Annotated in this window: 52 protein-coding genes and 2 tRNA genes (1 of these 54 running past the window's edge); 28 read left to right on the forward strand and 26 right to left on the reverse strand. The window is 31.9% G+C overall.

All coding sequences use genetic code 11. The annotated features are described in order from the left end of the window. Positions 1-133: 133 nt before the first annotated feature. Positions 134-565: a hypothetical protein gene (locus K8Z87_RS04050; protein WP_227476208.1), complete on the reverse strand. Its 432-nt coding sequence runs from the start codon at positions 563-565 to the stop codon at positions 134-136. A 169-nt stretch (positions 566-734) separates the two neighbouring features. Here K8Z87_RS04050 and greA point away from each other — a divergent pair, with 169 nt between their 5' ends. Together greA and K8Z87_RS04060 are read left to right on the forward strand one after the other, a co-directional pair. Further along, entirely contained in the window at positions 735-1,208 is a 474-nt protein-coding gene (gene greA / locus K8Z87_RS04055) for a transcription elongation factor GreA (protein WP_227476209.1), read from the forward strand. Positions 1,209-1,326: 118 nt separating this feature from the next. Then, positions 1,327-1,716, forward strand: coding sequence for an HIT family protein (locus tag K8Z87_RS04060; RefSeq protein WP_227476210.1), 390 nt, complete (start codon positions 1,327-1,329; stop codon positions 1,714-1,716). Here K8Z87_RS04060 and K8Z87_RS04065 read toward each other — a convergent pair. Next, a complete protein-coding gene (locus K8Z87_RS04065; protein ID WP_227476211.1) occupies positions 1,713-2,936 on the reverse strand; it encodes a sensor histidine kinase in 1,224 nt (407 codons plus the stop codon). The genes K8Z87_RS04060 and K8Z87_RS04065 overlap by 4 nt on opposite strands. 124 nt (positions 2,937-3,060) lie before the next feature. Between K8Z87_RS04065 and K8Z87_RS04070 the strand changes: the two genes are divergently transcribed. The 3 genes from K8Z87_RS04070 to aat all read left to right on the forward strand — a co-directional run bounded on the left by K8Z87_RS04070 (position 3,061) and on the right by aat (position 5,079). Further along, positions 3,061-3,930, forward strand: coding sequence for a flavin reductase family protein (locus K8Z87_RS04070; RefSeq protein WP_227476212.1), 870 nt, complete (start codon positions 3,061-3,063; stop codon positions 3,928-3,930). Positions 3,931-3,983: 53 nt separating this feature from the next. Then, positions 3,984-4,361 carry a DUF3127 domain-containing protein gene (locus tag K8Z87_RS04075; RefSeq protein WP_227476213.1) on the forward strand — a complete coding sequence of 126 codons (378 nt, stop codon included), beginning with the start codon at positions 3,984-3,986 and terminating at the stop codon, positions 4,359-4,361. Between the two features lie 94 nt (positions 4,362-4,455). Then, complete coding sequence (aat, locus tag K8Z87_RS04080) at positions 4,456-5,079, forward strand: leucyl/phenylalanyl-tRNA--protein transferase (protein WP_227476214.1); 624 nt, start codon at positions 4,456-4,458, stop codon at positions 5,077-5,079. A gap of 112 nt (positions 5,080-5,191) precedes the next feature. On the opposite strand, the gene K8Z87_RS04085 is transcribed toward aat, so the two are convergent. Both K8Z87_RS04085 and K8Z87_RS04090 read right to left on the reverse strand, forming a co-directional pair. Continuing rightward, the gene (locus tag K8Z87_RS04085; RefSeq protein WP_227476215.1) at positions 5,192-5,863 is read right to left on the reverse strand and encodes a hypothetical protein; all 672 of its coding nucleotides are present in this window, start codon (positions 5,861-5,863) and stop codon (positions 5,192-5,194) included. A gap of 667 nt (positions 5,864-6,530) precedes the next feature. Next, positions 6,531-7,094, reverse strand: coding sequence for a DNA-3-methyladenine glycosylase I (locus K8Z87_RS04090; protein WP_227476216.1), 564 nt, complete (start codon positions 7,092-7,094; stop codon positions 6,531-6,533). Between the two features lie 101 nt (positions 7,095-7,195). On the opposite strand from K8Z87_RS04090, the gene K8Z87_RS04095 reads away from it, so the two are divergent. After that, positions 7,196-7,798: a thioredoxin family protein gene (locus K8Z87_RS04095; protein ID WP_227476217.1), complete on the forward strand. Its 603-nt coding sequence runs from the start codon at positions 7,196-7,198 to the stop codon at positions 7,796-7,798. A 53-nt stretch (positions 7,799-7,851) separates the two neighbouring features. On the opposite strand, the gene K8Z87_RS04100 is transcribed toward K8Z87_RS04095, so the two are convergent. The 6 genes from K8Z87_RS04100 to K8Z87_RS04125 all read right to left on the reverse strand — a co-directional run bounded on the left by K8Z87_RS04100 (position 7,852) and on the right by K8Z87_RS04125 (position 11,768). After that, positions 7,852-8,589, reverse strand: coding sequence for a hypothetical protein (locus K8Z87_RS04100; RefSeq protein WP_227476218.1), 738 nt, complete (start codon positions 8,587-8,589; stop codon positions 7,852-7,854). 86 nt (positions 8,590-8,675) lie between these two features. Further along, entirely contained in the window at positions 8,676-9,371 is a 696-nt protein-coding gene (gene truB, locus K8Z87_RS04105) for a tRNA pseudouridine(55) synthase TruB (protein ID WP_227476219.1), read from the reverse strand. Further along, positions 9,371-10,162, reverse strand: coding sequence for an undecaprenyl-diphosphate phosphatase (locus K8Z87_RS04110; RefSeq protein ID WP_227476220.1), 792 nt, complete (start codon positions 10,160-10,162; stop codon positions 9,371-9,373). Before K8Z87_RS04110 ends, truB begins: the two co-directional genes overlap by 1 nt. 56 nt (positions 10,163-10,218) lie before the next feature. Continuing rightward, positions 10,219-10,473, reverse strand: a complete 255-nt coding sequence (locus K8Z87_RS04115; protein WP_227476221.1) for a DUF3098 domain-containing protein — start codon at positions 10,471-10,473, stop codon at positions 10,219-10,221. Then, positions 10,473-10,835, reverse strand: coding sequence for a hypothetical protein (locus K8Z87_RS04120; protein WP_227476222.1), 363 nt, complete (start codon positions 10,833-10,835; stop codon positions 10,473-10,475). Before K8Z87_RS04120 ends, K8Z87_RS04115 begins: the two co-directional genes overlap by 1 nt. A 54-nt stretch (positions 10,836-10,889) precedes the next feature. Next, positions 10,890-11,768, reverse strand: coding sequence for a cell division protein FtsX (locus K8Z87_RS04125; protein WP_227476223.1), 879 nt, complete (start codon positions 11,766-11,768; stop codon positions 10,890-10,892). 152 nt (positions 11,769-11,920) lie between these two features. On the opposite strand from K8Z87_RS04125, the gene K8Z87_RS04130 reads away from it, so the two are divergent. The 4 genes from K8Z87_RS04130 (at position 11,921) to K8Z87_RS04145 (ending at position 16,947) form a co-directional block, all read left to right on the forward strand. Continuing rightward, positions 11,921-15,031 (forward strand): leucine--tRNA ligase, encoded by a 3,111-nt coding sequence (locus K8Z87_RS04130; RefSeq protein ID WP_227476385.1) that lies wholly within the window; start codon positions 11,921-11,923, stop codon positions 15,029-15,031. Between the two features lie 57 nt (positions 15,032-15,088). Further along, positions 15,089-15,355, forward strand: coding sequence for a SemiSWEET family sugar transporter (locus tag K8Z87_RS04135; RefSeq protein ID WP_227476224.1), 267 nt, complete (start codon positions 15,089-15,091; stop codon positions 15,353-15,355). An 80-nt stretch (positions 15,356-15,435) separates the two neighbouring features. Then, a complete protein-coding gene (locus K8Z87_RS04140; RefSeq protein WP_227476225.1) occupies positions 15,436-16,125 on the forward strand; it encodes a zinc metallopeptidase in 690 nt (229 codons plus the stop codon). A 102-nt stretch (positions 16,126-16,227) separates the two neighbouring features. Continuing rightward, positions 16,228-16,947: a Bax inhibitor-1/YccA family protein gene (locus K8Z87_RS04145; RefSeq protein ID WP_227476226.1), complete on the forward strand. Its 720-nt coding sequence runs from the start codon at positions 16,228-16,230 to the stop codon at positions 16,945-16,947. A 51-nt stretch (positions 16,948-16,998) separates the two neighbouring features. Here the strand turns inward: K8Z87_RS04145 and K8Z87_RS04150 are convergent, their stop codons facing one another. Beyond that, on the reverse strand, positions 16,999-17,469 hold the full coding sequence (locus K8Z87_RS04150) for an Lrp/AsnC ligand binding domain-containing protein (protein WP_227476227.1): 471 nt from the start codon (positions 17,467-17,469) through the stop codon (positions 16,999-17,001). Between the two features lie 44 nt (positions 17,470-17,513). Continuing rightward, positions 17,514-18,878 (reverse strand): saccharopine dehydrogenase family protein, encoded by a 1,365-nt coding sequence (locus tag K8Z87_RS04155; RefSeq protein ID WP_227476228.1) that lies wholly within the window; start codon positions 18,876-18,878, stop codon positions 17,514-17,516. A 78-nt stretch (positions 18,879-18,956) separates the two neighbouring features. Between K8Z87_RS04155 and K8Z87_RS04160 the strand changes: the two genes are divergently transcribed. Together K8Z87_RS04160 and pckA are read left to right on the forward strand one after the other, a co-directional pair. Continuing rightward, the gene (locus K8Z87_RS04160; protein ID WP_227476229.1) at positions 18,957-19,346 is read left to right on the forward strand and encodes a DUF423 domain-containing protein; all 390 of its coding nucleotides are present in this window, start codon (positions 18,957-18,959) and stop codon (positions 19,344-19,346) included. Between the two features lie 64 nt (positions 19,347-19,410). Continuing rightward, the gene (gene pckA, locus K8Z87_RS04165) at positions 19,411-21,027 is read left to right on the forward strand and encodes a phosphoenolpyruvate carboxykinase (ATP) (RefSeq protein ID WP_227476230.1); all 1,617 of its coding nucleotides are present in this window, start codon (positions 19,411-19,413) and stop codon (positions 21,025-21,027) included. A gap of 97 nt (positions 21,028-21,124) precedes the next feature. Here pckA and K8Z87_RS04170 read toward each other — a convergent pair whose 3' ends face one another. The 7 genes from K8Z87_RS04170 to K8Z87_RS04200 all read right to left on the reverse strand — a co-directional run bounded on the left by K8Z87_RS04170 (position 21,125) and on the right by K8Z87_RS04200 (position 28,562). Then, positions 21,125-21,628: an OmpH/Skp family outer membrane protein gene (locus tag K8Z87_RS04170; protein WP_227476231.1), complete on the reverse strand. Its 504-nt coding sequence runs from the start codon at positions 21,626-21,628 to the stop codon at positions 21,125-21,127. Between the two features lie 41 nt (positions 21,629-21,669). Then, the gene (locus K8Z87_RS04175) at positions 21,670-22,785 is read right to left on the reverse strand and encodes an OmpH/Skp family outer membrane protein (protein ID WP_227476232.1); all 1,116 of its coding nucleotides are present in this window, start codon (positions 22,783-22,785) and stop codon (positions 21,670-21,672) included. Positions 22,786-22,942: 157 nt separating this feature from the next. Further along, positions 22,943-25,483: a BamA/OMP85 family outer membrane protein gene (locus tag K8Z87_RS04180; RefSeq protein WP_407704196.1), complete on the reverse strand. Its 2,541-nt coding sequence runs from the start codon at positions 25,481-25,483 to the stop codon at positions 22,943-22,945. 4 nt (positions 25,484-25,487) lie between these two features. Beyond that, complete coding sequence (locus K8Z87_RS04185; RefSeq protein WP_227476234.1) at positions 25,488-26,228, reverse strand: isoprenyl transferase; 741 nt, start codon at positions 26,226-26,228, stop codon at positions 25,488-25,490. Between the two features lie 2 nt (positions 26,229-26,230). Next, positions 26,231-26,920 carry a type IX secretion system protein PorG gene (gene porG, locus K8Z87_RS04190; RefSeq protein WP_227476235.1) on the reverse strand — a complete coding sequence of 230 codons (690 nt, stop codon included), beginning with the start codon at positions 26,918-26,920 and terminating at the stop codon, positions 26,231-26,233. Between the two features lie 98 nt (positions 26,921-27,018). Beyond that, positions 27,019-27,897 (reverse strand): NAD kinase, encoded by an 879-nt coding sequence (locus tag K8Z87_RS04195; RefSeq protein WP_227476236.1) that lies wholly within the window; start codon positions 27,895-27,897, stop codon positions 27,019-27,021. An 8-nt stretch (positions 27,898-27,905) separates the two neighbouring features. Then, the gene (locus tag K8Z87_RS04200) at positions 27,906-28,562 is read right to left on the reverse strand and encodes a CBS domain-containing protein (protein ID WP_227476237.1); all 657 of its coding nucleotides are present in this window, start codon (positions 28,560-28,562) and stop codon (positions 27,906-27,908) included. A 90-nt stretch (positions 28,563-28,652) separates the two neighbouring features. Between K8Z87_RS04200 and K8Z87_RS04205 the strand changes: the two genes are divergently transcribed. The 6 genes from K8Z87_RS04205 to clpX all read left to right on the forward strand — a co-directional run bounded on the left by K8Z87_RS04205 (position 28,653) and on the right by clpX (position 34,953). Next, positions 28,653-29,366: a pyridoxine 5'-phosphate synthase gene (locus tag K8Z87_RS04205; RefSeq protein WP_227476238.1), complete on the forward strand. Its 714-nt coding sequence runs from the start codon at positions 28,653-28,655 to the stop codon at positions 29,364-29,366. Then, on the forward strand, positions 29,363-30,130 hold the full coding sequence (locus tag K8Z87_RS04210) for an alpha/beta fold hydrolase (RefSeq protein WP_227476239.1): 768 nt from the start codon (positions 29,363-29,365) through the stop codon (positions 30,128-30,130). Before K8Z87_RS04205 ends, K8Z87_RS04210 begins: the two co-directional genes overlap by 4 nt. Before the next feature lie 39 nt (positions 30,131-30,169). After that, positions 30,170-31,255 carry a hypothetical protein gene (locus K8Z87_RS04215; RefSeq protein WP_227476240.1) on the forward strand — a complete coding sequence of 362 codons (1,086 nt, stop codon included), beginning with the start codon at positions 30,170-30,172 and terminating at the stop codon, positions 31,253-31,255. Positions 31,256-31,509: 254 nt separating this feature from the next. After that, entirely contained in the window at positions 31,510-32,832 is a 1,323-nt protein-coding gene (tig, locus tag K8Z87_RS04225; RefSeq protein ID WP_227476241.1) for a trigger factor, read from the forward strand. A gap of 169 nt (positions 32,833-33,001) precedes the next feature. Then, positions 33,002-33,676 carry an ATP-dependent Clp protease proteolytic subunit gene (locus K8Z87_RS04230; protein WP_262905851.1) on the forward strand — a complete coding sequence of 225 codons (675 nt, stop codon included), beginning with the start codon at positions 33,002-33,004 and terminating at the stop codon, positions 33,674-33,676. Positions 33,677-33,720: 44 nt separating this feature from the next. Further along, entirely contained in the window at positions 33,721-34,953 is a 1,233-nt protein-coding gene (gene clpX, locus K8Z87_RS04235; RefSeq protein WP_227476242.1) for an ATP-dependent Clp protease ATP-binding subunit ClpX, read from the forward strand. Between the two features lie 252 nt (positions 34,954-35,205). On the opposite strand, the gene K8Z87_RS04240 is transcribed toward clpX, so the two are convergent. After that, complete coding sequence (locus K8Z87_RS04240; RefSeq protein WP_227476243.1) at positions 35,206-36,720, reverse strand: GH3 auxin-responsive promoter family protein; 1,515 nt, start codon at positions 36,718-36,720, stop codon at positions 35,206-35,208. 132 nt (positions 36,721-36,852) lie between these two features. Between K8Z87_RS04240 and K8Z87_RS04245 the strand changes: the two genes are divergently transcribed. Further along, positions 36,853-37,644: a DUF2797 domain-containing protein gene (locus K8Z87_RS04245; RefSeq protein ID WP_227476244.1), complete on the forward strand. Its 792-nt coding sequence runs from the start codon at positions 36,853-36,855 to the stop codon at positions 37,642-37,644. Here the strand turns inward: K8Z87_RS04245 and K8Z87_RS04250 are convergent. The 3 genes from K8Z87_RS04250 to K8Z87_RS04260 all read right to left on the reverse strand — a co-directional run bounded on the left by K8Z87_RS04250 (position 37,641) and on the right by K8Z87_RS04260 (position 39,421). Continuing rightward, a complete protein-coding gene (locus K8Z87_RS04250) occupies positions 37,641-38,273 on the reverse strand; it encodes a LysE family transporter (protein WP_227476245.1) in 633 nt (210 codons plus the stop codon). The two genes, K8Z87_RS04245 and K8Z87_RS04250, sit on opposite strands and share 4 nt — an antisense overlap. Positions 38,274-38,385: 112 nt before the next feature. Continuing rightward, a complete protein-coding gene (gene rpsU / locus K8Z87_RS04255) occupies positions 38,386-38,580 on the reverse strand; it encodes a 30S ribosomal protein S21 (RefSeq protein ID WP_208154487.1) in 195 nt (64 codons plus the stop codon). A gap of 136 nt (positions 38,581-38,716) precedes the next feature. Next, entirely contained in the window at positions 38,717-39,421 is a 705-nt protein-coding gene (locus K8Z87_RS04260; protein ID WP_227476246.1) for a queuosine precursor transporter, read from the reverse strand. Positions 39,422-39,491: 70 nt separating this feature from the next. On the opposite strand from K8Z87_RS04260, the gene folK reads away from it, so the two are divergent. Further along, positions 39,492-40,625, forward strand: a complete 1,134-nt coding sequence (gene folK / locus K8Z87_RS04265; RefSeq protein ID WP_227476247.1) for a 2-amino-4-hydroxy-6-hydroxymethyldihydropteridine diphosphokinase — start codon at positions 39,492-39,494, stop codon at positions 40,623-40,625. Here the strand turns inward: folK and K8Z87_RS04270 are convergent. From K8Z87_RS04270 to K8Z87_RS04280, 3 genes are read right to left on the reverse strand one after another with little or no spacing between them, the layout of a single operon-like run. Next, positions 40,599-41,276 carry a class I SAM-dependent methyltransferase gene (locus tag K8Z87_RS04270; protein ID WP_227476248.1) on the reverse strand — a complete coding sequence of 226 codons (678 nt, stop codon included), beginning with the start codon at positions 41,274-41,276 and terminating at the stop codon, positions 40,599-40,601. The genes folK and K8Z87_RS04270 overlap by 27 nt on opposite strands. Further along, complete coding sequence (locus K8Z87_RS04275; protein WP_227476249.1) at positions 41,273-41,722, reverse strand: hypothetical protein; 450 nt, start codon at positions 41,720-41,722, stop codon at positions 41,273-41,275. Before K8Z87_RS04275 ends, K8Z87_RS04270 begins: the two co-directional genes overlap by 4 nt. A 3-nt stretch (positions 41,723-41,725) precedes the next feature. Then, positions 41,726-42,265 carry an RNA methyltransferase gene (locus tag K8Z87_RS04280; RefSeq protein ID WP_227476250.1) on the reverse strand — a complete coding sequence of 180 codons (540 nt, stop codon included), beginning with the start codon at positions 42,263-42,265 and terminating at the stop codon, positions 41,726-41,728. Between the two features lie 180 nt (positions 42,266-42,445). Between K8Z87_RS04280 and mutS the strand changes: the two genes are divergently transcribed. The 8 genes from mutS to K8Z87_RS04320 form a co-directional block, all read left to right on the forward strand. Then, the gene (gene mutS, locus K8Z87_RS04285) at positions 42,446-45,082 is read left to right on the forward strand and encodes a DNA mismatch repair protein MutS (protein ID WP_227476251.1); all 2,637 of its coding nucleotides are present in this window, start codon (positions 42,446-42,448) and stop codon (positions 45,080-45,082) included. Between the two features lie 95 nt (positions 45,083-45,177). Then, positions 45,178-45,249, forward strand: a tRNA-Gly gene (locus K8Z87_RS04290). 98 nt (positions 45,250-45,347) lie between these two features. Next, positions 45,348-45,431, forward strand: a tRNA-Leu gene (locus K8Z87_RS04295). Positions 45,432-45,767: 336 nt separating this feature from the next. Then, positions 45,768-48,686 (forward strand): helix-turn-helix and ligand-binding sensor domain-containing protein, encoded by a 2,919-nt coding sequence (locus tag K8Z87_RS04300; RefSeq protein WP_227476252.1) that lies wholly within the window; start codon positions 45,768-45,770, stop codon positions 48,684-48,686. A 300-nt stretch (positions 48,687-48,986) separates the two neighbouring features. After that, positions 48,987-52,148, forward strand: a complete 3,162-nt coding sequence (locus tag K8Z87_RS04305; protein WP_227476253.1) for a glycoside hydrolase family 2 TIM barrel-domain containing protein — start codon at positions 48,987-48,989, stop codon at positions 52,146-52,148. Between the two features lie 7 nt (positions 52,149-52,155). Next, positions 52,156-54,084 carry an Ig-like domain-containing protein gene (locus K8Z87_RS04310; protein WP_227476254.1) on the forward strand — a complete coding sequence of 643 codons (1,929 nt, stop codon included), beginning with the start codon at positions 52,156-52,158 and terminating at the stop codon, positions 54,082-54,084. Positions 54,085-54,094: 10 nt separating this feature from the next. Then, positions 54,095-55,024, forward strand: a complete 930-nt coding sequence (locus tag K8Z87_RS04315; RefSeq protein ID WP_227476255.1) for a glycoside hydrolase family 16 protein — start codon at positions 54,095-54,097, stop codon at positions 55,022-55,024. A gap of 229 nt (positions 55,025-55,253) precedes the next feature. Continuing rightward, positions 55,254-57,671 carry the 5' portion of a hypothetical protein gene (locus K8Z87_RS04320; RefSeq protein WP_227476388.1) on the forward strand. Its footprint extends 1,041 nt past the window's final position, so the window shows 2,418 of its 3,459 coding nt (coding positions 1-2,418); it begins with the start codon at positions 55,254-55,256; its stop codon lies beyond the right edge, outside the window.

Below are 57,671 nucleotides of genomic sequence, written 5' to 3' on the forward strand. Positions count from 1 at the left end.
CATATGAAAATAATGGATTCTTCTTCAGTTTCGATGTGCCAAACGGATCAGGAAATGGTGTTACAACTGTAGACGGAACAGGGTTTTATCCTCAAACAGGTATAAATGCTTTGTTTGGTGTAACCTTAAAATTTTAATTAGTAATCAAAAATCGATTACTGCCAATAGCTTCAACTCTGTACTCTCTAAGTGTACAGGGTTGAGGATTATCGCCTAAAATCTGCCCGCTAATTAATTCGTATTCATTGGCGTCAGCACAACCACATGTAGCGCTTATACCATTAATTTCTAAGCGAGAACAAGTGTCAAATACATGATTAGGATCTGCGCCATCCCAAGCTCTAATTGTAGAATTATTAACACGTACTAAAATAATACCAGCATTACCTTGTCCTTCTAATCTTACAACACTAGATGGAAATTGTAATTGACTAAATTGAGGAAGGTTTAAATCTATAGTAGCATTAACACCAACATTAATTAAAAAGTTACAATTGTTGTTAGTATCATCACTACTACAACTAAGCAGAAAGCCCGTTAAAACGAGCAAAACATATTTTTTCATTTAAGGCAATTTTTTATTTGCAAGTTACAATATTTAAAAACATCCGATATATATTTAGTATATTTGTATATGTAATCTCGTGAAAACGAGATTTTTTAATGCTGAACCTTTTACATTGAGCTTGTCGAAATGTTGTTCAGCATCTTTTATTTAATTAAACGTAGAGATTATGAGTAAAGTATCTTATTATACAGAAGAAGGTTTAAAAAAATTAAGAGAAGAAGTTAGACAGTTAAAAGATATAGAACGCCCTAAAGCTTCCCAGGCAATTGCAGAGGCAAGAGACAAAGGAGATTTAAGTGAAAATGCCGAGTACGATGCCGCTAAAGAAGCGCAAGGAATGTTAGAAATGAAAATTGCAAAACTTGAAGAAGCATTATCAAATGCTCGTGTAATTGATGAATCTCAATTAGATACATCCAAGGTTTTAGCTTTATCTATCGTTAAGATTAAAAATCAAACTAATGATATGGAGATGACTTATACTTTAGTAGCAGAAAGCGAAGCAGATCTAGCCTCAGGGAAAATTTCTGTAAACTCTCCAATAGGTAAAGGGTTATTAGGTAAATCAGTAGGTGAAGTCGCTGAGATAAAAGTGCCTAATGGAATAATGAAGTTTGATATACTAGAAATATCTCGATAGAATCCGCTTAATCAGAAGTTAAAGAAACGATAAAATGTAACTTTAAGTGTCAAATAAAAGTTGCAATTGATTTAATCAATAAGAATCTTTATATCTTTACAAGATTAAGACATAATTAATGGCATCCCTATTCACCAAAATTGTTAACGGAGATATTCCGTGTTATAAAGTTGCTGAAACCGAAGATTTTTTTGCGTTTTTAGATATCAACCCAAATACTAAAGGCCATACACTTTGTATTCCAAAACAAGAGATCGATAAGATTTTTGATATGGAATCTGATCATTATTTAGGGTTAATGGAATTTTCTCAACGGGTAGCAAAAGCGATTGAAAAAGTAATTCCATGTCAACGTGTAGGAATGACGGTTATTGGTTTAGAAGTTCCGCATGCACATGTCCATTTAATTCCATTACATTCAATGGAAAATGCTCGTTTTATTCAAAAAGAAAAACTAACAGAAGAAGAGTTTATTGCTACAGCTAAGGCTATCGCAGCACATGTTTAAGCTGTTTTTAAAGCAATTTGAATAGTAGTACCTTTATCAATCTCAGAGTGAAGTACTTTTATTTTACCATCGTGATAATCTTCTACTATACGTTTGGCTAAAGACAATCCAAGACCCCAACCACGTTTTTTAGTAGTAAATCCAGGCTCAAATATTTTTGTGAACTGACTCTTAGTAATGCCTTTTCCAGTATCTGAAACTTTAACATAGACTTGTTTATTAGCCTCAAACAATTCAAGTTTTAATTGTCCTTTGCCTTTCATGGCATCGATAGCATTTTTTACTAGGTTTTCAATAGTCCAGCTGTATAATTGTTCGTTGAGGTTAACTTTTATACTATGATCAGGGCAAATAATGTCAAAATCTATAAGTTTAGAAGATCTCGATATTAGATATTGATAAGTGTTTTTTGTAGTGTCCACAATATCTGTAATTTCAAGTTTTGGTACAGAACCGATTTTACTAAAACGATCTGTTATGGTTTGAAGACGATCAATATCTTTTTCAATTTCAGTAATATATTCAGGATTTACTTGTTCAGACTTTAAAATTTCTGTCCAACCAACAAGTGAAGAAAGAGGAGTGCCAATTTGATGAGCTGTCTCTTTAGCCATACCTGTCCATAATTTATTTTGTTCTGCAACTTTAGAACTTTTGTAAAAGAAAAACACTACACCCGCAAACAAAACAATGATTAATAAAAGTGCTAAAGGGTAGTATTTTAATTTGTTTAATAAGGGAGAGTTGCCATAATATAGTGTTTGATTAATGCTTTTTAATACTAGAGGTCGATTCTCTCTTTTAAATCTATTAATTAATCGGTTTTTATTATCATGAACATAGGCTGAATCAACTCTATTATTATATATATTTGCCGGGCCACTATTACCTTTTATTCTATTTTTGCCATAGATGTTTCTATAACTAATGATATCATTATTAGAATCGATAAGAATCATTGGTGTCACAATATAACTTGTGTCAGTAATAATATTATCAACAACTCTATTTGTTTCTACATTTTCATTAAGAGAAGTAGTGTCTGTAAAAGTTAATACATATTCGGTATAAGCTAATGTCCAATTTTTCATCTTTGCGCGTTCTTCAGATTTAAAGTGCTGGAAAAACGAATATGTATTCCAAAGAATTAATAAAACAATAAAGAAAGAGGATATAATAATAATCCAACGGATGATATTCCGGTTTAAAGTAAAGCGCATTAGCTAGTGCAATTTCTAGTTTTAAATATAATGCAATTCTGTTAATAATATTGTTTAAACTAATTACAAATTATTTTACAACACAGACAACTATAATTATATTTGGTAAAAATGTGTTGACAACATGGTATCTTTTAACCCTAAGGATTTAACTACGGCTAAATTACATGCTTATTTATTGAGTGCAGTAGCGCCAAGACCTATTGCTTTTGCAAGTACAATAGATAGTGATGGCAACCCTAATTTATCACCATTTAGTTTTTTTAATGTGTTTAGTGCTAATCCACCAATCTTAGTATTTTCTCCTGCACTTCGTGGAAGAGATGCTACTAAAAAAGACACATTAAATAATCTTGAAGCAACAAAAGAAGTGGTTGTTAATATAGTAAACTATGATATCGTTCAGCAAATGTCTTTAAGCAGTACAGCATATGCAACTGAGGTTAATGAGTTTGAAAAAGCGGGATTAAACATGTTAGATTCTGATATAGTAAAACCATATAGAGTGGCAGAATCTCCAGTTCAGTTTGAATGTAAAGTCAATGAAATTATTGCACTTGGATCTGGTGGTGGAGCAGGAAATTTAGTGATTTGCGAAGTACTAAAATTTCATGTTTCTGAAGACGTTTTAAATGAAGATAAAACAATAAATCAAGAAGCTTTAGACCTCGTAGCAAGAGCAGGAGGCAGTTATTATAGTAGAGCTAAAAAAGGATTTTTTGAAATTCCTAAACCCTTAAGTACTTTAGGTATTGGCGTAGATGGTATGCCAGCTCATGTAAGAGATAGTATGATTTTAACAGGTAATAATTTAGGGATGTTAGGTAATGTAGAAGCTTTACCTGTGCAAGAAGAGATAGATGCTTTTATAGAAGATATTTCTTTGCGTTATCCAGATATTAAAAATGCATCGCATAGAGAAAAGCATAAAATTGCACGAAATTATTTAAGCTATGGAGATGTAGAATCTGCATGGAAGTTATTACTTTCGTAATTTATAAATAGTATACAATAATAACTGAGCATAAATACAATAAAACAAACAAAATGGAAGTACAAGGACGTATAAAAGTGATTGGAGAAACACAAACATTTGGGAGCAATGGGTTTAGAAAGAGAGAAGTGGTTGTAACAACAGAGGAGCAATACCCACAACATATTATGGTAGAATTTGTTCAAGATAAAACAGACTTATTAAACAGCTATCAAGTAGGTCAACAAGTAAAGGTTAATATTAACTTAAGAGGCAGAGAATGGGTAAATCCTCAAGGAGAAACGAAGTACTTTAATTCTATTCAAGGATGGCGAATTGAAGCATTACAAGCAGAAACAGCTTCGCCAGAGATGCCACCAGTACCACCTACAGATGCCTTTGAGCCTGCAGGCGACCTAAACGATGGCGATCATGATGATTTGCCATTTTAAGCAAAGAAATTTTAAAGGTCTGTTATTTAACAGGCCTTTTTTTATGAACTATTAAAAATAATAAATAAACCAATTTATAAACTAGGGATAATACATGCATTTTTTAAATCAAAAAATAGAATTCCCTCATGTGTCTGAAGCTTCAATAGATGGTTTGTTAGCTATTGGAGGAGATTTAAAACCTGAGCGAATACTCTATGCTTATAGTAAAGGCGTTTTTCCATGGTTTGAAAGTGAAGAGCCTATTTTGTGGTGGTCTCCAGATCCTCGATTTGTTTTGTTTCCTGAGGATTTAAAAGTGTCTAAGAGTATGAAAACACTTTTAAAAAAAGAGCTATTTAAAGTAACTATAAATACAAATTTTGAAGCTGTAATTAATAATTGTGCAGCCGCAAAGCGAGAAGGACAAGAAGGGACATGGATCTCTGAATCTATGATTGAAGCTTATATAAAGTTACACCAATTAGGTTATGCTAAATCCGTAGAAGTATGGCAAAATAAAGAACTCGTAGGCGGATTATATGGCATTGATACTGGCAATGGAGTGTTTTGCGGAGAAAGTATGTTTACTAAAGTAAGTAATGCCAGTAAAATTGCGTTTATTACGTTTGTACAAAATTCAAATTATAAATTAATAGATTGCCAGTTGCATACAAAACATCTAGAAAGTTTAGGGGCTAAGGCAATTTCTAGAACTGAATTTTTGAGGTATTTGTAATCTTGTCATTCAGAAGGAATGCAATGACTGAAGAATCTATATAAATAAGCAATAAATTTATTAAAATGAGATTCTTCGCTACACTTTGTTTTGCTCTGAATGACAAACAACACTATTCCTCTTCTCGCAAGCTTTTTAAAATAGCAATAATACCTTTTATAGCATTGTCCATATCTGAAAAAATATTCTTCATATTTTGAAATACTACATATTGATTTTCCAAAGCAGCTTCTCCTAATGGACTTTCTACAATAAATAGATACTCAGCATACGATATTTGCGGTTTTAACTTATTTTTTTCTGGAATTGCAGTGGTTTTTATGAGTATTGAACTAGAACCAAAAGTTTTCCTTAAATCCCACATAGCACCGCTAAAATAATTACTAGTACTTATGTGATTTACCTGATTATATCCTTTATGTGCAAGATTAAAAGCGGTCATTTTATCTGTAAAAGCTTTACTTTGTATAAGGTTAAGATTTCCTGTAGATTTCGCCTCATTATAAGTGGATAAAATAGGTTCAAACGGAACACTTCTAAAAAACGAACGCCCTAATGTTCTTAGAGAATCTACTGTTGTTATTTGAGTCTTTTTAGAAATTAAATCATAAAACGTATTCATATTATTAAAAAGCGAATCGGCTTCAAAAATAACTTGTGATAGTATCTCTTGCGTGCCTTCAAAATCCTCAATTAATGAAGCGACAAGTTCTTTTCTGATTTTTTTTTCTTTGCGTTGCTCGTTCCAGTTATTCACTTGCAATGCTAACAAAATACCAATCATCACTAAGATGATTTCGCCAATGGCGTATTTAAGGTACTTTGACGTTTTATTTTACATAAGTAAGTTTTTACGAATATGTCTAAAGAATTTAATCATGTTTATAGTTTTTAATTCCATCGCCACAAGCTGGCACATCACTAAAAATGTCTACTAGACATTTTCTTAACGTTCTGTCCTCTGTTTCCATAAGAGTATATCGTATTTTTCGGAAGAATTTAAGCATATATGTTAGTTTTCCCTTCCTTGGAAGGGATTAAGGGATGAGTTTGAGTTAATAGTTTGATTTTCAAAAATAAGAAAATTGTAATTTAAATTTTTGAGATATTTATGATTATTGTCATGCTGAATTTATTTCAGCATCTTTTTACAATGCAAAGGGAGACCCTGAAACAAGTTCAGGGTGACAAATCCAGTTTGGAATGACAAGCATAAGTAGGGTTATTACAAGAAGTTTATATAATCTTTTTAATACAAAACAACTGTTATCCTGAACTTGATTCAAGATCACTATTTGATTGAGGTTAGATTCCGAAACGAGTTCAGAATTAAAGTGAGGCTATTTCTAATTTCCAACTACTTTTAGAATCTTTGTTCTAATATCTAATATCTAATATCTAATATCTAATATCTAACAGCGAAGCGATCTCATATCTATGAGCGTATCTATTTAAACCTCACTATACCTAAAACATCCAACTTCGTGATCATTTACCATACCTGTAGCTTGCATTTGGGCGTAAATTACTGTAGACCCTACAGATTTAAAACCACGCTTTTTTAAATCTTTGCTAATAACATCACTTAATGGTGTATTGGCAGGTGCATCTTTATAATGTTTTAATGCATTTTTTATGGGTTTACCATCTACAAACTTCCAAATATAATTACTAAAACTTCCAAACTCGTCTTGCACTTTCATATAAGCTTGTGCATTTGTAATGGTAGCGTTAATTTTAAGTTTGTTGCGAATAATACTGGCATCTTGTAGTAAGGTATCAATCTTTTTCTGATTGTACTTCGCAATTTTCTTATAATCAAAATTGTCAAACGCTTTTCTAAAATTTTCACGCTTACGCAAAATAGTAATCCAACTTAAACCTGCTTGAAACGTTTCTAAGATTAAAAATTCAAAAAGGCGATCATCATCTTTAACAGGAACTCCCCATTCTTTATCATGATAAGCCTCGTATAAATCATCTCCAATGCACCAGCCACATCTATGTTTCTCCATAAGTGTAAGTTTTAAATTTTTGTGCTACTAATGTAACAACTGTTAGGTTAATATTAGTAAAAGAATATTAATTTAGTATTATAAATGTTTTAAAAAGTACAATGGTAAAAGATATAATTTCAGAGAGTATAGAAACAAGCATGTCTTATGAAGACTACAAGAATTTAGTAAAGCAAATGGTTGCTGAAAATTCTACAACAGGTGCTGAAAAAACAGAAGCGTTAGCTAATTATACGGTTCTTAATGATCGACGTATGAAACGTTGGGACAAAACGGTAAAGATTAGTGAAGCTGCTCAAGAAAAGATTAAAGCATTTAACGGTAAAATGACTTGGTTAGTGTTAACTGAGAGTTGGTGTGGTGATGCAGCACATATTATGCCTGTTATTAATAAAGTAGCAGAACTAAATACAAATATTACCTATAGAGTAGTATTAAGAGATGAGCATGACGCTTTAATGAATGCATTTTTAACTAATGGAGGAAAAGCCATTCCTAAGTTAATTATGATAGATGACACTACTGATAAAGTTGCTGACACTTTTGGTCCTCGTCCTTCTGTAGCAACAAAATTGGTTAATGAATATAAAGCTGAACACGGAAAATTGACGCCTGAATTTAAGGAAGATTTACAGGTTTGGTATAATAAAGATAAAGGTCAGGCAATTATTGACGATTTAGTCGCTGTTTTAGACCAAAAATAAAAGTAAGATTGTTAAGTTTAATTAGTGAAGTAGGCCGTTGAGAAATCAGCGGTCTACTTTTTTCCTTTAAATAAAAAGGTTATTGTACCAATTTGGTTACGACGATCCGAAGTATTAAAACGCACAGATTTAGCATAGTCAATAGCATGGTCAATTAAGCATTGATTATCTGAGTTAGATGCGCCGTTTACTGAAGCATCAATGACATCTCCTTTTTCATTAACTTTAATACTCACTACAATTTTACCATTACGCTCGCATAAATACCTAGGAGTATTATAGTTTAAAAGTGTTCTGTCTTTTAAGGAATAAGTCAAAGTACTATTACCTTTTGCATGCTCTTCAGTAAGATCTTTATTGTCGGTACGTTTTTTTAATTTTTCTTTAAGCTTGTTATAAGATTCGGTTTCGCTAGCTTTTAGTGCGTAAGAATTATTACTTGTATACGATGAGTTTGTTGTTAATTCTTCTTCAATATCATTTGCTTTAGGTGCTTCTATGGCTTCAGTAGTTTTTTCAAAATCATTAGAACTTACCATTTTAAAATTCTTCATCAATTCCTTAAACTCTTGGTCTTCGTTAAATGCTTTATTGGTTGAAGGCGCATTTAAATCTTCAATCTTAGCAAGTTCTTCCTTTAATTCTTCTTCAGTTTTAGGCTCTATTTCATAAAGACTCTCTGCAATAAATTCATTCTTTTTAGTAAGATGTACACTGAACATACCAAAAACCACTATTCCTGTGAGTAGAAAAGTAATAATAAAAGCTTTATGTTGTTCTATCAGTTTCAAAGTAGTGGATAATACAATGCTATAAGGTTATGTAGATATACGAAGATAATTTACTAAAAAGATTATATAACATAAACTATCAATAATTATTCCGAAGCTAATGTTTTAATGAAATCTTCAGGAGTTATGGCATTTTCAACATTAAAGTTGCCAATACGTGTTCGCCTTAATTCAGAAAGGTGCGCTCCAGAATGTAAAGCTTTTCCAAAATCGTATGCTAAAGATCGGATATAAGTGCCTTTACTACAAACAACTCTAAATTGAAGATTTAAACCTTCAATCTTTGTAATTTCAAATTCTGAAATATGAACTTCACGCGATTTAATTTCAACAGTTTCACCAGCACGAGCAAATTCGTACAAACGTTTACCATCTTTTTTTATAGCTGAAAAAATTGGAGGATGTTGCTTTATATGTCCTATAAATAATTTTGTAGTGGCATAAATTGTATCTTCTGTAATATGTTCAGTAGAGAACGTTTGATCAATTTCGGTTTCTAAATCGTAAGATGGTGTAGTACTTCCTAAAACAAAAGTACCCGTATATTCTTTTTCTTGCCCTTGAAAGGTATTAATTTGTTTGGTCATTTTACCTGTGCAAATCACCAAAAGACCAGTAGCTAAAGGGTCTAAAGTGCCTGCATGGCCTACTTTTATTTTTTTAATATTAAAGGTTTGTCGAATGACCCAACGTAATTTATTTACAGCTTGGAAAGAAGTCCATTGCAGTGGTTTATCAATCAATAAAACCTGGCCATCTTTATAATCTTCTCCTGTTTTCATTAGAATAAAGACCAGATGATAGCAATGCTTCCAACGATAATACAGTACAAAGCAAAATAAGAAAGCTTACTCTTTTTTACTAATGCAATCATCCAAGTACAAGCAAAAAGACCAGCAATAAAAGCAGCAGCAAAACCAATACTTAATGAGGTGAAATTGGCAGCATTATAAGTAAGTTCTCCTCCTAAAATATCCTTAGCCATTTTGCCAAAAATTAAAGGAACAACCATTAAAAATGAAAAGCGTGCGGCTTTGGTTTTATCATTTCCTAATAATACAGAAGTTGAAATAGTAGCACCAGAGCGCGATATGCCAGGAAGCATAGCAACGGCTTGTGATATACCAATGACAAAGGCATTTTTAAAACTTACTTTCTTTTGTGTGTCTTTTGCTTTGTCAGCTAAAAATAAAAGTATGGCGGTTACGATTAGCATAAAACCAACTAGCATAATGTTACCACCAAAAAGTTGCTCTAGTTGCTCTTCAAAAAACAATCCAACAATAACTGCAGGAATCATGGAAATAGCAATTTTAGAAACGAATTGAAGATCTTCATTCCATTCAAATTTTAAAACACCTTTTATAAGCGACCAAATATCTTTTCTAAACACCACAATGGTGCTTAATGCAGTTGCAAAATGTAAAACGACAGTAAATAATAAGCTTTCTTTAGGAATAGAATGGTCTCCAAGTATAGCTTTGCCGAGTTCTAAATGTCCACTAGAAGACACAGGTAAAAACTCGGTAAGACCTTGTATAATTCCTAATACAATTGCATCGATAATATCCATGACACAAAAATATTAAAATAGAGGACTTAGAAGATTAAAAAGTAAATAGAAATTAATTATTTCTTATTAGGGTTTAAAAGAATAGCATAAACCTCAATGCCAAAACCAATAAGTACTAGTGTTGGTGCTAAACGAATACGTCTCCAATGAAAGATACCTTCATTAAATACATTAGGGTCATCACTACCTCCGCCAGACATTAAAATAAAGCCAACAGCTATAAAAGCAAGACCAATAAATAGCCATTTGTAATTTTTCTTTCCAAATATAAAATCGCCTTTAGCGTTTTCTTTGCGTTTTTGCTCTCCCATTAGTTTTTAAATTCTGTAAAAATGATATTCTCACCTAAAGCCATCTGCGAAATGTGATTCGAAGTGACTCCTCCCATTATTCTTGCTAAATGCAAAGTAACGGTTTTATTTAAAACTTTTCTCTTAAGAGAGTCTAAATTTAAGCCTTGTTCTATGCCTCTGTTAATGTAATAGGAGTTCGATTTATTTGTGCGAAAAACAATATCATAACTAGTACCTTCAGTAATACTAGTAATTGTTGCGTTAACAATTTCGCAATCATTTGGTTTTGTGTTTTGAATAATACACGATTTTAGTAGAAAAAATGAGATCAGAAGGAGTATGATACCAACACTAAATATCGTAAAAGTTGATTTTTTCATGACTGGTGATTTTGAATATTAACGAAAAACGTCATTATTTATTTTTACAAGTATCTAATAATACAACTGATCGGTTTTTAAATTCAAGAAACGTTGAGTGGCAATAAAAGTGCTAATCCAAGTAATAATAACACCTAGTATAAAAACGCTAATAAAGAGTATTGCAATTAAAACAGTATTCTGAAGTAATTGTAACTCAGGGAAAGATATATCTAAATAATATAGAACGATAGCCATACCAATGAGCGCAAGTATAGCACCGATAATTCCTAATTTTACACTTTGCCATACAAACGGTTTTCTAATAAAACGTTTGGTAGCACCAACCATTTGCATTGTTTTAATAATAAAACGTTTAGAATATACAGCTAAGCGAATAGAACTATTGATTAGTAATACGGCAATAAGTGTAAATAACGCACTAATAATTAAAACCCAAAATGTAATTTTTTTAACGTTGTTGTTCATCAGTTCTACGAGGTCATTATCATAGCGGACTTCCTCAATGAACCCTTTTTCAGATAAGTCTTCTGTAATTTCGGTTAAAGTTTCTGTTGTCACAAAATCAGCTTTTAAATACACATCTATAGAGTTCTTAAGCGGATTATAACCTACAAAATCCATAAAATCTTCGCCAGTATCAGCTTTCATAAATTCGGCAGCTTCTTCTTTAGAAACATAAATGGCTTCTTTAGAATAATCGGCCATAATCAAACTCTTTTTAAGCTGATTGACTTCAACATCTTTTGCGGTATCATTCAAATAAATAGTCATTACTACTTGTTCTTTAAAATGATCAGCTACCTTTTTAGAATTAATAACGAGCAAACCCAAACAGCCTAATAAAAATAAAACGAGAGCAATACTAACAACTACAGATATGTATGAAGAAATAAGTTTTCGTTTTTGATACTTGTCAAAAGATGATGCCATACAGGATAATTAATACCGTAAAAATAAAAAAGAAATTGTTTCTGCTGAGTATTACAACGTTTAGTTTTTAAATGTGTTGCAATACCTGTAAATTTGCAGCTTTATTTAGTAAGCAATATATTAAAAAGACACCTGATTTTGCAGGCAATACTATGAGATACGATTTCAATCAAATCGAAAAAAAGTGGCAAGACTATTGGGCGAAAAACAAAACGTTTAAAGCCGTTAACAATAGTGATAAGCCTAAATATTATGTATTAGATATGTTTCCTTATCCAAGTGGAGCAGGTTTACATGTAGGTCATCCGCTAGGTTATATTGCTAGTGATATCTATGCGCGTTACAAACGCCATAAAGGCTTTAATGTATTGCATCCGCAAGGTTACGATAGTTTTGGATTGCCAGCGGAGCAGTATGCTATACAAACAGGTCAGCATCCTGCGGTAACTACTGAAGAAAATATTAAAACTTATCGTAGACAACTAGATCAGATAGGTTTTTCGTTTGATTGGAGTAGAGAAGTCCGTACCAGTAACCCTGAATATTATAAGTGGACACAATGGATTTTCATTCAATTGTTTGAATCTTATTATTGTTATACAGATGATAAAGCAAAACCTATTGAAGATTTAGTAGCTGTTTTTTCTACTGAAGGAAATGCGAATGTTAATGTAGCTTGTGATGATGATATAGATGTATTTAAGGCTGATCAATGGAATGCGTTTTCATCAGAAATACAACAAAAAATACTACTTAAATACAGATTAACGTATTTAGCAGAAACGGAAGTCAACTGGTGCCCAGCATTAGGAACTGTTTTAGCTAATGACGAAATTGTCAATGGTGTTTCCGAACGTGGTGGTCATCCGGTAGTTCGTAAAAAAATGACACAATGGAGCATGCGTATTTCTGCTTATGCCGAACGTTTACTCCAAGGATTAGATACTATTGATTGGACAGATGCCTTAAAAGAAAGTCAACGCAACTGGATTGGCAAATCCGTAGGTGCTTCTGTGACCTTCAATGTCATTCCGACAGAGCAAAGCGACGAGGAATCTCATACTATTTCTGTGTTTACAACACGACCAGATACCATTTATGGTGTAAGTTTTATGACTTTGGCTCCAGAGCACGAGTATGTATCTCAAATAACTACACCAGAACAAAAAGAAGCTGTTGATGCTTATGTTGATGCTACTGCAAAGCGAAGCGAACGCGATCGTATGGCAGATGTAAAAACCATTTCTGGCGTATTTACAGGAGCTTATGCCGAACATCCATTTACAAAAGAACCAATCCCGATTTGGATTGGAGATTATGTATTAGCAAGTTATGGTACAGGAGCTGTAATGGCAGTGCCATGTGGAGATCAGCGCGATTATGATTTTGCAAAGCATTTTAATATTGACATTCCAAATATTTTTGAAGGCGTAGATATTTCTGATGAAGCTTATGGCTCTAAAGACAATGTAAAGATTGCCAATAGCGATTTCTTAAACGGAATGAACTATAAAAAAGCAAGTAAGCGTGCTATTTATGAACTTGAACAATTAGGACAAGGCGAAGGCAAAATCAACTACCGTTTACGTGATGCTGTGTTTTCTAGACAGCGTTATTGGGGAGAACCTTTCCCAGTGTATTATGTCAATGGCATGCCGCAAATGATAGATTTAGAACATTTACCATTGCAATTGCCAGAGGTTGAAAAATATTTACCAACCGAAGAAGGAGAGCCACCATTAGGACGTGCCGATGTTTGGGCTTGGGATACGAATAAGAACGAAGTTGTCTCGTCGAGCGCAGTCGAGACGTCTAAAGGCAACGGGATCTATCCTCTAGAACTCAACACCATGCCAGGTTGGGCAGGAAGCTCTTGGTACTTTTTCCGTTATATGGAAGATGCTATGCGAGACGAAACTTTTGCAAGCGAAGATGCATTAAAGTATTGGGAAAATGTAGACTTATACATTGGAGGTAGCGAGCATGCTACAGGCCATTTGTTATACTCACGTTTTTGGGTAAAGTTTATGCACGATAGAGGTTTTGTTGGTGTAGACGAACCTTTTAAGAAGTTGATAAACCAAGGAATGATACTTGGTACGAGTGCTTTTGTCTACAGGCTTAATTTTCAATTCGGATCTGATAAAAAAGGATTAAAGTATAATTGGGAATCTGTACCCTCAGTTTATATTCCACTTAAATTTCAGAATTTATGTGTGAAATTAAATGATAAAAAGAATCTAAATGGAGATGAACAGATTGTTTATGATAATTACATAGAAAAATTAAAAGGTCTTAATAAACAACTTACGGATATTTATCATGAGAAAAATAAAGATTGTGATCCTTCAATTAAGGTAATATTAAATACTCATATACCAGTAATCTTTCCAATCCATGTAAAAGTAGATTATGTTAATTCTTCTGATGAATTGAATATATCAGGATTAAAATTAGATAAAGAATTTGGAGAAGATTATATCGATGCTATTTTTATTGGAGAAAATGGACAAATAATTAATGGGAATAATGATATTTATAAAGTAGGTCGAGAAGTCGAAAAAATGTCCAAATCTAAATACAATGTGGTCAATCCAGACAATATTGTTGCTGATTATGGAGCAGACAGTTTAAGACTTTATGAAATGTTCCTTGGGCCATTAGAGCAATACAAACCTTGGAATACAGCAGGGATTACAGGTGTACACAGTTTTCTTAAAAAATTATGGAAATTATACCATCAAGGAGAAAATGGAAGTTTTTATATTGACTCTTCCCCTTTGGGGAAGTCGGATGGGGCTAAAGATAATCTTAAGACACTACATAAAACCATTAAAAAAGTAGAAGAAGATATTGAGAATTTCTCTTTCAATACTTCAGTATCTACCTTTATGATTGCGGTTAATGAGTTAACAGCACAGAAATGTACTAGTAAAGAGATACTACAACCTTTATTAGTTTTAATATCTCCGTATGCGCCACATATTGCAGAAGAATTATGGGAGCAATTAGGGAATGCTGATTCAATTTCAACAGCAACATTTCCAAAATTTGATGAAAGTCATTTGGTAGAAAGCAGTAAAAATTATCCGATTTCATTTAATGGTAAAATGCGTTTTACGCTAGAGTTGCCATTAGATATGAGCAAAGAAGAGATTGAAAAAACAGTTTTATCTAATGAAAAAACCATTACGCAATTACAAGGGAGAGCACCAAAAAAAGTAATTGTTGTGCCAGGCAAAATTGTAAATATTGTTGGTTAGTGTCATTGCGAGGACGAAGGACGTGGCAATCTGAGATTAACATCAGATAAATTGATAATGAATTCTAACTACATAGAAATTTTAGGTTTTATTGCTGCAATATTAACCACAGCAGCATTTTTGCCTCAGGTCTATAAAACATGGAAAACCAAAGATGTTTCAGGTTTATCCATGCCAATGCTAATTATCTTTTTTGTGGGGATTGTGTTTTGGTTGATTTATGGCTTTTATAAAGAAAGCCCATCGATGATTTTTGCCAATAGTATAACCACAATAACAAGTTTTATGTTGGTGTATTTTAAGTTTAAGTACGAGAAAAGATAAATCTGAACTGACATTTTTTCTGATTTATAGATTGGTTTAATTTTTGTTATTTTTATAGTATAATTAAAAAATTATAAGTTATGACGGGATATTATGTATTAGCAGGTGCTATTTTTTTACTAAGTTCTTATGTGAGTAATAAGCTAAAGAGCAAGTTTAAGCACTATTCTAAAGTACAATTACAAAACGGAATGTCTGGTAAAGAAATTGCAGAAAAAATGTTAGCAGATAATGGTATATATGATGTTGAGGTCATTTCAGTGCGTGGTCAATTAACAGATCACTACAATCCTAAAAACAAAACAGTAAATTTAAGTGAGGTAGTATACAATCAGCGAAATGCGGCGGCAGCAGCTGTTGCTGCGCATGAAGTTGGACATGCTGTACAACATGCACAAGCATATAGTTGGTTAGAAATGCGTTCTGCAATAGTGCCTGCAGTGAGTATAAGTAGTAAGTTATCTAATATCGTAATTATGGCAGGTTTAGTATTGTCTGTAAGTGGTAGTGCTTTTGGGCTTAATATATTTTTGTTAGGTATAGTATTATTTGCTGTAACTACGGTATTTACGTTTATAACTTTACCGGTAGAATACGATGCGAGTAATAGAGCATTAGCTTGGTTAAAAAACAAAAATATAGTTACACAGCAAGAGTATAAAGGTTCAGAAGATGCTTTAAAATGGGCGGCCAGAACATATTTAGTAGCAGCTTTAGGTTCTTTAGCTACATTATTATATTTTATAATGATGTATATGAATAGACGTTAAAAGAATAAAATAAGAATTATAACCTTGAGAGATTAAGGCTTTTTTTATTTGGTTGCATCAAGAAAATTCTTAAATTGGAGTTTAAACCAACATCAACGTATTATGGAAAATCACATACCTGAAAATCAATTGCCAGAAAAAATAATGTTAAGCAGCCTATCAGAGGTTGACCGTGTTGAATTTTACAAAAAAACGTATTCTCATGTTGCAGGTGGAGTTTTAGTTTTTGTTCTTTTTGAATATCTATTATTACAAAGCGAAACGGTTGTAAATTTTATGCTGTCAATGCTAGACGGTTATAAATGGCTTTTGCTTCTTGGAGGTTTTATGTTAATTACTAATTATGCTGAAAGTACAGCATTAAGAACCGCTGATAAAAACAAGCAATATTTGGCTTATGGTGTTTATATTTTTGCTGAGGCGTTGATTTTTGTGCCAATGATATATTTTGCAGCTTATTATGCAGATTCTGGAATGGAGATACTTAATCAAGCCGCTATAGTAACACTAGCTTTATTTACAGGATTATCAGCAATTGTTTTTGTGACCAAAAAAGATTTTTCATTTATAAGAACAGGTTTAACCATTGGATTTTTTATAGCAATAGGTTTAATAATTGCAGGAACAATTTTTGGTTTTAATCTTGGTTTATGGTTTTCTGTAGGCATGTGCTTATTAGCTGGTGGCGCCATTTTATACCAAACTTCTAACTTAGTTAATAAGTATTCAACAGACGATTACATTCCTGCAGCAATAGGTTTGTTTGCATCATTAATGTTATTGTTCTGGTATATTCTTAGAATTTTTATGTCTAGAGATTAGGCATTATTATAGTATAAAAAAGCTCTGAGAAATCAGAGCTTTTTTTATGAATTAGATTTTTATCTGTCGGTCTATTTGTTGTTGTAGCGAAATAAAAGTTTCCGTACGAGACACACCAGTTATACTTTGTATTTCAGTATTTAAAACGTGCATTAAATGTTCGTTATCCTTAGCTAAGATTTTAATAAAAATACTCCAATTGCCTGTGGTGTAATGACACTCTATAACTTCAGGTACTTTTTTGAGTTGTTTGACAGCTTCAGGGTTACTAACAGCTTTATCTAAATATACGCCAACAAAAGCCATGGTTTTATATCCTAAAATCTTTGGATCTATAACAAATTTTGAACCCGATAGTAATCCAGATTTTTCAAGTTTTTTTAAACGCTGATGAATTGCCGCACCAGAAATACCAACATTACGAGCAATTTCTAAAATGGGTGTTCTAGCGTCAGCCATTAATGCTCTCAATATTTTTTTATCTATGCCGTCTATGTATATGCCTTTGGCGTTTTTTTTCATAATTGCGTATAATTCATACTATAAAAATAACAAAAAGAATGTGGTTATAAATTTAGGGGATTGTAGCCTAAATATTCTACATCATGTTCTTTAAATACAATACCATAAGTTTTTAATTCTTCTAGTATTGGTGTATAAACTTCTTTTGTTATTGGTATTTGTACACCAGGTGTGGCTATTTTTTTATTTAAAATAGAAAGCGTTGCAATAGCTACAGGTAAACCTACAGTTTTAGACATTGCAGTATAGGTTTGGTCTTGCCCAAGTGTAACCATAGTTGCATCTATTTGATGTTTTTTATCATTAAGCAGGTACCCAAATTTGTGATACATTACAATCATATCTTTATCATCTTTGGCTAATGTCCAGCTATCCATTAATATTTTTTGAAGAATTTGAGCAGGAGTCGCTTTAACTAATTCAACACGTTTTTTAGAATTGAAAATATCGAGTTCTTCAAGTTTATCCCAAACAATATCATCTTGATCAATTTTTAAAGCATGCCTTAATTTCAACTCTACAGAATCTGTGTGACTGTACGGTAAAAACGAGTTAACAAAATCACGATAGCTCATGTTTTCACTATCATCTATAGTATAGCCATCATCTGTCATTCCTAATTGCACAAAAATATTCCATGCACGACTATAACCGACACGTCGTATTGTACCTCTATATAAGGTTTCTATAGCCTCTAAACCATATACATTTTGATATTTTAAAGAATCTCTATTGGCATAAGCTTCAAATTTACCGTAACCTTCAATTTCTAAAAATTCCGTACGTCTAAACAATCTATTATAAGGAATGTATTTAAACTTACCTTCTTGTAAAAACTTGGCAGCTCCGCCTTGTCCTGCTGTAACAACATTTCTAGGATTCCAAGTAAATTTGTAATTCCAAAGATTAGTATCACTCTCAGGTGCTACAAGACCACCAGTAAAAGATTCAAATAAAATTAATTCACCACCTTTATCTCTAATGGCATCAATAACTTGCATGGCGCTCATATGGTCAATTCCGGGGTCTACTCCGATTTCGTTCATAAAAACCAAACCTTTTGCTTTAACGTCGTCATTGAGCGCTTGCATGTCTTTACTAACATACGATGCGGTAACCATATTTTTGTTATAGGTAATACAATCTTTTGCAACCTCTATATGAAACCGAGCAGGCAACATTGAAACAATAATGTCAGCATTTTTAACCGCATTAACTCTAGAGGGTTTGTCAAAAACATCTAGATGAATAATAGTAGAATTTTTATGGCCATTGACTAATACCTTTGCATTATTAACATTAAGATCTCCTATGGTAACATGAAGATTCTCTGAATCTGATTTATCTAAAAGGTATTTTATAAGATATGAAGAAGATTTTCCTGCGCCAATAATTAAAATGTTTCGCATAGTGTTTACTTATAACTAATTTTGCAATAGCAATGTAAGAAATAGAATAGGTTAATTAATAACAGAACAATTTTAATTATGAACAAAAAAATATTGATTTTAGGCGCTGCTTTAGGCATATTAGCTATTGTTCTAGGAGCATTTGGTGCTCATGGTTTAGAAAAATTAATAGACCTAGAGGCACAACAAACTTTTGAGACTGGTGTACGTTACCAGATGTATCACGCACTTTTTTTATTGCTTATTGGTAGTATTTCTATAGTAACACCAAAAGCAAAAAAAGTTATTTTTTATCTTGTTTTTTTAGGTGTTATTTTCTTTTCAGGATCTATTTATGGTTTAGCAACAAATAGTTTAACAGGCTTTGATTTTAAGCAAATTGCAATGATTACACCTATTGGTGGATTACTACTTATTTTAGCATGGATTGTATTAATTGTTAATATTGTTAAAACTAAAATTGATTAATTACTTTCTAATGACTTATTTAAAATAAAGTTATAAATTTGCCCCTTAAAACAACACATAAATTATGGTAAACCATACGCAATCTACGAAAACCATTTCGCTAGAAAAGTACGGCATTAAAAATGCTAAAATCAATTACCAATTATCTTCAGACAAATTACATTCAGAAACCATCAATAAAAACCAAGGAGTAGAATCTGCTTTTGGTGCTATTGCTGTTAATACGGGTGAATTTACTGGACGTTCACCAAAAGATCGTTTTATTGTTAAAGATGATATTACAAAAGATCGTATTTGGTGGGGAGCTATTAATATAGATTTTGATAGTGATAAGTTTCAAAAACTATATGATAAAGTTGCTGATTACTTGTCAGAAAAAGAAGTATATGTTAGAGATAGCTATGCTTGTGCTGATGAAAATTACAAACTTAATATCAGGGTTATTAATGAATATCCTTGGAGTAATATGTTTGCGTATAACATGTTTTTACGTCCAACAGAAGAAGAGTTAAAAGATTTTAATCCAGAATGGACTGTAGTAAATGCTCCTGGCTTTATGGCTGATCCAGAAATTGATGGCACGAGACAGCATAATTTTGCGATTTTAGATTTTACTAGAAAGATTGCTTTAATAGGTGGAACTGGTTATACAGGAGAAATTAAAAAAGGAATTTTTTCTGCGTTAAACTTTATACTTCCTGTATTTAAAAACACTTTGCCGATGCATTGTAGTGCTAATGTTGGTAAAGATGGAGACACTGCAATTTTCTTTGGGCTTTCTGGAACAGGAAAAACCACATTGTCTACAGATCCAGATCGTAGTTTAATTGGTGATGATGAACACGGATGGACAAGTGAGAATACAGTTTTTAATTTTGAAGGTGGTTGTTATGCAAAAGTGATTAATCTCTCTGAAGAACAAGAGCCAGAAATTTTTGGTGCGATTAAAAAAGGTGCTATTCTTGAAAACGTTATTATGGATGATAACGGTAACGTCGATTTTGAAGATACTTCGATAACACAGAATACAAGAGTAAGTTATCCTATCTATCATATAGATAATATAAAAACACCGTCTATAGGACAAAATCCTAAAAATATATTTTTCTTAACGGCAGATGCTTTTGGTGTTTTGCCTCCTATTTCAAAGCTTACTCCAAGTCAGGCAGCCTATCATTTCATGTCTGGTTATACGGCAAAAGTAGCAGGAACCGAAGCAGGTGTTAATGAGCCTCAACCTTCATTCTCAGCTTGTTTTGGAGCACCATTTATGCCATTACATCCAGCAAAATATGCAGAGATGTTGAGTAAAAAAATGAAAGAAGCAGGCGTTAATGTTTGGCTTATTAATACAGGATGGACTGGCGGACCTTATGGTGTAGGATCTCGTATGAAATTAAAATATACACGCGCCATGATTTCTGCTGTGCTTAATGGCGATTTAGGGCCTTATAACTATGAGGATTATCATATTCATTCGGTATTTGGTGTAGCACAGCCTAGACATTGTCCGGGAGTGCCTTCTGAAATATTAAGTCCAAGAACAACATGGAACGATGATGAAGCTTACTATAAAATGGCTTTTAAATTATCTAATGCATTCCGTGAAAACTTTAGTCAATTTGAAGCCTATGCTTCAGAAGAGATTAGACGTGGTGGACCACAACGTTATGGTTACTAAAAAATTATAAATTAAAAAAGCGATTCAGAATTCTGAATCGCTTTTTTATTGTGTATAAACTGTCAACCTATTTTAGAACGACTCAGTTTTTTAAAGATTATTGTAATCCTAATTCTTTTTTAACATCAGCCGTAATATCTTTTCCATTAGCAACAACTAAAGTAGAAAGCTCTAAAACATACTCATAACCTTGGGCTTTAGAGATTTTCTCTACAGCTGCTTGCGCTTTTTCACGTATTGGTTTTATTAAATCAAACTCTAGCTTTTGTAATTTTTGTTGTGCTTGTTGTTGGTATTGGCCAATACTTTGTTGCATACCTTCAATTTCTTGACTACGCTTTGCATTTTCTTCGTTTGTTTGCGCAGCAGATTCATCTTGATACTGTTTCGCTTTGGTTTGAAGTTCTTTTATAAATTCATCAACTTCTGCCTGATAGGTTTTACCTGCTTTATCAACCTCAGCTTTTGCTGCATCATACTCTGGCATAGCTACGATAACTTCTTGAAGATTTATATGAGCAACTTTTCCTTGTGCGTTAGATAAACTTGTTGCACCAAAAAATAAAGTTGTTGCTAATAATAGGGTTTTTAAATGTTTCATTTTAATGTAATTTAGTATTATGTGTTATAGTTATTTATGTATTAATTTCCTTTCTTTTTTGCTTTACGGATCGAGTCATTCTTTTTAATTTGAGCTTCTCTAGCCTCTCTTGCTTTTTTGCGATCCTCAGCAATTTTTTTTCTCCTTGCATCTAAAGCTTTTTGTCGATCTTCTCTTGCTTTAATTGCTTTTTGTCGTTTTTCATCTAATATTTGCTTAGCAGTTTTAACTTTTGTTGTATCTGTTTTAACTGCTGCTTTAGCTTTTATTGTATCTGCCTTAACTTCTGTTTTAGCTTTTTCGGAAGTAGTAGCTATTGTGTCTTTTACCTTTTTAGTATCAATAGCAGGTGGATTTTTCTTTTTATTTCTAGCTTCTAAGGCTTTTTGTCGACGTTCTTCTGTAGCTTTTTTTCTCGCTTTTCTATCTTCTTCTATTTTTCGTTTTCTATCTTCAAATGCTTTTTCTCGCGCTAATCTATTTTCCTCTATTTGTTTTGCTCTAAGCGCTTTTTTGTCTTCTAAAGCTTTAGTACGCTCTTCTCTTTCGGTATTAATTTCTGGTTCAACAGCACTTTCTTCTTCCTCAAGAGCTCTACGTTCTTTTTTAGTATTAGCTTGTTCTCGTTTAGAAGTTCTTGTAATAATACGTAGAACTTGTTCGCTTACATCGTAGCGTTCAGCAGAGTAAAGCATTAAAAAATCAGCATTTTTATCAAAGATAAAATCGTATTTTCTGGTTTCTGCAATTTCTTTTACAGCAGCATAGATTTGATCTTGTATTGGCTGAATTAATTGTGAACGCTGAATAATCATATCACCATTTGGTCCAAAACGTTTTTGTTGATAATCTAATATTTCAGACTCTTCAAATGTAATATCTTCAAAGCGCTCATCATAGAGCTCCTTGGTCAATAATACTTTTTCATTATTCAAAGCTTTTTTCTTCGATTCAACTTCTCCTAAACGCTTGTCAATCTCAGATTTCCATTGCGTAATTTTTGAATCTAATTGTGTAGAAGCTTCTTGATATTCAGGAACATTCTGTAAAATAAATTCTGTATCTATATATCCAATTTTAACTCCTGTACGTTGAGCGTAACTAGTATAGCTTATAAAACTAATAATAGTTAATATGTAAAGAACTTTAAATCTCATAGGTCTTAAGTTTAATTTGTTAAGCATTTCTACTTAAAACAAGTGATTCTGTTTTGAGAGAAACGTAGTAATACATCAAATTAACGAAATATATTCTTAAAAATTTTAACACAAGTATGAAATCGTTATTAAGTCATTTGAAAATATCGTGCCAAACTTAAAATTGTTGACCTATTATAAAATGTGTCTCCCATCCATTTTTTTGTATTTGCCCAGGTATTGGATCAAAACCATGACCAAAATCTATACCTAATAAACCAAATGCTGGCATAAAAATTCTAAGACCTAATCCGGCAGAACGTTGAATATTAAAAGGGTTAAAATCTCTAAAGCGATCAACCGAGGCTCCACCTTCTACAAAACTTAATGCATATATTTTAGCACCTTGGCCTAATGTTATAGGATAACGTAATTCTAAAGAGAATTTATTATAGATAGAAGCACCATCTGGTGATGATAATGATTGGTTAGGATAGCCACGCAATTGAATAATTTCTCTTCCATCTAAAGAGAAATTCCCTAAACCATCTCCACCAAGGAAAAAACGCTCAAAAGGAATAACACCTCTATTGTTATTATATGCACCTAAGAAACCAAATTCAACACTTGGCCTTAAAACTAGTTTATCGGTAACTTCGGTATACCAATCTGCTTTAAACTTTACTTTATAGAACTCTAACCACTTGAAACGCTCTTGATCTATTTCACCAATACGAACAGCATCATTTGGATCATTTATATCGAGACTATTACGTTCTTCACTTAATTCATCGTAATCTACCCCATTCCATAAAGAATATGGGAGAGACAATTTTGCGGATGTAGAAAAATTAGACCCTTGTGTAGGATAGATAGGGTCATTAACACTATTACGAGTTAAAGCAATTGTATAGGATAAATTGTTTGAGAACCCATCACCAAATGTAAACAAACCAGAGTTAAAATTGTTTAAACTATAATTTTGATAACTTATAGATTGTGATAATAAAAAGAAATCATCGGGCTCTTTTAGTTTAGTTGCTACCCCAAATGTAATACCCAAAATATCAAAATTACGATCTCTATCAGGTCTTGTAGTGACAGGGTCAAATAAAAATTGTCTTGAATAAGATAATGACGTTGATAATTGGAATGGTTTTTTACCGCCAAACCATGGTTCACTAAAAGAAAAACTATAGGTTTGAAAGAGTTGACTAGCTTGCAACCTTAACGCTAAACTTTGACCATCACCTCTAGGCACTGGTGTATACGCTTTTTTATTAAAGATGTTTTTTATTGAAAAATTGTTGAATGACAAACCCAATGTGCCAATAAAACCTCCTCCGCCAAAACCACCTTGTAATTCTATCTGGCTAGATCCACGTTCTACAACAGTATATTCTACATCTACCGTGCCATCAACAGGGTTTGGATTTTTAATATCAGGAACAATTTGTTGAGCATCAAAGAACCCTAGTTGACCTAACTCACGGATAGTTCTAATAATATTAGCTCTACTATAAAGTTCCCCAGGGCGTGTTCTAAGTTCTCTATAGATAACATGATCATTAGTAATATCATTTCCTTTTACTCCTACAGTATTAAAATATGCAGGTTTTCCTTCAGAAATACGAATTTCTAAATCGATAACGTTGCCATCTGCACTAACTTCTACTGGATTAATAGTAGAGAATAAATAACCAAAGTTTTGATAATAATTAGTTAGATCAATACCATCTGGTCTCTCTTCATTAGCAATACGCTTTTTCAATAAAACACCATTATAGGTATCTCCTTCATTTATACGTAATATTTGTTGCAAAAATCTATCAGAATATACAGTATTACCAACAAAATCGATTTTACCGAATGTATATTTTTCTCCTTCTTCAACATTTATTGCAAGGCTTATGGTCTCGTCATCATGGTATATAATAGAATCTGAAATCACCCTAGCATCTCTAAATCCATTTTCTTTGTAGGTATCTATGAGGCTAATTAAATCTTCTTTATAACTTTCTTCAACATATTTAGAACGTTTTAAAACCCGTATAGGGTTTTTACGTTTAGTGTTCTTTAAAGCTTTTCTTAATTTCTTGTCAGATAATTGATCATTACCTTCAAATACAATGTTTTTAATTTTAACTTTTTGCCCTTTATCAACGCTAACTAGCATATTAACGCGTTGTTTTTCAACAGAGTCATTTTTTACTTCAGCTGTTACAATATTTACTTTAGTGTTTAAAAATCCTTTGTCTTTATATTTATTGGCAATATAATTTTTAGAAGTTGTAATTAAGTTTTCGGTAACTTTTACTTTAGGTTTTAAGTTGTTTTCTTCTAAAATTTCATCTATTTTGCCTTTTTTAACTCCTTCTACGCGGACTTCATTTAATTCAGGTAAGTCGGTGAGTTTAATTTCTATGTCTACAGTGTCTTCCTTAATGTTTATAAAATAGAGATCAATGGCTCCAAAAAGATTAGAACCCCATAATTTTTTTACAGCATCAGCGACTTTTTCGCCACCAAAAATAACTTCGTCACCTTTTTTTAAGCGTGAAAATGTAATAATAGTAGAAGCATTAAAAGAAGTATTTCCAGTAACTACAATCTCATTAATAGTATATTTCTTTCCATTCTCAATTTGCGCATTAAGTTGAAAAGTAATAAGAAATAAAAAAAAGAGTATGTAGAATTTGTTGTATGCTTTCAAAAATATATTTTTATGTAAGTTGTTCACTAGTTTTTCCAAATCGTCGTTCTCTATTTTGATAATCTATGAGCGCTTCGTATAAATTTTCTTTATTAAAATCGGGCCATAGAACATCAGTAAAATACAATTCTGCATATGCAATTTGCCAAAGTAAAAAATTACTAATTCTTTGTTCACCGCTGGTGCGAATTAGTAAATCTACGTCAGGTAAATTTTGCGTGTAAAGATGCTTATTAATAATGGATTCGTCAATACTTTCAGAGGAAATTATATTATTTTTAACTTTAAATGACAATTCTTTAATAACATTAACAATTTCTTCACGAGATCCATAACTTAAAGCTAAAGTTAATGTCATATGTGTATTATTTCTTGTCATTTCTTTAACATATTCTAATTCGTCAAAAGCTTTTTTCGGTAAATCTTGTAGACAACCTATTGCAGATAGTCTAATTCCGTTATCCTGAAGTGTTTTGATTTCTTTTTTTAAAGATTTTACAAGAAGTTTCATTAAAGTCTGTACTTCTAATTTTGGACGGTTCCAGTTCTCTGTAGAGAATGCGTATAATGTTAGATGCTCAATACCTAATTCGGCACAAGATTCAACGGTTTCTCTTACAGATTTAGTTCCGTTTTCATGACCAATTACTCTAACCAAACCTTTTTGTTTAGCCCAACGACCATTGCCATCCATAATTATGGCAATATGCTTAGGTAGTTTGTCTTTGTTTATTTGGTCTTTAAGTGTCATTGTTAAAAATTACAATAGCATGGTTTTTGTCCAAAGGTGTAAGTTAATGTAATTCCTGAGAATACATACCAATCGTTACTATTTGTATTACCAAAACTGAATTGTTGAAATTCATTAGAATCTGGGGCACTGCCATCTAAATTATCAGTAAACGTATATCGTGCGCCTACTTCTGCAGAAAGTACAAGGTGTGGACTCACTAATAATTTATATCCTAAAACCATAGGAATAGCCCAAGCCCAACTGTTTGAATTTTCGGAAATGGTTTCGCCCATGGCGTTGAAATAAAAATTTTCATGATTTGCTACAGAAATACCAGAATATAAATACGGTGTGCCTTTTAAAGCAATATCATGTTGGTCAAAATCAAAGAATGTAAATTCCATTCCTGTAGAAAGTTCTATAATGTTATTTTTAAAATTAAAATTGCGTTGCTCTCTACGAGGGTCATCAGATTTTTCGTCTACACCTTCTAAATTTGAAAATAAAACCGAAAACCGAAACGCATGTCTTGGGCTTCTGTTCCATTTAAAAACACCTCCAATAGCTAATTGATTAGGCGAAATGTAATCTGTTGCACCCACATCTGCGATAACATTACTTCCGCCAACAAATAAGCCTACTTCATATATTTGTGAATTAGTTATTTGAGTGCTAAAAACACTTAATAATAAAAGGAAAAAATACCTCATAAATTTTTGAAAGTTTGCAAATATAATAATTATGATTACTACTTAACAATTTGATGCAAATTGTCTTACAGAAAACAGTATTTACAGGGAATTATTGTCTAATTTCTTCGATCTTCTCCCCAAAGTAGTTTTTTTCTAAGTGTATCAATAAAACTTTCATCTATAAGTTCTACCATTTTAATAGTAAATAAAGCTTTTTTAATGATTACAGTGGCTGTATTAGGAAGCGTAATTATACGAGAATCTAGAGATAACAAAAATTGATCTTCTCTACCTTGAACCTTTAATAAAATTTCAGTGTCATCAGGGATAACTAATGGTCTTGCGTTAAGATTGTGAGGTGCTATTGGGGTTATGGCAAAGTTACTGGCTTCTGGCATAATAACAGGTCCACCACAGCTTAGCGAATATCCAGTTGAACCAGTAGGTGTTGATAAAATAAGGCCATCTGCCCAGTAGGAAGTTAAATACTCATTATTTAAATGAGTTTCTACTGTAATCATAGAAGTTGTATTCTTTCTACTTACAGTAACTTCATTTAAAGCAAAATTTGTTTCTATAATAGATTGATTCTCTGGATCTGTTTCAACAGAAAGCAAAGAACGTTCAGAAACTTTGTAAGATCCATTAATTATTTTTTTTAGTGCAGTTTCTATTTCACTAGTTTGTATAGTTGCTAAAAAACCTAATCTACCTGTATTAATACCAACGATTGGAATGTTTAATTCACGGACATAAGTAATGGCTCTTAAAATAGTCCCATCTCCGCCGATGCTTATTAAAAGATCAAAAGAATCATCGAGCTTAGAAAATATATTAATTACAGAACCTTGTTTTAAGTTACTATTTTGAATTTCCATAAATTCTTTCTCAACAAACACGTCTGTTTTTTGTGCTAATAGAATATTGAGAAGAATATCAAAAGCTTTTTGATTATTATCGTTTTTGTAACTCTGACCGTAGATAGCAATTTTCATGATATAGATTACATGTTAAGATATTTGTCAAGATACTGAGAGCGCTCTTTTAAACCTTTAATATAAGTGTCATCTTCATGCCCTGAAATAATATTATAACTGTAACGCCTAAAGGTTTGCATAACATCATTTAAACTCGCATTACCAATTTTAATAGTTACGCTCACTAAATCATTTTCCATTTTAGAAATGAAAGCACCAAGAATTTTAGCATTATTAGACTCTACAATTTGGCTAATTTCACTAAAGGAATAATCTTGCAAGCCTTTTTCAACAATCAAAATTCCTCCAGGTTCAGAGAAAAAAGGAGTTTCATTAAATAGGCCTATAATATCTTTAAGTTCATAATAGCCTACATATTTTGCATTGGTATCTAAAACAGGCATGATGTTACAATTGTTTTGTGCAAAAGTTTCTAATACATCTAACCAATTTGTAGTTGTCCTTACAAAAAAACCTTCTAAAGCATATTTGCAATCTTTAATGGATTCTTCTGCATTAAAGCAATGTGCATCAGTCTCAGAAATACAACCTAGATAGACACCTTCATTTTCAATAGGAATATGAGAGTATGTTAACTGATTAAATAACAGTTTTAATTCACTAATATTCTGACTTAAATGTAGTGGTTTTATATCGTTAATAATATAATCTTGTAGATGCATATATACCTATGAATAGTCTTGCAAAATAATTAAAAATAACCATAAAAAGCATGTTCTACTTTGTATTTTTGCTTTTTAAAATAGAATTGAATGGCCAAATTAAGTGTTAATATCAATAAGATTGCAACGTTACGAAATAGTAGAGGTGGTGATACTCCAAATGTAGTCAACTTTGCAAAAGATGTGCAACGTTTTGGAGCACAAGGAGTAACTATACATCCTAGGCCAGATGAAAGGCATATTCGTTATCAAGATGCATACGATTTAAAACATGAGGTTTATACAGAGTATAATATAGAAGGTAACCCGATTGTTAAGTTTATAGATATGGTTTTAGAAATAAAACCAACGCAAGTTACTTTAGTGCCGGATAGTATAGATGCTATAACATCTAATGCTGGTTGGAATACTATAAAGCATAAAGATTTTTTAGTTGAAGTTATTGCTGAATTTAAACGAAACGGAATTAGAACATCGATTTTTGTAGATCCAGATTTAAAGCAAATTGAAGGAGCTAAAGCTACAGGTACGGATCGTATAGAGTTATATACAGAAGCATTTGCACATCAATATAGTTTAGGTAATAAAAATGCGATTAAACCTTATACTGAATGCGCTGAATTATCTAATAAATTAAATTTAGGTGTTAATGCAGGTCATGATTTGTCTTTAAATAACATTCAATTTTTTAAACAAAATGTTCCAGAATTGTTAGAAGTTTCTATAGGTCATGCTTTAGTATCTGAAAGTCTATATTTAGGTGTAGAAAATGTAATACAAATGTATTTAAACAAGTTGCAATGATCTTACATGCTAACGTTTTTGGAGAAGGAAAACCATTTGTGATCTTACATGGGTTTTTAGGAATGGGAGATAATTGGAGAACGCTTGGACGTCAATTTTCTGAATCTGGTTATCAAATTCATCTTGTAGATCAACGTAATCATGGACGTAGTTTTCATTCTGAAGCTTTTGATTACGATCTTATGGCAGAGGATTTAAAACACTACTGTGACGAGAATAATCTTGAAGATATTATTCTTCTCGGCCATTCTATGGGAGGAAAAACAGCAATGGGTTTTGCAACAAAATATCCTCATTTAGTACATAAACTTATTATAGCAGATATCTCTCCGAGGTATTATCCTGTTCATCATGATGCTATTTTAGAAGGCTTATCTCAACTTAATTTTTCTGAAATAAAAACAAGAGGAGAAGCAGATAAAAGTCTTTCACATTATGTTACAGAAATAGGAATTCGTATGTTTCTTTTAAAAAACTTGTATTGGGTAGAAAAAGGGAAGTTAGGCTTAAGGGTAAATTTGCCTGTATTAAAAGAAAAAGTATCTGAAGTGGGAGAAGCATTAGATATATCTGCAACATTTGCTAAACCGACATTATTTCTTAGAGGAGAACGCTCTGAATATATAGGAGATGCAGATGAAATATTAATTCATCAGCATTTTACTAATGCAAGTATAGAAACCATTACTAATGCTGGACATTGGTTACATGCTGAAAATCCTAAAGATTTTTATACTGCTGTGACAGATTTTTTAAAGTCGTAAAAATTGCTTTAATTTAAGCAATCAAAATATACTTTTTAGATGCGACAATTTTTAATAATATTAGCTTTATTCTGTTCTTCTCAGGTGTTATTTTCTCAAATAGTAGATGGTCCATATAAAGAATTTTACGATTCAGGGGAATTGAAAATTGAAGGTCAAAATAAAAATAACAAACGTGTTGGGGATTGGAAGAGTTATCATAAAAATGGTAAAGTTTCTAGTGCGTATAGCTATAATAATGGAAAGCAAAACAGAGAGCGAACTGTATATTATGAAAGCGGGAAAATTAAATTTCTAATAAAACGTAAGAATGAAGATTACATTAGAAGTGAATATTACGAAACAGGAGAATTAAAGAGAGAGAATAAATATAAAAACGGTTATTATAAGGAATTCTATAAAGATGGAACTTTAAAAGTTGAAGCAAATTATTTAGATTTTCAATTTTCTGGTGAATGGAAGCAGTATAATGCTAATGGTATACTCGAGTGGATTGTAAATTACAAAGAGGGTTATAGAAATGGCAACTATAGTCAGTATCATAAAAATGGAAAACTAAAAACAGAAGGAGTACATAAAAACGATAAGGCTAATGGAAAAGAATTAAGATATAATGAAGAAGGTGTTTTAGAATGGGAGGGTAATTATTTAAACGGCAATCTAAATAAAACATGGACAAAATATAATTCAGAAGGTGATAAAGTAGAAAAAGTAAAATATAAAAATGGGACTCTAATTTCAGGGAACGACAATCTTTCTCCAATTGAAATTCCTGACGGGATTTTCGAGAAAGTTCCACTATATCCTGGTTGCGAAAATGTATATGGAAATAGAGCTCGAAAAAACTGCATGTCTGAAAAAATTTCAAAACATGTAAACACAAAATTTAATACAGATTTAGCTCTAAAGATTAATGCTTATGGATTACATAAGATTAAAATAAGTTTTAAAATAGATAAATCAGGAAGAGCAACCGATATAAAAGCTGAAACTCCAATTTTAATTTTTGAAGCAGAAGCGAAAAGAGTAATTAATTTATTGCCTATAATGAAACCAGGAATTCAAGACGGAAAATTGGTTGAAGTACCTTATACATTACCATTGTTATTTAGAATTGTAAAATAATATAAAAAGAAACTCCTAATTCGTCTTTTACTTAATGCTCTAATTATACTTTTAGCAGATCGATTAATTGATAGGTTCTCTATAAGTAGTGTTTGGTCTGTCATAGTATTTAACGACTTGCTTTCTGTCCTTCAATCTATATTACATTCCCTGTTTAAAGAACAGAAAAAGTAACTCAAAATCAATTGCTTAAAACTATTGTACTGCTGCAAAAAAATATGTATTTTTGCAGCCCAATTTTTAGATAAATAAAAATGAATATTACAAGAGAAAACATTGATGCATTAAATGCTGTTGTAAAAGTAGATATAGCTAAAGAAGATTACAGTGATAAAGTGGAAAAAATCTTAAGCGATTACCGCAAATCAGCTAACATTCCTGGATTTAGAAAAGGACATGTGCCAATGGGTATGGTTAAGAAACAATACGGTAAAGCGGTATTGGTTGATGAGGTAAACAAGCTATTACAAGATGCAATTGGTAAGTATTTAGTGGAAGAAAAATTAGATGTTTTAGGGAATCCGCTACCAAAACCACAAGACGATTTAGATTGGAATGCTGATGCATTTTCTTTTGAGTTTGAGCTAGGTTTAGCTCCAGAGTTTGATATAAAGCTAAAAGGGAAAAAAGCAATTACACAATATAATATTGTTGCGGATGATAAAATGATCAACAATCAAGTTGAGAATATTCAGAAACAATATGGTAAAATAATTTCTCAAACTGAGGTTACTAAAACTTCTGAGATTACGGGAAAATTTACAAATGAAGAAAAGGGAATAGAAAACGTAGCAACAATAACTCTAGATAAATTAAAAGGAAAAACAAACCCTAAGAAATTTATCGGAGCTAAAGTAGGTGATGTTATTACATTAAAGACAAAAAGCTTATTTAATGACAATCATGATTTAATGACATTTTTAAAAGTATCTCATGATGATGCACATGGTTTAGCTATTGATGTAAATTTTGAAGTATCAGAAATCAATGAGAGAGAATTAGCGGATTTAGATCAAGAGTTATTCGATAAATTATTTGGAGAAGGAGCAGTAACTTCAGTAACTGAATTGAAAACTAAAATTAAAGAAGATTCAGAAAAACAATTTGCACAACAAGGAGATCAAAAACTATTAAATGACGTTACTGAATATTTAATAGAGAATACAAAGTTTGATTTGCCTTCAACATTTTTACAAAAATGGATGCAAACTGCAGGTGAAGAACCAATGACAGAAGCGCAAGCTAAAGAAGAATATGAGAAATCTGAAAAAAGCATGCGTTATCAATTAATTGAAGGAAGATTAATTGCAGAGCATAAGCTTCAAGTTCAATTTGAAGATTTAAAAGCTCATGCTTTAGAAATGATAAAAGGACAAATGGCTCAATTTGGGCAGATGAATCCATCTGAAAAAGAATTAGAAGATATTGCAGCTCGTATTTTATCTAACCAAGATGAAGTAAAGCGTTTATCAGAACAGTTAACGAGTCAAAAATTATTAGGTTTATACAAGACAGAAGCTAATTTAAAAACAAAAGAAATCACTTATGATGATTTTGTAAAAGAATTTTACAGCTAATTAGTCTTTAAAATATTAGTATCTTTAAGGCGTAAAATTATTCAATTTTACGCCTTTTTAATGAATAGTATTTAGTGCATAAATAATATTTACCTTGAATCTTGTTCAAGGTCTTGTTAAAATATGGAGAACGTATAAAAATAATTAAGATTTAAAAAATAAAAGAAATATGGACTACGGAAAAGAATTTGAAAAATTTGCAATCAAAGATCAAGGGATAAATAGTAATTATTACAGTAAGATTATAGAGAGTATGTATCCTACAAATCTTACTCCAAACATTATAGAGGAACGTCAAATGAACATTGCGATTTTCGATGTATTTTCGCGTTTAATGATGGATCGTATTATTTTTTTAGGCACTGGAGTTAACGATCAGGTAGCAAATATTATACAAGCACAGTTATTGTTTTTACAGAGTGTTGATGCGTCTAAAGACATTCAAATTTATATTAATTCACCAGGAGGTTCGGTATATGCAGGCTTAGGTATTTATGATACTATGCAATTTGTTAAGCCAAACGTGGCAACAATTTGCACAGGTATAGCAGCATCTATGGCAGCAGTATTATTATGTGCAGGTGAAGCAGGTAAACGTTCTGCATTAAAACATTCTCGAGTTATGATTCATCAGCCTATGAGTGGTACTCAAGGTCAAGTATCTGATATGGAAATTGCAGTAAGAGAAACCTTGAAAGTAAAAAAAGAATTATATGATATCATTTCTGGACACTCAGGAAAAACATATGAGCAAGTAGAAAAAGATTCTGATCGTGATTATTGGATGACATCTAGTGAAGCATTAGAATACGGAATGATTGACGAAGTTTTAGGCCGCAAGTAAAATACTAATATTGCGACTAAAACTTTATAAAAGGGATTAAAATTATGGCAAAGGAAGAATTAGAATGTTCGTTTTGTGGTAGGAAAAAGCCAGAAACCAATTTATTAATTGCAGGATTAGATGCGCATATTTGTGACCGATGCATTGAGCAAGCGCATGGCATTGTTGCAGAAGAATCTAAACAGAGTGGAAATGCTGAACTTAGCGCAGATTTAATGCTACGGAAGCCTAAAGAGATCAAAGCGTTTTTAGATGAATATATTATTGGACAAGAATATACAAAACGTGTAATGTCCGTTGCTGTATATAACCATTATAAGCGTTTACTACAACCACCTACAGATGATGATATAGAAATACAAAAGAGTAACATCATTATGGTTGGGCAAACAGGTACAGGAAAGACATTAATGGCTAAAACTGTAGCACGTATGCTTAATGTGCCATTAGCTATTGTAGATGCTACTGTTTTAACAGAAGCAGGTTATGTTGGTGAAGATGTAGAGAGTATTTTAACCCGTTTATTACAAGCTGCCGATTATAATTTAGAAAAAGCAGAACGTGGCATTGTCTTTATCGATGAGATAGATAAGATTGCACGTAAAAGTGATAACCCATCGATTACAAGAGATGTTTCTGGTGAAGGTGTTCAGCAAGCGTTATTAAAATTATTAGAAGGCACTGTTGTTAATGTACCACCTAAAGGAGGTCGTAAGCATCCAGATCAAAAATTTATAGAAGTTAATACAGAGCATATTTTATTCATTGCAGGTGGAGCTTTTGATGGAATTGAACGTGTAATTACTAAGCGTTTAAATATGCAAGCCATTGGTTATAGTTCTATTAATTCTGATAATAATGTAGATAATGATAATGTGTTGCAATACATTATTCCTAAAGATCTTAAAGATTTTGGACTAATACCAGAAATTATTGGTCGTTTACCTGTATTAACGCATATGGATCCTTTAGATGCTAAAACATTAAGAACGATACTGACAGAGCCTAAAAATGCTATTATTAAACAGTATAAAAAACTGTTTAAAATGGACGAAGTAGATTTTTCTATTACTGATGATGCTTTAGAGTTTATTGTAGACAAAGCCATAGAATATAAACTTGGAGCCAGAGGATTACGTTCGCTATGCGAAGAAATTTTAACAGATGCTATGTTTCATTTGCCAGGTTCTGATGAAACTAAATTAGAGGTAACTAAAGTATATGCAGAAGAAAAATTGTCTAAATCAACATTAAAAAAGTTGAAGGCAGTATCTTAATTACTAAAAATATAGAATAATAAAAAACCACGATTTTAAAATCGTGGTTTTTTGGTTATAGGATTAATCAAATTCAATATTATGCATTCAATACTGTATAATATATTTTAAGGGATTTTTGTTTTTGATTCTACGGTAAATATAGAAGCAAAAATGAATAAATTAAACTCAATTGGGCATTATTAGATAAAGCACATTTAATATTCGATGTAAAATTCGCCAATGTAATTTTATCCGACAAACGTCTTTTGCTTATTGATTTAATTGGAGCAATTCATCAATATAATTTCTAGTATTAGATAAACGAGGCACTTTATGTTGGCCTCCTAATTTATCATTTTGCTTTAGCCAATCGTAAAATAGATTATGTCTTCCAATATGAATGGTTGGTTTATTAAGTGTCATATTATTATAACGCTTGGCTTCGTAATCAGAGTTTAAAGACTTTAAAGCATTATCAAATAATTCATTGAAATAATGAATGTCTTTAGGAGGTTTTTTAAATTCAATAACCCATTCGTGCGATCCTTTTTCTTTACCTTTCATAAAAATAGGTGCAGCCGTATAATCCACGATTTCAGCAGCAGTTCTTTTACAAACTTTTTTTAAGGCATCTTCGGCATTTTCAATAATAAGTTCTTCACCAAATGCATTGATATGGTGCTTTGTTCTGCCAGAAACTTTAATTCTATATGGGCTTAAGCTTGTAAAACGTACAGTGTCTCCAATACAATAACGCCAAAGGCCAGCGTTTGTAGTAATGATAATAGCATAGTTAACTCCTAACTCTATGTCATTTAAAGGAATCACTTTTTGAGATTTAGTGTTATAGGTATCCATAGGGATAAACTCATAAAAAATCCCATAATCTAGCATTAGCAATAAATCTCCTGAATAGTTTTGATCTTGTATGGCAAAGAAGCCTTCCGAAGCATTATAGATCTCGTAGTACTTAAATTTTTTACCAGGTAGGATTGAACGGTATTGTTCTATATATGGATTAAAACTAACACCTCCGTGAAAATATACTTCGAGATTTGGCCAAATATCAAAAAGATGATCTTTGCCTGTTTCTTGTAATATGTTATTTAAAAGAACAAGCATCCAAGATGGTACACCAGCTAAACTTGTTACATTTTCATTTATGGTTTCGTTAACAATGGCTTGCATTTTGGTTTCCCATTCGCTCATTAATGACACCTTGCTACTCGGTGTGCTACTGTACTCAGCCCAAAAAGGCATATTATCTATGAGTATTGCAGATAAATCTCCAAAAACAGTGTCATTTTCTTTGTATAATTCTTTGCTGCCTCCTAAACGTAAACTTTTTCCTGTAAATAATTGCGATTCAGGATTATTGTTGAGGTACATGCATAGTAGATCTTTTCCGGCTGCGTAATGACAGTTTTCTAAAGACTCAGTACTTACAGGAATAAATTTACTCTTGGCATTAGTTGTTCCGCTAGATTTAGCAAACCATTTTATTGGCATTGGCCAAAAAATATTAGATTCGCCACGTCTAGAGCGTTCTATAGTAGGTTGTATATCTTCATAAAAAACTACAGGTAATCGTTGGCTAAAATCATTGTAACTTTTTATAGAAGCAAAATCATATTGTTTTCCTATTTCAGTGTCTTTTGCTGTTTTTATTAAGCTAAGTAATAATTCGTTTTGTACATCATGTGGATATTTTAAAAACAATTCAATCTGATGAAATCGTTTTTTTAAAAACCATGTGGCAATAGAATTTACAATAGGAATTGGCATGGATTAGTTATCTTTACGCGCCTAGCGAGGTTTAATTATAAGGTTGAGTTTATAGTTAACGTTACTTAATTTCAAGTTCCTTAAAGTGTTATCTCAAAGAAGATGATTTGCTAAAAATAAGAAAATTTTATTATGGTGTATAGCGGAGTGCTTACTAAAATGCAAACGGAGTTTTTAGAGCCCATTCAATATTATTTGGTGTTTAAAGATGACTTTCTGCATGTCAATCAATTACTTAATAAAAATTTAAGTTTAACTCTTGTTGGTCATGAATGCTTGAGTTGTGGCTTAGATAGAGAAATCTATAGGCAAGGATTTTGTAAGTCTTGTTTTTTTGATAAGCCTATTGCGGGAGATTGGATTATGCGACCAGAATTAAGTACTGCACATTTGGGTATTGCAGATCGAGATTTAGAGTATGAGAAATCCGTACAGCTGCAACCACATATTGTTTATTTAGCAAATTCCAGTAATGTAAAGGTTGGTGTAACACGTAAGAGTCAAGTGCCAACACGTTGGATAGATCAAGGTGCGCACGAAGCTATTGAAATTGTAGAAGTACCTAACCGTTATTTAGCAGGCATTACTGAAGTTGCGCTTAAGGATTATGTAGCAGATAAAACCAATTGGAGAAAGATGCTGAAAAATGAAATCGATGATGAAAGTCTTCAAGATTGGCGTTTACGCTTAAAAGAGTATATACCAGAAGAAGCAAAAGTTTATTTTATAGAGAATAATAACGAAACACATCTTAATTTTCCTGTAGAACAATACCCTGAAAAGCCTAAAAGCCTCAACTTAAAAAAAGAAGGTAATTATTCAGGGAAACTAGTAGGAATAAAAGGACAATACCTCATTTTTGAAGACCAAACAGTTTTTAATATTAGAGCAAATGAAGGTTTGGTAGTAGATATTAATGTTTAGATAAAATACAGTTTTGCAAACTGTGCTATACCAATAATAAATAACAATACACCAGTTACTTTATTAATAACTCCGTTAATATTTTTAAACTTGTTTTTTATCACTATGCTAAACTTGCTGTATAGATACAGCGTTAATATTTTACCCAAATAGACACCACCAAAGAACAAAAAGAGTACTGAAATAGGAGATTTTAAGGTTAGCATAAAATCATTATTGTTGATTATTCCATAAACAATTAACCAATAAATTAATACAGGAGGATTTAATAAACCTAAAAGAAAACCAGTAGCATATTTAGATTTGGCTAGTTTACTTTGTTTTTTATTATCGTTGTTGTCTGTTTTATTTGATTTAAGAAAAAGAAAACCACCAATAACAAGTAGTAATACTGCAATTAAAATTTGCAACCATTGGTTGTTGTCAAAAAAATCTTTAACAACCATATTACAATGTAAAGCGTAATATGATAACATAACTTCTGCAATACCTGCAGCAATAGCTATTTTAAATGCTTGTTTAGCATTTTGTTTTAATGTTGTATTAATTACAGCAATATTGGATCCACCTAAAGGAAGCGCTCCAATTACTGAAGCTAAAAGACCGATAATAATATATAATAAAATCATAACCTATTTGTAGTAGTGATTATAGAAAGCTTACAAGAAAAGAGGCACATTATTGTTAGATTTCTAATAAAGAAGGAGCAAAAAAAAGCGACTATTAAAGTCGCTTATATATTTATATGTTTTCTTGGTCTCTTAAACCTTGAATGTATTCAGCTTTCTGAATTTCACGTCTTCTTTTTACAGAAGGTTTTGTGAAATAACGAGATTCTCTTAAGTTTTGCATTATTTGAACATTACGATGCTTACGCTTATAACGTTTAAGCGCACGTTCTATATTTTCACCTTCTTTAATCTCTATTTTAATCATTATAATATTGTATAAATGTTGTCTAATTTCTTCAAATGGTCTGCAAAGATAGTTTATCTTATTGAAAAATAAAGAAAAACTTAAAAAAAATCACTCAAAGTGTTTAATAGCTTATCAGACGCTTATATTTTTATGCCTAAGCAAGTTCTATCTCTTCATTAATTTTAAGCTTAAAACGTTTTCTAAAAAGATAAACCCCTATATAAAGAAAAGGAGTGTCTAAAGCAGCGATTAAAACTTTGAATAAAAAACCAGCAAGAAGTAAACCAGCAAATTTATCCCATGCAATAGCATTAAAAGAACATAATAATAGTAGTACAGTGGCTGTGTCTAAAAATTGTGATAAAAATGTAGAACAATTATTTCTGAGCCAAAGATGTTTACCTTTAGTTAGTTTTTTCCAAAAATGATAAATTTGGATATCAATAAACTGAGCAAATAAGTAAGCCATCATACTTGCAAAAACAGCAATAGCAGTATTCCCAAAAACAGTACTAAACATACCATCGTCCACAGGTGACCAACTTGTTGCTGGCACTATATTAGATATATAAACAATAAGCATTGAAAAAAAAGAAGCAAAAATTCCAGCAATAACAATGTCATTAGCTCGTTTTTTACCATAAATTTCGCTAATTAAATCTGTAATTAAAAAAGTTATTGGGTAAGGAAGAATGCCTACTGAGATTTCAAAGAGCTTAGATCCAAATATCTCAATGTCTATAGGATACCAGTAAAAAAACTTTTGAAAAATTAAATTTGAAACCACTAATGAGGTTATAAATAAAGCACCCAATAAGAGGTAGATGCGCTGTGCTAAAAGTTTATCTTTTAATGACATTGAAAATTGTCGATAAATAGTTTTGGTAAAGATAAAGGAATAAATTTTGTTTTACTTATTTTGCGTAGCTATGACATCAACTAACACGGTCTATATTGCACTTGGTAGTAATAAAGGGCACAAATTAGAATATTTGCAAGCCGCGGTTGATGCTATATACAAAAATGTAGGAGCTGTAAAACGTATTTCTAAAGTCTATAAAACTCCTGCAATAGGTTTCGATGGAGACGATTTCTATAATGCATGTTTACAAGCTGAAACTGATCTAAGTCCTAAAAAAGTTTTAAAAACAGTATTAGATATTGAAAAACAATTAGGTCGAGTTCGCTCTAAGAAAGATGGTTATCAATCAAGAGAGATCGATTTAGATGTATTGCTTTATGCTAATGAGATTATAGAAACTAAGACGTTAACTATACCGCATCCACAATTACACCATCGTAAGTTTGTGCTACAGCCATTGCATGATATTGCTGCAGATGTTTTACATCCTGTACAAAACAAAACAATATCAGAACTTTTAAATGAGTGCGAAGATAATTCTGTTATAGAACCTATTAAAATATGGTTAAAAAATCCGGCAAAACAATTTGCATTTGGCAACTATAATTATATAGCTATTGAAGGTAATATAGGCGCTGGTAAAACAAGTTTAGCAAATATGATTGCGCAAGATTTTAATGCAAAGCGAATTTTAGAACGTTTTGCTGATAATGCGTTTTTGCCAAAATTTTATAAAGAGCCAGAACGTTATGCTTTTACTTTAGAAATGTCTTTTTTAGCGGATCGTTATCAACAAATTAGTGATGATTTATCGCAGTTAGATTTATTTAAGAACTTTATGGTAAGTGATTATGATGTCAATAAATCGCTTATTTTTTCTAAAGTTACGCTTCCTGAAGATGAATTTCGTTTATATAGAAAACTGTTTTATCAAGTCTACAAGGATATTGCAAAACCAGACTTATACATTTATCTCTATCAAAATACAAAGAGATTGCAAGAGAACATAAAAAAACGAGGACGTAATTTCGAAAAAGACATACAAGATGATTATCTGGATAAAATTAACACGGGTTATTTAGAATTTCTTAGGAGCCAACCTGAAATGAATGTTAAGATTATTGATATTTCTGATCGTGATTTTGTAAAGAGCAGAGCAGATTATTTGTGGCTACTAAACGAAATTAATAATGGGGTTTAATGAGATTAGCGACGTTCTAATTCTGCCTTTTCCATGTTCTAATACTACTTCATTAAGTAATTTTTCTTCTCTAGCATTTAGGTTAAATGGGGCTTTTAATAAGTCGACGCCACTATTTTGCTTTAATCGAATACCTTGACTAGTAATTTTATCTTTGTTAGGTTTAAAGTTGCCTATTGGTAGATGCTCAGTGAGTATAATGTACTTGTAAATTGAAAGCTTATTTACAATACTTTTTATTTCTTCATTAGATAAATGTTGAAGGACTTGTCGTAATATAATGCAATCTGCATTTGGTAGACTGTCTTTAGAAATATCTAAACACTGAAATTCTAAGTTACCTGCTTTAAATTGTGTTTTGTTTCTTTCAATCAAGGACTCAACAATGTCTATAGCAATATACTTTTGAGTATGTTCAACAAAATGTTTTCCAATATTAAAATCACCGCAACCTAAATCGCAAACTGTTAGTTTGTCTTTTTGAGATGTTAAAAATTCAGTTACAGCTTCTATATAAAGGTTTATAATTGTAGGACTGTGCGAACCTTCTCCAGAATAAAAATCAAAATCTTTTCCGCCCCAAAGCTGCTTTTCATAAATCTGCTCCATTACGGCTTTTGTAGGCCAAGGTGTTTTGTTCTTTTTTGTCACAACTTTTTTAGCTTTCGTATGTCGATAAATTTAAGAATGGTATAAATTGTAGATAATATAATAGGGGAAATAACGAGTGTATAAATAATGTTCCAAAATAGAATAGAAGCTTTTGGACTTCCTAAATAGGAACTAGCGTTTGATGAAAAATTAAAATTTATGTTGCCAGAAAGGATATAAGCAATACCAAACCAAATAATAGAGATAAAGATGAAGAATTTAGCTAAGGCTTTAATTACTTTAGCTATTGTAGTATTGATGCTTTCATAATTAGTATTCAATTTATAGAAGAAAAGATGAAGTGCTATTAAGCCAACCCATATTAAAATGTTTCCAAAAGGAATTCCAAATAGATTAATGTTAAGAATAGAGCTTCCTGTTGAAAATAATAATAGATTTAAAAAGATTATTGCACTTAGAACTAGTAAATAAGTTCTTTTTTTCATGGATTAATTGATTTTAGATAGTTTAGAAAACACATCCCAAATTACTACACCGCAACTCACAGATATATTTAAAGAGTGTTTAGTGCCGTACTGTGGAATTTCAATGATTACATCGCAGGCATCAACCACATTTTGAGCAACGCCTTTAACTTCATTTCCAAAAACGAAGGCATATGTTGCATGAGATTGTGGTTGAAAGTCGTTTAATAGTGTTGTATTTTCAGCTTGCTCAATGGCACAGATTTGCACATTGTTTTTTTTAAGTTTTTTAATAACTGTCATTGTATCTTCAGTATATTCCCAATCTACAGTTTCAGTACTTCCCAAAGCTGTTTTTCTAATATCATTATGCGGCGGTTGAGCGGTAATGCCACAGAGGTATATTTTTTCAATTAAAAAAGCATCACTAGTTCTAAAAACCGAGCCAATATTATTTAAGCTTCTTATGTTGTCTAAGACAATAATAATAGGCGTCTTTTTTGCTGCTTTAAATTCAGAAATATCTAAACGCTCTAATTCACTATTCTTTAGTTTTCTATTCATGTTTGTTATTCTTGTCTTTCGACTTCGCTTAAGATATACTTCAGCAGGAATGATCACTAGGTTTATTTTTCAACACCTGTAGATAACTTATAGGTTTTCAGTTTCAAAAAACTTTAAATAATAAGTACATTAGCAATCTTACAGATTTAGCAAAAGTAAACTATAAAACCTGAAATTCCATTGGCTAAAAAAGCAAAAAAGGAAACTCCATTAATGAAGCAATACAATGCAATCAAGGCAAAATACCCTGATGCATTATTATTGTTTAGGGTTGGTGATTTTTATGAGACCTTTGGAAGTGATGCTGTAAAAGCTTCAAAAATTTTAGATATTATATTAACTAAACGTGGTGCCGGTAGTGAAAGCGAAACAGAATTGGCAGGTTTTCCACATCATTCGTTAAACACCTATTTGCCGAAATTAGTAAAAGCAGGTGAGCGTGTTGCTATTTGCGATCAGCTCGAAGATCCTAAACAAACTAAAACCATTGTTAAACGTGGAGTTACAGAATTAGTTACTCCTGGCGTTGCTTTTAACGATGATATTTTACATTCTAAATCTAATAATTTTTTAGCTGCTGTCTATTTTGATACTTCAGCAAACTCAGCAGGAAAAAACCGCATTGGAGTATCATTTTTAGATATTTCTACAGGAGAGTTTTTAACGTCTCAAGGAGATGCAGAATACATTGATAAATTACTTCAGAATTTTAAACCTAGTGAAGTTTTAGTGTCTAAAAAATTTAAGCAAACTTATAGTGAAACATTTGGATCTGAGTTTCATACATTTTATATCGAAGATTGGATATTTCAAGCAGATTATGCCAATGAAACTTTAATAAAACATTTTGGCACCAATACACTTAAAGGTTTTGGCATTGAAGATTTATACGAAGGTATTATTGCTTCTGGTGCAATACTTCATTATTTAAGTGAGACACGCCATAATAAATTAGAGCATATTACTGCAATTTCTCGTATTGCTACCGATGATTATGTTTGGATGGATAAATTCACCATTCGTAATTTAGAACTTTATAATTCTACCAATGCTAATGCCATTACATTGATTGGAGTTATAGATAAAACGATTTCTCCAATGGGTGGTCGTACATTAAAGCGTTGGTTGGCTTTGCCATTAAAACATGCAGATAAAATTAAACAACGTCACGAGGTTGTTGATTTTTTAGTAAAAGACACAGAAACGCTTCAAAAAACACAAGGCCATATAAAACATATAGGAGATATTGAGCGTTTAATATCTAAAGTCGCTACAACAAAAGTAAGCCCACGAGAAGTGGTGCAGCTTAAAAACTCGTTAGAAGCTATTGTGCCAATAAAAGCTGTTGCAGAATCTTGCACTAACGAATCGCTTAAAATATTAGGGAATCATTTAAATGCTTGCGAATTGCTTCGCGAACGTATAAAGCAAACGGTTAATGAAGATGCTCCAGTAAATATTTTAAAAGGAGCAACAATTGCTGATGGGTTTTCAGAAGAATTAGATGAATTAAGGGCGTTATCGTCTTCAGGAAAAACCTATTTAGATGATATGCTTGAGCGAGAAAGCGAACGCACAGGGATAACGTCTTTAAAAATAGCATCTAATAATGTGTTTGGCTACTACATAGAAGTACGTAATACACATAAAGATAAAGTGCCAGAAGAATGGATTCGTAAGCAAACGTTGGTAAATGCAGAGCGTTATATTACTGAAGAACTCAAAGAGTACGAAGCAAAAATTCTTGGAGCTGAAGAACGAATTTCTATTATCGAGCAACGGTTGTTTTCAGAATTGGTAATTTGGATGCATCAATTTATTATTAAAGTACAACAGAATGCACAGCTTATTGGACAGCTTGATTGTCTTTGTGGGTTTGCGAGTTTAGCAAAAGCGAATAATTATACATATCCTATTATTGATGACACTTTTGAATTGAGAATTACCGAAGGACGTCATCCTGTTATTGAAAAGCAATTGCCGCTTGGTGAACCTTATATTGCAAATGATCTATTTTTAGATAGAGATACTCAGCAAATTATTATGATTACAGGACCTAATATGTCTGGTAAATCTGCCATTTTAAGGCAAACAGCATTGATTGTTTTGTTGGCGCAAATAGGAAGTTTTGTACCGGCTAAAGAAGCTAAAATAGGTTTAGTAGATAAGATTTTTACTAGAGTAGGAGCTAGTGATAATATTTCAATGGGCGAATCTACATTTATGGTTGAGATGAATGAAACAGCTTCAATATTAAATAATATCTCTAATCGTAGTTTGGTGCTTTTAGATGAAATAGGAAGAGGAACAAGTACTTATGATGGTATTTCTATAGCCTGGGCAATCAGCGAATATTTACACGAGCATCCTGCACGGCCAAAAACATTATTTGCTACGCATTATCATGAACTTAATGAAATGTGCGAAACCTTTGAGCGGATTAAGAATTTTAATGTCGCAGTAAAAGAATTAAAGGATAAGGTGTTATTCTTAAGAAAATTGGTTGAAGGAGGAAGTGAGCATAGCTTTGGTATTCATGTTGCAAAAATGGCAGGCATGCCACAGCAAGTGATTAAACGTGCAAATAAAATATTAACTAAGCTTGAAAAATCTCATTCTAGTGAAGAGCTTACCGATAATATTAAATCGTTAAAGGATGATGATGTGCAATTAAGTTTTTTCAACTTAGATGATCCACTGCTTGAAGATATTAAAGACGAAATATTATCTACAGATATTGATACATTAACTCCTGTAGAAGCTTTGATGAAACTCAATGAAATAAAACGAATGTTGGTAAAGAAAAAACAAGCTTAAAATAAATAGAATTTATTTTAAAAAAAGGCTTTGCTTTTCTAATAAAAGTTTTAAATTTGCATCCGCTTTTAAAGCGAAATAGTTCTTTAAAAACTGCGAAAGTAGCTCAGGGGTAGAGCATCACCTTGCCAAGGTGAGGGTCGCGGGTTCAAATCCCGTCTTTCGCTCTATTCTTTTAAAATATACCAATTTGATTACGTCGATGTAATCAAGATGCTGAAGTGATGATCCCGATAGCTATCGGGATGATAGACACTCCAGAAATGCTGAAGTGGTGGAATTGGTAGACACGTTGGACTTAAAATCCAATGTCCATTAGGACGTACGGGTTCAAGTCCCGTCTTCAGTACAAATGAAAAGCCGAAACGAAAGTTTCGGCTTTTTTGCTTTAAATACGATAACTAAATTTCATTAAAGTTAGATTCTGAAACGAAAAAGCAATTGGGTCTTTTAGATTGATTCTCTATAACGCAGTTTTGTTATTTGGTAATTTCTGTTTTATTATAACAACTAATATGGAGACTGTTTTAAATTAAATGACATAGCAATTGTTTTTTATAGCTAGATGTTTTGTGTGCTTTTTATGCTTGTAAGCACCTATACAAAAACCATACAATATGTATTTTAAGTCCTACTAATAAATGTTTTTTTATACATTAGTACCTACAACATAGGTGCTACAAAAATGATTTTTAATTTACTTACATTATTCTTTATAGTTGTATTATTATATTCATCTATACAAATACTACCAAAAACAGTTTTCATTACATATTTTTATAATATTAATTTAATATTCAAATTCAAAGCGATAGCAATTGGAAGTCTTTTTCTTATCCTTCCTTTAAATGTTATAGGTCAAGAATTGCCTCCGTTACAAAATTTTTCACCTCAAACTTACGGCGCAGATGACCAAAACTGGTCTATATCTCAAGATGTTAATAAAATTATTTATGTAGCAAATAATAAAGGATTACTAGAGTATAATGGAGCTAAATGGAAGCTGTATAGTACGCCTAATAATTCTATTTTAAGATCCGTAGAAGTTATTGAAGATAAAATATATACTGGGAGCTATATGGATTTTGGTTTCTGGAAAAGAAATAAGTATGGCTTACTTGAATATAAATCTTTAAGCGAAAACTTTGAACATGAGTTAATTGAAGATGAAGAATTTTGGGAAATTATTGCATTAGAAGACTGGGTTTTATTTCAATCCTTAGATAGAATTTACATTTATCATACTAAAGACTTTAGTTATAGAATTATAGACTCCAATACTAGGATTGTTAAAATGTATAAAGTAGATGATACTATCTATTTTCAAAAAATTGGTGATGGTATTTATAAAATAGAAAACGGTAACGAAATATTGGTGGCATCATCTCAAAGCATTATTAATAAAGAAATAATTAATGTTTTTTATAATGATAACAGCTTGCTTTTTCAAACAAAAGAAGACGGTTTTTATGAGTATAGCAATCAAGTAATTACAGAGTGGAATATTACATCTAACCAATTTTTAAAAACGGTAAGTGTCTATAATAGTGTAAAACTGTCTAACGGAGATTTTATATTAGGCACCATATCTAATGGTGTTATACATTTAAATGCAGAAGGTGAGGTAATCTTAAAAATGGATCAACCTAATGGGCTTAGTAACAATACCGTGCTATCGGTTTTTGAAGATGTATCTGGTAATATTTGGTTAGGGTTAGATAATGGTATTAATGTGCTAAACTTAAATTCTCCATTTAAAGTATATAGAGATAGTCAAGGAGTATTAGGAACCATTTACACTTCCATAAAAATCGATGAATATTTATATCTAGGCACCAACCAAGGTTTGTTTTATAGGTCGTTAAATTCTAATTCTAAGTTTCAATTTGTAAATGGAACTGAAGGTCAGGTTTGGGATTTGCAAATTATTGATGGTTCTTTATTATGTGGTCATGATAAAGGAACATTTATAGTAGACAAAGACAATGCTAATTTAATTTCAGAAGAAAAAGGAACATGGGTAATCAAAAAAATAGAAGAAAACCCGAATTTGCTAATTCAAGGTAATTACAAAGGCATTAGTATACTAGAAAAAACATTTAATAACAGATGGAGGTTTAGAAATAAATTAAAAGGGTTCAATATTTCATCAAGGTATTTTGAGTTTTTATCTCCATCAGAATTATTGGTTAGTCATGAGTATAAAGGTGTTTATAAATTAAAAATTAACCAGGACTTTTCAGAAGTTATTAATTACAAAAAGGAAGATATTGATAAAGGAGTTAGCTCTAGTCTTATAAATTATAATGGTAATTTATTGTATGCATATAATGACGGGATATTCAAATACAATACTTTAGATCAATCATTTAAAAAAGATAGTATACTGAGTTCACTGTATACTGAATCAAATTATATTTCAGGCAAACTTGTAAATGACACATATGGCAATAAGCTATGGAGTTTCTCAGAAGATCAAATTATATATATAGAGCCAGGTAAATTAACTAACGAACCTAAAATAAATAAGCTCTTTCTGCCTAGTCAAGTTAGGAAAAGTAAAACAGGGTATGAAAATTTAGTGTATTTAGAAGAAGGAGTTTATCTTATGGGTACAACTGAAGGTTATCTGATTATTGATTTAAATAAAATAGAACAAACAAATCTAGAAATTAAATTAAATACAATATCATACAATGCATTACATAACCAAATGCTTCCATTAGAGTTAGAAGAACAAGCAAGTTTAGAAAACAATAATAATAATATATATTTCAACTATAGCATAGCTAATTTCAATAAACTTTCACCAACCTTATATCAATATCGATTATTAGGTATCTATGATAATTGGAGTTCTTGGTCTACAAATTCAGAGATTTTATTCGAAAATTTACCTCATGGAGACTATACATTTGAAGCTAGAGCTAAAATCGGTAACCAATTATCTAACAACAGCGCTATCTTTTTATTTACAATAGAAAAGCCTTGGTACCTTAAACCTTTAGCGGTAGCATTATATATAATTGGTTTTGTTTTAATTGTATTATTAGTACAATATATTAATATTAAGTACTATAGAAGTCAGCGAGCTAAATTACTTGCTACTAAAGAGCGAGAGATAGAATTTAAAGAATTAGAGAATCAACGCCAATTAATGGAGTTTAAAAACCAAAACTTACATCAAGATATAGAAAGTAAGAATAGAGAATTAGGTATATCTACAATGAACCTTATAAAGAAGAATGAATTTTTAAATAATATTAAAAACGAGCTTAAAGGGTTAGAAGATATAAAAGGATTAAAAAATGTAATACGCATTATAGATAAAAACATAAACAATACAGAAGATTGGAAGTTTTTTGAAGAGGCATTTAATAATGCAGATAAAGATTTTTTAAAGAAAATTAAAAAAATACATCCTACTTTAACACCAAACGATCTTAAATTATGTGCCTATCTTAGGCTTAACCTGTCTTCTAAAGAGATTGCACCATTATTAAATATTTCTTCAAGAAGTGTAGAAGTGAAACGATATCGATTACGAAAAAAAATGGATTTACCGCATGAAGCTAGCTTAACAAATTATATACTCGAAATATAATACATCAACATTGATGTGTTTTAACACAACATTACCAATACATATCTATGAATTTTAAAATTTAAACATTAACCAAATGCTTATTCAGGTAATGATTTTCTTAATAAAACCAAGGTTTTTTTGATGTATTGGTAAAAAATACGTATAAATATTGTGATGTATACTTTTTATTGAGGTGTATTTTATAAAATTCATAATACATAAGATTAAATTTACAAGTGTTACATATCAGAGATATATAGTGTATAAGCTGATATCCAACTTGAAATAATAACAATCATCAATTTTAAAAATAATAGTATGAGAAAAAATGTATTGAGACTACTTTTATGTTTAATTACTACCTCTGTATTTGCTCAATCGAATAATGTTTCGGTTGTTAATGATAATACAGGAATGAAATTAGTAGTCGATGGAGAACCATTTATAATTAATGGGGTTAACTGGGATTATGTACCAATAGGAACAACGATTCCTGGGCCAAGTATTTTTGATGGACCAGAGGACATTATAAAAGCAGCTTTAGATGCCGAGATGTTATTGTTGCAAAATATGGGAGTTAATGCCATAAGAACCTATGAGTTACCGCCAAAATGGATCTCATATATATATGAGAATTACGGGATATATACAATGCTCAATGTAACCTTTGGTGCGTACGGTTTAAGTATTAAAGGAGCTTGGGTGCCACAAACAAATTATGCGGATCAGGCTACCCGAGAAGTATTGATGAAAGAGGCTACCGATATGGCTAATAAATATAAAGATACTCCAGGGCTGTTATTATATATGTTAGGTAATGAAAATAACTATCACTTATCCTGGACTACGGCAGAAACAGAGGATATTCCTATTGAAGGATCAGATGACCCAAATAAAATTGCCGCTGCAAGAGCGCTTTATAAAGCATTTAATGATGCGACACTAGAAATAAAAAAATTAGATACAACGCACCCTGTGGCAATATGTAATGGGGATTTACTGTATTTAGATTTGGTAGCCCAAGAATGTAAAGATATAGATATCTATGGTACAAATATGTATCGTGGGGTTTCCTTTGGTGATGCGTTTCAGAGAGTTAAGGATGAATTAGATAAGCCTATATTATTTGCTGAGTTTGGTGGTGATGCTTTCAATGCAAGAGATAACAAGGAAGACCAGTTTTCTCAAACATATTATAATTTAGGAAATTGGAAAGATATATATTCTAATGCAGCTGGTCTAGGATTAGCAAATAACTCATTAGGTGGATTTACATTTCAATTTAGTGACGGATGGTGGAAATACAAACAAACCGAAAATCTAGACATACATGATAATACAGCCTCGTGGGCAAATGGAGGATATTACAGAGATCAAACAAAAGAGACGGATAATAACATGAATGAGGAGTGGTTTGGTATTTGTGCAAAAGGACCTACAGACGCTAGAGGATTATACACATTATATCCACGTGCGGCATATTATGCTTTAAAAGATGCACATAAATTTAATCCTTATGCTATCGATGCTAATAGTAATAAATTAAATCAACATTTTGATGAAATTAATATTACAGATGCGGTTTTAAGAGCTAGAGGTGATAAAGCGGCGCTTGGAGGTGGAGGTTCTCAAAAAATAAGATTAAGTCGTTTATCAGCTCAATTCTCTACATTTAGTACAGGCGGGAGTTTAATTACTACTCCAGAGAGTCCAGATCCAGATGATAATGTTTTTCCTAATCAATTAGGGTTTGATCATCTAGAATCTTATTACGTTGGTGTTGAAGCTAATCCAGCTCCAAATATGCGTGCTAGTGTAACATTTAATATTACAGGTAATGTTGCTGAAAACCCTATTAATGAAATCTTTTATGAAAACAGAGCGCGCCCAATTACAGTAGATGGACCTGATGGTGATGTAATATTAGCTGATAATAATAGAGTACAAGTATATCAAGCTGAGTACGAATGGAAAAATAAGTACTTTGATTTAAAAGGATTTTTTAGAACAGGGCATTACCATTGGGGATATGAAGGAGATTTCTTCGGTTTATATCCAGAGGCAAACTATGGTCCAAATCTAGATCTTTATGGTGGTGAAATTTTAGGAGCTGAGTTTGAAGCTAAAGGAGATTTAAGTGGTTTTAAAGGAGCTATAGGTCCTCAATTATGGTGGGGAGCAAATCCAACAATGCTTTTCAAGTATCAAAGAAAACTTGGAAATTGGGATGCTACAGCCATTTATCATAGAGATTTTGAAACAGATTTAGAATTTGATAGTTCAGGAAGACGTGTTTTAGATGCTAACCAAGTTGCCAGTGGTGTTATTCCTGCTTTTCCTTCAGAGAGAGCAACATTAGTTTTAGAAAGAGAATTCGGAAAATTTAAAACTGTTTTTGGTGGTATATGGGGAGGAAGCCCGCTTAATGGACTTTCATTCCAGGACATTGATGATAATGGTGTTATAGTTGAAGACAGAATTAGATCTGGTGATAATTGGGGTGGAAAAATTAAAATAGAATATAAGGGAGGCTTATTCAACTGGTATGCTCAAGGATCTATTATGGGTCTAGTAGCTAATGGAGGTGCAGATCAAACCCAAACCTTTACAGGGTGGAGGTTAAAAGATAGTGGAAGTGGTAATGTAAACATGCTTTTAACAGGGTTTACTTATACTATGGGAGATTTTCAAATAGCGCCTAATTTTTTGTGGCAACAGCCTTTGGTAGATGCAATACCTAATGATGTTAATGCGCCAGGAAGATTGAGAAATGTTATCGATGATCCATTCGCAGTTCGTGGAGGTAATAGAGAAACTACTGCAGGAGAAATACTTTTAACTTATGACCCTACGCCAGGAACTTGGATGTACCAATGGGATAATGATAGGGCAGAAGATGCAAAATTTGCAATGAACCTCGGTTTTGTATATCGTCATCATCCAACGGCACAAGATGCACATGTCGGTTTCCTAGCTACTCGTACATTCTTTGCTTTTCCTACCTCCGCGCCAGCAGAAGATTTATGGGAAGTAAATTCAAGAATAGTATCTAAAATATCACCAGAGTTAGGACTTATTGGTAACCTCTATTATGGAAATGGTCAGGCTAATGGAGACAGTGATCGATTAATAAGACGTGGAGGAGGAGATGTTAGAATGCTTTATAAAAAATTGAAAGTACAAGCAGAAGCTAAATTTAATGATTGGGGACCATATGATTACCATAGAGATTTTAACTTAACATTCCCAACACAATTAACATTAGATATTTCTACAACATTAGGGAAACCAGATTGGTTCATTCTGCCTAATACACAAGTAGGCATAAGAGGAATGTGGAGATCTTTAGATGAAAATTCGCCAAGATTTTTACCATTACAGGCTCCAGAGTTTGGAGATCCACCGTTGAGTCCAGTTGGTTTCGGAAATGGATCTGAGTGGGAAATAAGAACTTATGTGCATATTAACATCGGAAAATAATTAAGTTATGAAAACTATAAAAAATATAAAACCTATAATTTGCCTAGTATTAGGAGCTGTGATGTTTCTTAATTTAGGATGCGAAAGAGATATTTCTGACGATGCTGTTGAAGCACTTTTTCCAAATACAGCAGAAGTATATACTGATGCTCCAGTGGGTCTAACAGATGAATTTTTTATCTCATTTAATCCAGCTGATGGAGCAAATCCTAATGGTTTTGGGACTGATGATGATGTAGCTTTTTTAGGCTCAAGTTCTATTAGAATAGATGTGCCTTCGCCAAACGACCCAGATGGTGGTTTTATAGGAGGTATTTTCAGAGATCGTGGAGCTGGAAGAAATTTAACAGAATACGATGCATTAACATTTTGGGCTAGAGGATCGACTACAGCTACTATTGGTTTAGTAGGTTTTGGTACAGACTTTATTCAAGACAGATTTGCTGTAGGATTAGAAAATATAGAACTATCAACGGATTGGAGGCAGTATACCATTCCAATACCAGATGCTTCTAAGCTGGTTCAAGAACAAGGGATGTTTATTTTCTCTGCAGGGACTGATAGTACTAATGGCTTTGGATATACATTTTGGATGGATGAAATAAGATTCGAAACTACAGGTACAATAGGACAACCAAGACCAGCAATTTTTAATGGACAAGATGTTACTCAGCAAACATTTATAGGTGCAAATGCAACAGTAAGTGGCTTAGTAGAAACTTTTAATTTAGAATCTGGCCAAGATGCAACAGTAAATGTAGCATCGGCTTATTATACATTTAGTTCTTCAAACCCTAATGTAGCAACAGTTGATGAAGCAGGAGTAGCAACTGTAGTAGGCGCCGGAACAACAGTGATTACAGCGACATTAAATGGAATTGAAGCAGCAGGTTCTTTAACATTAGAATCTTTAGGTGAATTTACGCCTGCTCCAACGCCAACCAGAGCACAAGAAAATGTAACATCTTTATTTAGCGATGCCTATAATAATGTGCCAGTTGATTTTTTTAACGGGTTCTTTGCACCATTTCAAACAACATTAGGTCAAGATGATATTTCAATTAATGGGGATAACATTATAAGTTATACAGAATTAAACTTTGTAGGGATAGGAACATTTATAGATGTCCCAACCTTAGATATAACTAATAGAACACATTTACATGTAGATATAAATGTCCAAGAAGCTATAGATCCAGGAGATTTTATAAGATTACAAATCATTAATAATGTTGGAGGTAATGAAATTTCGGGAGATTTTACAATAACAGGAGATCAATTATTATCAAATGAATGGTCAGGCTTCGATGTCCCTTTAGCCGATTTTACAGGCTTAAATAGTAGAGATAATGTTGGGTTATTATTCTTTATCTCTGATGCTACAATTTCAAACATATATGTAGATAATGTGTATTACTACACTGAAGTAATAGAACCTACACCAAATGTAGATGATTCTGCTGCGACACAAATTGAGCTACCAATAGGTTTTGAAGCAAGTTTGGATTACGGGATATTTGGTTTTGAAGGAGCAGATTCAGCCGTTGAGGCTAATCCAATGCCTAGCGGTATTAATCCAACAAATACTGTTATAAGAACAACTAAAACGGAAGGCGCACAATTCTTTGCGGGTACAGTACTAAATTTAGATGCGCCTATAGATTTCTCAACTTCACAACGTTTTAGGATGAAAGTGCTTTCTCCTAAAACAGGGATACCTATTAGAGTGCGTTTAGAAAATGCAGATAATTCGGTTGGAATAGAGTTAGATGCAAATACAACAACTATGAATCAATGGGAAGAATTAGAATGGGATTTTAGTAGTATGAATACATCAGCAAATTTTGTTAGAGTTGTAGTGTTCTTTGAGTTTATCGTTAATCTACCTGGTGATGGAAGTGTATATTATTATGATGACATACAGATTTTGAATTAAAAAAAGAAAAATGAAAAAGATATTTAAGATAAAAGGAATGATAATTAAGAATAGGATAGAAATAATGTCTGTGTTGGCTATTGGAGTTTTAATGATAACACTTATTAGTTGTTCTGAAGATGAAACCCAAGATGTGACAGGAGATTTTAACACGTTAGTAAATTCAGACGAGTTCAATGTAGATGGTCTGCCTGACAGTAATATTTGGAGTTTTGATACAGGCGTAGGACCATTAAATGATGGTTGGGGAAATAATGAACTTCAATATTACACTGATCGTCCTGAAAACGTAACTGTACAAGATGGTATGCTTGTAGTTACAGCCAATGAAGAAGACTTTAACGGTTCTCGTTACACTTCTGCAAGGCTAAAAACACGTAACAGAATAGAGCGACAATTTGGTAGATTTGAAGCGCGCATTTTGTTACCTACAGGAACAGGACTTTTTCCTGCCTTTTGGATGTTAGGCTCAGATTTTTGTGAGGCTCAAGCTTTTCAGGGGAATAATGTAATTTGTGATTCTTCCAGCCCACTTTATGAGCCTGGTGATATTCTTTGGCCAAATAGTGGAGAAATTGATATTATGGAATATATCGGTGATGCACCTACAGAAGTTTTTGGTACAGTACATGGTCCTGGTTTCTCGGCAGGAGAAAGTATTAGTAAAGGTTATACAATTCCTAATGACAGATTTGATACTGGTTTTCATGTATTTGGTATAACGTGGACTCAAAACAGCGTTAATTGGTATGTAGATGATGCTGTGTATTCAACAATTACAAGGGCTGATGTTGAGGAACAAGGCGGAACTTGGGTTTTTGATAAACCTTTTTATATATTAATTAATCTAGCTGTTGGTGGAAATCTTCCTGGTAGCCCTGATGCTAATACTGTTTTCCCACAGACAATGCTAGTAGATTATGTTAGAATATATGAGTAAAAGAAACAAATAAGACTGACGTTTTTAGTCAAAAAAAACACGAACTACCCTAAATTATATAATAGTAAACACTTTAATAAATAGGTCGAGAATTAAATAACTCGGCCTTTTATTAAGATATTATGTAAATATATAAAGAATAGCTGTGTAGAATATTAAGTGATTAATAATAACTATGTACAAAGCCTCAAGTAAAATAATAAATGATATAGAGGTTACTGAAGATATAATGAGTAAAAATCCAATTTATATAGGTAATAATTTAGCGTCTTTTGATGAGCGCGAAATTAAAGGCAAGCTAATTGCTTTTGATAACGAAATATATTATAAGATATCTAATAGCGATCAAATGCGACCATTTTTTATGAGTCTTGTTAGTAATTCTAACCATTGGATGTTTATTTCTAGCAATGGAGGATTATCAGCAGGAAGAAAAGATGCTGAAAATTCATTATTCCCATATTACACTGATGATAAAATTACAGAATCATCAGAAATAACAGGAAGCAAAACAATACTTCAAGTTCATAAACAAGATAAAACCTATTTGTGGGAACCTTTTTCAGATAAATATCAAGGAGTCTATAACATTAAAAGAAATCTATATAAAAACAATTATGGTAACAAAGTTGTTTTTGAGGAGATTAATGATGATTTAAAACTGACGTATAGATACCAATGGAATTCTAGTAATGTATTTGGTTTTGTAAAAAAATCAACTCTAATTAATAACGCAGATACATCCGCTAATGTTAGTGTTTTAGATGGTGTACAAAATATTGTGCCTTATGGCGTAGGAGAAGATCTGCAAAATGGGAGAAGCAATTTAGTTGATGCCTATAAGAAGAACGAATTAGAAGCAGATACTGGTATTGGTATTTTTGCATTGAGTGCTATTATAGTAGATAAAGCTGAACCAAGTGAGGCTTTAAAATCTAGTATTGTATGGTCATTAGGAATAGATAACCCTAAGTATTTAGTCTCATCTTTGCAATTAAATAAGTTTAGAAGAGGAGAAGCTATTGAGCAAGAAACGGATATAAAAGCAGAAAAAGGCGCGTACTTTATAATTACAGATTTAAACTTAGAAGCGAAAGAAGTTAATGAATGGATGATTATAGCTAATGTCAATCAAACACGAAGTGATATTTCTAATATTTCCGAAAAAATAAAACATCACCCTAACTTAACTGATGCTGTTCAAGAGACTATAGAATTAGGAACAAAACACCTTTTAGAACTTGCAGGCGCATCTGATGCCATGCAAATCAGTAAAAATAGATTACGTAATACACGGCATTTTTCAAATACGCTTTTCAATATAATGAGAGGCGGAATTTTTGACGATAATTATAACATCGAAAAGTTTGACTTTATAAAATATATTGCAAACGCAAATAAAAAGGTATATCGCAAAAAATGTAAATTCTTAGAGCAATTACCAAATGTATTCGATTTAAATCACATTAAAACCATTGCTAAAAATGATGACGATAAAAACTTTAAACGTCTTTGTTTTGAATATTTACCACTAAAATTTAGTAGAAGGCACGGAGATCCTAGTCGTCCATGGAATAAATTTTCTATTAATACTAGAAGTGAAGTCGATGGATCTAAAATATTAGATTACGAAGGTAATTGGCGAGATATTTTTCAAAATTGGGAGGCCTTAGCACATTCTTACCCAGAATTTATTGAAAGTATGATTCATAAATTCTTGAATGCCTCAACTTTTGATGGTTACAATCCGTATCGTGTAACAAAAGATGGGTTTGACTGGGAAACTATTGAGCCAGATAATCCTTGGTCGTACATTGGTTATTGGGGAGATCATCAAATCATCTATTTATTAAAGTTTTTAGAATTTATTGAAGATCATTACCCTAATAGATTAGCTCATTATTTTAATCAAGATGTTTTTGTATATGCTAATGTGCCATATAGAATTAAAAAATATCAAGACCTTTTAATTAATCCAAAAGATACTATAGAATTTGATTATGAATCTGACACTAATATTCAAAGAAAACGTAAAGAATTAGGTGTTGATGGAGCTTTACTAAGAGATGAAAATTTCTTTATTCATAAAGTAAATTTAGTAGAGAAATTATTAGCTACAGTATTGGCTAAACTTTCAAACTTTATTCCTGAAGGAGGTATTTGGTTAAACACACAACGACCAGAATGGAATGATGCTAATAATGCTTTAGTAGGAAATGGAGTATCTATGGTAACTTTATATTATTTAAGACGTTTTTTACACTTTTTTGAAAGGATTGTAAACAATATGCCTGAGGATAAGAGTACAATCTCAATAGAACTATATGTCTTTTTCAAAAAAGTTCTCGAAACACTTAATAATAATCAACACATATTAAAAAGTAGTGTGTCAGATAAAGATAGAAAAACAGTATTAGATGGTCTAGGTACGGCAGGAAGTGATTATAGAATCTATGTTTACGATAATAGCTTTACAGGAGATAAAGTAAAAATTTCAAAATCAGAATTATTACAATTCTTAGATATCTCTAGAGTGTATTTAGAGCATTCAATTGATGCAAATAAACGTAACGACAAACTGTTTCATTCTTATAATTTAATGACGGTAGAAAGCGATTCAGAGATATCTATTTCTTACTTACCTAAA

This window comes from Winogradskyella immobilis (genome assembly GCF_021887715.1).
In the GTDB taxonomy this organism is placed as follows: domain Bacteria; phylum Bacteroidota; class Bacteroidia; order Flavobacteriales; family Flavobacteriaceae; genus Winogradskyella; species Winogradskyella immobilis.

What these genes read in the sequence shown, in the direction of transcription:
- K8Z87_RS04170 (WP_227476231.1), bottom strand. Translation starts at nt 21,628, where the DNA reads ATGAAACATTTAAAAACCCTATTATTAGCAACAACTTTATTTTTTGGT.
- K8Z87_RS04240 (WP_227476243.1), bottom strand. Translation starts at nt 36,720, where the DNA reads ATGCCAATTCCTATTGTAAATTCTATTGCCACATGGTTTTTAAAAAAA.
- K8Z87_RS04210 (WP_227476239.1), top strand. Translation starts at nt 29,363, where the DNA reads ATGATCTTACATGCTAACGTTTTTGGAGAAGGAAAACCATTTGTGATC.
- tig (WP_227476241.1), top strand. Translation starts at nt 31,510, where the DNA reads ATGAATATTACAAGAGAAAACATTGATGCATTAAATGCTGTTGTAAAA.
- K8Z87_RS04160 (WP_227476229.1), top strand. Translation starts at nt 18,957, where the DNA reads ATGAACAAAAAAATATTGATTTTAGGCGCTGCTTTAGGCATATTAGCT.
- K8Z87_RS04215 (WP_227476240.1), top strand. Translation starts at nt 30,170, where the DNA reads ATGCGACAATTTTTAATAATATTAGCTTTATTCTGTTCTTCTCAGGTG.
- K8Z87_RS04125 (WP_227476223.1), bottom strand. Translation starts at nt 11,768, where the DNA reads ATGGCATCATCTTTTGACAAGTATCAAAAACGAAAACTTATTTCTTCA.
- K8Z87_RS04305 (WP_227476253.1), top strand. Translation starts at nt 48,987, where the DNA reads ATGAGAAAAAATGTATTGAGACTACTTTTATGTTTAATTACTACCTCT.
- K8Z87_RS04135 (WP_227476224.1), top strand. Translation starts at nt 15,089, where the DNA reads ATGAATTCTAACTACATAGAAATTTTAGGTTTTATTGCTGCAATATTA.
- K8Z87_RS04150 (WP_227476227.1), bottom strand. Translation starts at nt 17,469, where the DNA reads ATGAAAAAAAACGCCAAAGGCATATACATAGACGGCATAGATAAAAAA.
- K8Z87_RS04065 (WP_227476211.1), bottom strand. Translation starts at nt 2,936, where the DNA reads ATGCGCTTTACTTTAAACCGGAATATCATCCGTTGGATTATTATTATA.
- K8Z87_RS04140 (WP_227476225.1), top strand. Translation starts at nt 15,436, where the DNA reads ATGACGGGATATTATGTATTAGCAGGTGCTATTTTTTTACTAAGTTCT.
- greA (WP_227476209.1), top strand. Translation starts at nt 735, where the DNA reads ATGAGTAAAGTATCTTATTATACAGAAGAAGGTTTAAAAAAATTAAGA.
- K8Z87_RS04275 (WP_227476249.1), bottom strand. Translation starts at nt 41,722, where the DNA reads ATGAAAAAAAGAACTTATTTACTAGTTCTAAGTGCAATAATCTTTTTA.
- K8Z87_RS04280 (WP_227476250.1), bottom strand. Translation starts at nt 42,265, where the DNA reads ATGAATAGAAAACTAAAGAATAGTGAATTAGAGCGTTTAGATATTTCT.
- K8Z87_RS04245 (WP_227476244.1), top strand. Translation starts at nt 36,853, where the DNA reads ATGGTGTATAGCGGAGTGCTTACTAAAATGCAAACGGAGTTTTTAGAG.
- K8Z87_RS04075 (WP_227476213.1), top strand. Translation starts at nt 3,984, where the DNA reads ATGGAAGTACAAGGACGTATAAAAGTGATTGGAGAAACACAAACATTT.
- K8Z87_RS04130 (WP_227476385.1), top strand. Translation starts at nt 11,921, where the DNA reads ATGAGATACGATTTCAATCAAATCGAAAAAAAGTGGCAAGACTATTGG.
- K8Z87_RS04050 (WP_227476208.1), bottom strand. Translation starts at nt 565, where the DNA reads ATGAAAAAATATGTTTTGCTCGTTTTAACGGGCTTTCTGCTTAGTTGT.
- K8Z87_RS04230 (WP_262905851.1), top strand. Translation starts at nt 33,002, where the DNA reads ATGGACTACGGAAAAGAATTTGAAAAATTTGCAATCAAAGATCAAGGG.
- porG (WP_227476235.1), bottom strand. Translation starts at nt 26,920, where the DNA reads ATGAGGTATTTTTTCCTTTTATTATTAAGTGTTTTTAGCACTCAAATA.
- K8Z87_RS04110 (WP_227476220.1), bottom strand. Translation starts at nt 10,162, where the DNA reads ATGGATATTATCGATGCAATTGTATTAGGAATTATACAAGGTCTTACC.
- K8Z87_RS04205 (WP_227476238.1), top strand. Translation starts at nt 28,653, where the DNA reads ATGGCCAAATTAAGTGTTAATATCAATAAGATTGCAACGTTACGAAAT.
- K8Z87_RS04115 (WP_227476221.1), bottom strand. Translation starts at nt 10,473, where the DNA reads ATGGGAGAGCAAAAACGCAAAGAAAACGCTAAAGGCGATTTTATATTT.
- K8Z87_RS04250 (WP_227476245.1), bottom strand. Translation starts at nt 38,273, where the DNA reads ATGATTTTATTATATATTATTATCGGTCTTTTAGCTTCAGTAATTGGA.
- K8Z87_RS04090 (WP_227476216.1), bottom strand. Translation starts at nt 7,094, where the DNA reads ATGGAGAAACATAGATGTGGCTGGTGCATTGGAGATGATTTATACGAG.
- clpX (WP_227476242.1), top strand. Translation starts at nt 33,721, where the DNA reads ATGGCAAAGGAAGAATTAGAATGTTCGTTTTGTGGTAGGAAAAAGCCA.
- K8Z87_RS04260 (WP_227476246.1), bottom strand. Translation starts at nt 39,421, where the DNA reads ATGTCATTAAAAGATAAACTTTTAGCACAGCGCATCTACCTCTTATTG.
- K8Z87_RS04310 (WP_227476254.1), top strand. Translation starts at nt 52,156, where the DNA reads ATGAAAACTATAAAAAATATAAAACCTATAATTTGCCTAGTATTAGGA.
- K8Z87_RS04185 (WP_227476234.1), bottom strand. Translation starts at nt 26,228, where the DNA reads ATGACACTTAAAGACCAAATAAACAAAGACAAACTACCTAAGCATATT.
- K8Z87_RS04070 (WP_227476212.1), top strand. Translation starts at nt 3,061, where the DNA reads ATGGTATCTTTTAACCCTAAGGATTTAACTACGGCTAAATTACATGCT.
- K8Z87_RS04060 (WP_227476210.1), top strand. Translation starts at nt 1,327, where the DNA reads ATGGCATCCCTATTCACCAAAATTGTTAACGGAGATATTCCGTGTTAT.
- K8Z87_RS04315 (WP_227476255.1), top strand. Translation starts at nt 54,095, where the DNA reads ATGAAAAAGATATTTAAGATAAAAGGAATGATAATTAAGAATAGGATA.
- aat (WP_227476214.1), top strand. Translation starts at nt 4,456, where the DNA reads ATGCATTTTTTAAATCAAAAAATAGAATTCCCTCATGTGTCTGAAGCT.
- pckA (WP_227476230.1), top strand. Translation starts at nt 19,411, where the DNA reads ATGGTAAACCATACGCAATCTACGAAAACCATTTCGCTAGAAAAGTAC.
- folK (WP_227476247.1), top strand. Translation starts at nt 39,492, where the DNA reads ATGACATCAACTAACACGGTCTATATTGCACTTGGTAGTAATAAAGGG.
- K8Z87_RS04155 (WP_227476228.1), bottom strand. Translation starts at nt 18,878, where the DNA reads ATGCGAAACATTTTAATTATTGGCGCAGGAAAATCTTCTTCATATCTT.
- K8Z87_RS04200 (WP_227476237.1), bottom strand. Translation starts at nt 28,562, where the DNA reads ATGCATCTACAAGATTATATTATTAACGATATAAAACCACTACATTTA.
- K8Z87_RS04095 (WP_227476217.1), top strand. Translation starts at nt 7,196, where the DNA reads ATGGTAAAAGATATAATTTCAGAGAGTATAGAAACAAGCATGTCTTAT.
- K8Z87_RS04175 (WP_227476232.1), bottom strand. Translation starts at nt 22,785, where the DNA reads ATGAGATTTAAAGTTCTTTACATATTAACTATTATTAGTTTTATAAGC.
- truB (WP_227476219.1), bottom strand. Translation starts at nt 9,371, where the DNA reads ATGAAAACAGGAGAAGATTATAAAGATGGCCAGGTTTTATTGATTGAT.
- K8Z87_RS04145 (WP_227476226.1), top strand. Translation starts at nt 16,228, where the DNA reads ATGGAAAATCACATACCTGAAAATCAATTGCCAGAAAAAATAATGTTA.
- K8Z87_RS04195 (WP_227476236.1), bottom strand. Translation starts at nt 27,897, where the DNA reads ATGAAAATTGCTATCTACGGTCAGAGTTACAAAAACGATAATAATCAA.
- K8Z87_RS04120 (WP_227476222.1), bottom strand. Translation starts at nt 10,835, where the DNA reads ATGAAAAAATCAACTTTTACGATATTTAGTGTTGGTATCATACTCCTT.
- K8Z87_RS04300 (WP_227476252.1), top strand. Translation starts at nt 45,768, where the DNA reads ATGATTTTTAATTTACTTACATTATTCTTTATAGTTGTATTATTATAT.
- rpsU (WP_208154487.1), bottom strand. Translation starts at nt 38,580, where the DNA reads ATGATTAAAATAGAGATTAAAGAAGGTGAAAATATAGAACGTGCGCTT.
- K8Z87_RS04085 (WP_227476215.1), bottom strand. Translation starts at nt 5,863, where the DNA reads ATGATTGGTATTTTGTTAGCATTGCAAGTGAATAACTGGAACGAGCAA.